A 55,651-nucleotide genomic window follows, 5' to 3' on the forward strand; every position below is an offset into this window, starting at 1 on the left:
ACGGCGCCTGGTCCGTGCGGCTCGCGGCGAAGGCCACCCGCTGTATGCCGAGCTGCCCCAGGGCGTCCAGGGCCGTCATCACCGCCTGGTGCGGGGTCTCGGCGTCGGCCCGAATGAGTACGGGCCGATCGGCCGCATCGGGACCCGCGGTCGCCTCTTCCAGCGCCCGGCGCAGCGTACCGACATCGGTGCCCAGCACCTCGCGGCCGTCCACGTAGAAGCGCCCGGAGACATCCACCACCAGCTCCAGCAGGTCCAGCTCGCCGGCGGCAGCCGGCTCGCCGTCGGCCTGCGGCAGCGTCAGGCGCAGCCGCGCGTCGTCGTTGAAGGTGGTGGAGACCATGAAAAAGATGAGCAGCAGGAAGACGACATCGATGAGCGGCGTCAGGTTGATGTCCGGGGGCTCCCGGCGCCTGGGCCGCAGGTTCATGCCTGGCCCCCGTAATCGCCGGCCTCGCGCGCGCCCTGCATCACCTCGATGAGCCTGAGCGCCTGCTCTTCCATGGCGACGATGAGCTTGTCGACGCGATTGTCGAAATAGCGATAGAACATCAGCGCGGGGATGGCCACGGACAGCCCCGAGGCCGTGGTGATGAGTGCCTGGGAAATACCGCCGGCGAGCACGCCGGGGTTGCCGACGCCGGCCTCCATGATCACGCCGAAGACCTCGATCATGCCGAGCACGGTGCCGAGCAGACCGAGCAGCGGCGTCACCGCCGCGATGGTGCCCAGGGTGTTGAGATAACGCTCCAGGTCCGCCACCACCTGGCGGCCCGTGTCCTGGATGGCCTCCTTCATGACCTCGCGGGAATGGAAGCGGTTCACCAGGCCGGCCGCGAGCATGCGCCCCAGGGCCGAGCCCTCGCGGATCTCGGCGATGCGGTCGTCGTTCAGGAGCTGCCGGCGGTGCAGCTGCCAGATGCGGCTCACCAGGTCCTCCGGCATGATCGCCCACCGGCGCAGGGCCCAGAAACGCTCGATGACGATGGCCATCGCAACGATGGAGCAGAGCAGAATCGGCCACATCAGCCAACCGCCCGCCCGCAACAGCTCGAACACCTGATCAATCACTCCCGAATTGCCCCTCCGGTATCGCGCCGGGTCCAAAACCTCGGAATCATAACAGCTCCGGGCCATGCCGCCGACGGGGCACCACGACCCGGCTGTACACGCATAGGGTTGCCGTACCGGCGGCGGCAGGGCGGCGTTGTTGCAGGCCGCCGGTGAGCGGGACTCCTCGGTGCAAGCGCGGCCAAGACCTCGCCATGCTCAGGGTGGTGCCCGGCTCGTGGCGTCCGCGGGCCTCGGGCGGTGGCGCCAGAGTCGCTGGCGGACTTCACGAGCGCCTGTCGGTACCAGCGGCCCCGGCTGCGCCGGCAGCCGCAAGGTGACGCCGCCGTCCGTGGCCGTGCTTGCGGCGGCGGCACCGAGGGCCCGCACCCTGGCCACCACGTCCGCGCTCGGGAAGCCGAAGCGGTTCGCGTAGCCGGCGGAGAACCAGACCCAGTCCGGGTCCACCGCACGCAGGAAGGCCGCGGTGCTGGAGCTGTCGCTGCCGTGGTGCGACGCCAGCAGGACATCCGCCGCCAGTGCCCCCGGCACGGCAGCCACCAGTGCGGCCTCGACACCGGCCTCGATGTCGCCGGTCAACAGCACGCTCGCGCCGCCGGCCGCCACGTGCAGCACACAGGAGGCATCATTGCCTTCCTGAGCCGGGCCCGACGGATGCAGGACGCGGAATTCGACGCCGTCCCAGCGCCAATGGTCGCCCGCGCGGCAAGCCTCGGCGGCCACGCCCGCCGGCGCGTCCAGTGCTTGGGGCTCACCGCTCAGCACCCGGCGGACGGGCAGATCAGCGGCGAGGCCCTCGAGCCCGCCGGCGTGATCCTGGTCCGCATGGCTCACCATGGCGATGTCGACGCCGCCGACGCCGCGGTGGCGCAGATACGGCGCCACCACCACAGTGCCCGTATTGAAGCCGCTGGGCCAGCCGACCCCCATGTCGTAGACCAGCGTATGGCCGGCCGTGCGCACCACCACCGCAAGCCCCTGCCCCACATCCAGCATGGTGAGCTGCGCCGCGCCCGGCGGCGGCGCCGGCGGCCGCGCCGCCGCCAGCGGCAGCAACAGCACCAGGCCGAGCCAACGCGCCGGCACACCCCGGGGCGCAAGCAGCAGCAGCGCCCCGCCCCCTGCCGCGAGCCACACCCAGAGCGCACGCCCGCCAAGGGTGACACCGGCCAGCTCCCAGCCGGCGATGGCGGCCAGCAGGGCATAGCCGGCATCCAGCACCACAGCCACCGGCCAGAGGGCCCAGGGCCAATCGCCGGCGAGGGCCAAGCCCGCGAACAGCAGCACCACCGGCAGCAACAGCCCGAACAGCGGCACCAGCACCAGGTTCACGGCCGGCGCCACCAGCGACGCCCGGGCGAAGAAGAACAGCAGCAGCGGCAGCAGCCCCACGGCCACGGCCCATTGCGCCCGCCCCCAGCGCACCAGGGCAAAGGGCGGCGCCAGCCGCTGGCTTAGAGCGTAGAGCAGCATCGCCACGGCAGCGAAGGACAGCCAAAAGCCATAGGAGAGCACGCTCGCCGGGTCCAGCAGCAGCACCGCCAGCAGCGCCAACGCGAGACCGGACCAGGGCCGCAGGGTGCGGCCCAGCATGGCAGCCACCAGTACCACCGCCAGCATGGCCAGCGCCCGCTGCGTGGAGATGGAGAAGCCGGCGAGGGCCGCATAGCCCGCGGCGGCCAGCAGCGCCACACCTGCGGCGGCTCGCGGCGCGGCGAGCCGGCGCGTCAGCCGCGGGAAGCGCGACCAGCTCCAGCGCACTGCCAGCAACACCGCGCCCGCCACCAGCCCCACATGCAGACCCGAGATGGCGATGAGATGGCTGGTGCCGGTGCGCGAGAAGACCTCCCATTGCGCCGGCGTCAGGCCGCCGCGGTCGCCGAGCACCAGCGCCGGTACCAGCGCCGCGGCAGGGCCCTCCGGCAGCAGAGCCGCCAAGCGGTCGCGCAAAGCCTGGCGCCAGTGATCCAGCCGATAGGGCCCGGGCCCGGCCGTGAGGCGCACCGCCGCCTCCGGGTCCCGCACATGTCCGGTGGCGGCGATACCGCGCTGAAAGAGCCAGCCTTCGTAGTCGAAGCCGCCGGGATTGACGAAGCCGTGCGGGGGCTTCAGGCGCAGCGACAGCCGCCAGCGCTGGCCCACTCGCAGCGCCGGGCGCTCCCGGTACCAGGACAGGCGCACTAGGCCGCGGAAGCCGAGCGGCTCGCCGTCTGCCCGCAGCCGCTCGATGCGGAACAAGAAGCGCTCGGCGTAGCCCTTGTCCTGCGGCAGCGAGGCGACCCGCCCCACGGCGACCAGTGTCTGATTCACGCGCTGCTCCGGAAACGGGCTGCAGAGGACGCGGCAGGCATCCAGGTACGCCCAGAGCGCGCCGGCCGCCACCAGCGACACCAGCAGTGCCGGCGCCAGTGCCACCGGCAGCCGCCGGCGCCAGCCGGCCGCCGCCAGCAGCAAGACGCTCGCAACGCCCGCCAGGAGCCAGGGCAGCCAAGGCCCAGGCAGGCGCGGCAGTGCCGCGAAGCCCCCGCATCCGGTCGCGAAGGCCAGGGCCACGGGTGTGGGTGACAGCCTTCGGGGGGTGGCGACGGGCCCGGCTTCAACGCGCTGTGCTGGAGCGCCATCCATGGCCAAAGCCGGGTCTCAGCCCTTGCGGACCCGGTCCTTCAGGTCCAGCTCACCCACGAGGGGGGCGCGCCAGAGACAGCGTCGGCAGGCGCGCCGAAGGCAGCGGACCGGCCCGTTTCGACGCCTTGGTGCTGGCGTATACTCGCTGCGGCGCCGCCCATTCAGAGGCCCCAGACCCGACACCGTGAGACGCTGGCTCAAGGGCATCCTGCCCAACCCGCGCGTGATCCTGGAAAGCCGCTGGATCCGCGTATTCGGCACCCTGTTGCAGGACCCCAATCTTTGGCACCTGAACCGACGCTCGGCATCGGGCGCCGTCGCCGTCGGACTGTTCATGATGTACATGCCGCCGTTCGGGCAGGTATTCATGGCTTCGGCAGCGGCTATCAAGCTGCGGGTCAACCTGCCCATCGCCGCCTCCATTATCTGGCTCAGCAACCCGCTGACCATACCCCCGATGTTCTACCTGGCCTATGTCATCGGCGCCTTTCTGACCGGCCAGCCCATCCGCACCTTCGAGCCGGACTTCTGGCTCGACTGGCACAACTGGCTCGGCGTGCTCGGCCCCCTGGCGCTCGGCTGCCTCATTTGTGCCTGCACCTTCGCCGCCGCCGGTTATTTCACGGTGCAGTGGCTCTGGCGGCGGAGCCTGCGCCAAGAGATCCGCCGCCGGCGCCGGCGTTATGCCGCAGCTCGCGACAGCACGCCATAGTCCAGGCGCCAGATCTGATCCGCTCGGGCCGCGAGGTCCGTGTCATGGGTGACGATCACCAAGCTGGTGCCCTGCTCGGCGTTCAGCTCCAACATCATCTCGTAGACATCCGTCGCCGTGTGTCGATCCAGGTTGCCGGTGGGCTCGTCCGCCAGCACACAATCCGGGCGGGTCACCAGGGCTCGGGCGACCGCCGCGCGCTGGCGCTCGCCGCCGGAGAGCTCGGAGGGCTTGTGCGTGAGCCGATGGTCGAGCCCGACGCGCGCCAGCACCGCCGCCGCGCGCTCGCGCGCCTCTGCCGGGCGCAGCTTGCCGATCAACAGCGGCATGGCAACGTTCTCCAGCGCCGTGAACTCCGCCAACAGATGATGGAACTGGTAGACGAAGCCGAGCTTGCGGTTGCGCAGCAGTCCACGCTCGCGCTCGGACAGGCGCATCGGGTCCTGGCCCGCCCAGAGCACCTGCCCGGACGAGGGCCGCTCCAAGCCGCCCAGGCAGTGCAACAGCGTGCTCTTACCGGAGCCGGATGCACCGACGATGGCGACGCGCTCGCCCTGCCCGATGGTGAGATCCACGGCGCGCAGCACGACCACCTCCTGGGGTCCTTGGCGAAAGGTCTTGCCGACACCGCGGGACTCCAGCACCGGCAAGGCCGTATCCGTCGCAGCGCCCGGCGTCGGCGTCGCGCTCTGGGCCAGATCATTCATAGGGGTCGTTCACGGTCTTCACTCAGGCCGATCATTCAGGGCGATCATTCATAGCGAAGGGCCTCCGCCGGGTCGGTGCGTGCCGCACGCCAGGCCGGATACAGGGTGGCGAGCACCGACATCAGAAAGGCGCCCCCGCCCACCCGCAGCACGTCGCCGGCGCGCACGTCCGAGGGCAGCGCACTGATGTAGTAGATGCTCGGGTCCAGGAAGTGCACGCCGAAGGCGCGCTCGATGCCGGCGACAATGGGCTCGACGTTCCAGCCGAGCAGCACACCGCCGACGACCCCGAGCAAGGTCCCGGCGACACCAATGGTTGTGCCCTGCACCATGAAAATGCCCATGACCCGCCCCGGCGAGGCGCCGAGGGTGCGCAGCACGGCGATGTCGGCGCGCTTGTCGGTCACCACCATCACCAGCGTCGAGACGATATTGAAGGCCGCGACGGCGACGATCAGGAATAGGATGATGGTCATCATCCGCTTCTCGGTGCGCAGCGCCGCGAAGAAGTTGCGGTGCACCTGGGTCCAGTCCGTGACGCGATAGGCCACGGCCGACTCGGCACCTTCGCGCTCAGCTTCCGCATTCAGCGCATAGGCGACCTCGCGGGACACCAAGGGCGCGTCGAACATGTCCGTGAGCTTGAGACGAATGCCCTCGGCGGCCTCACCCAGGCGCATGAGCAGCGCTGCGTCCGCCATGTGCATGAAGCCGGCGCCGCGGTCATAGTCGGACATGCCAACCTCGAACAGCCCGACGACCTCGAACGCCTTGAGCCGCGGCATGACGCCCACCGGCGTCGCGTTCAGCTGCGGCGTCACCACCGTGACCTTGTCGCCGACGCCGACGCCGAGCACGGCCGCGAGCTCCGCGCCCAGCACGATGTTGAAGCTCTCCGCTGTCAGGTCGTCGACACTGCCGACGACCATGTCCCGGCGCAGATCGGATACGGCGTCCTCACGTGCGGGCACGATGCCGCGCAGCAGCGCCGCATGGGTGCGCCCGGCGTTCATCAGCATGGACTCCAGCTCCACGTAGGGGGCGGCCCCCACCACGTCCGGGTATTGCTGCACACGTTCCACCACGGATTGCCAGTCGGCGATGCCTGCGTCCGGCGCGCTCAGGGTGGCATGGGAGGCCATGCCGAGGATGCGCTCCTGGATCTCCTTGTGGAAGCCGTTCATAACCGACAGCACCACGATGAGGGCGACGATGCCGAGCATGATGCCCAGCATGGAGATCAGCGAGATGAAGGAAATGAAGTGATTGCGCCGCCGCGCCCGGGTGTAGCGGAGACCGACGAACAAGGGCAGGGGCTGGAACATGGGTGGGGCTTAGAGCGTGCTCCGCACGCACAGAGCGCGCACGGACATGAGTTGTGCCACAGGGGCGGCCGGCAGCTGACGGCCGTGGTTTGCACGGAATGCCCCGGCACGGGGCGTCGAGGACGCTACGCTCTTGTGAGCCGCCGCCGAGTAGCGCCGCTATCGCACGCCGCCGCCCAGGCGGCTGGACCCTGCTGAGAGCAGCCACCCAGCGGCGGCATGACGGCTACTCGCTGCCAGCCGGCGCGGCTGGTGCACGGCCGGGTGCATACCCCGGATACATGGGCACCGGCGGCCTGGCCATGGGCATCGGTGGGCGGTTGCTGTAATACTGCTGCCAGCGCTTGCGGGCCTCTTCCATGGCTTGCTGGCGCATGGCCTCGTACTGCCGCATCAGCTCGGCGCGGCGCTCCTGGGCGGCCTGCGCCGCGGCTGCCGGCGACCGAGGCGCCGCCGCACGCGGCGGTGCCATGCGGTAACCGGCCGTGGACTCGGGCCTGGTCGCCGGCGTCGGCCCGGGTGCCGCAGCCGCTTGCTGCGCAGGCTGCGAGGCGGGTGCGCTCGGCTGCTGTGCGGGCGCCTCTGCCGGGGTCTTCTCGGCGGTCTCGGCCTGCTCGCCAGCGCCCCCGGCATCGGCCGATTCTTCATTCATGACGGCTTGGGCGAAGGCCTCGGCTTCGGCCTTGCTGACCTTCTCGGCCTCGGCCTCGGCATCGCCGCTGGCCGCGGTGTCGACCGGCGCGGGCGCTGGCTTGGGCTCGGGCTTTGCGGGGGCTTCGGGGGCGGCCTTGGCAGGCTCAGGAACGGTCGCGACCTGGGCGGCGGCGGGCTCGGCCTGGTCTGACGCTGGCTCTGAAACTGGCTCTGGCACCGGCTCCGACACCGGCGGAGCGGCGGCGGTGCTGGCATCGATGCTGGCGGCGGACGCCGGCTTGGGCGCGGACGGCTCCGGGGTGGCCGCCGCCTGCTGGCGCTGAGGCTGGGGCTCAGTCTGGGGCTGAGGCTGGGGCGGCTGAGTCTGCGGTTGTGCAGTCGCGGGCTGGGCGGCGGCTTGCGCGGGCGCCTCGTCCGGTGCCGCGGCACTCGCGGACGCCGTGGTGTCCCCAGCGGCGGTGCCGGCGGCTGGCGTGTCGGTGTCACTCGGCTCGGCGCTCGCCATGGGCGCCTGGGTCGTCTGCTCGCTGCGCTCGACGGCGCCGAGGTAGAGGTAGCCGAACAACAGCACCAAGCCCCAGAGCAGGAGCTTGGGCAGGAAAGTGAGCCGGCTGTTGGAAGCTTGTTCGCCTGATTCGGCCATGTTGTTTACCTCGTGCTTCGAAATTCAGACGCCCATAATAACCCTTGCGGGGCCAAGGTGCCCGACTGGGGTGCCCGACTGGGGTGCCCGACCGGGCCGCGCGGCTGGCCGTCCAGGCCCTGCGCGCAAGCGCCCCGCGAGACCGGGATGTCCGACCCGCTGGCAGGCCGCCGGCGCCCCGCAGTCAGTGTGCGGCCACCAGTGCCAGCAGCAGCCGGCGTACGGCATCCGCGCAGCGCGCCAGATTGGCCTCGATGTCGGCCATGGTCACCTCGCCGTCGGCCTTACCGGCGGCCCAGTTGACCACGAATGCCAGTAGTGCGTAGTTGAGGCCGCGCTCGCGTGCGAGCACCGCTTCGGGCATCGCGGTCATCCCCACCAGATCGCAGCCGTCGCGCTCCAGGCGCCGGATCTCGGCCGCTGTCTCTAGCCGCGGCCCTTGGGTGACACCGTAGGTACCGCCGGCGTGCACATCCATACCGGCACCCGCCGCGGCCGCGAGCAAGCGCTCGCGCAGCCCCGGCGTCAGGGGGGCGGTGAAATCGACGTGCATGACGTCGCCGTCGGCGCCGTCGTAGAAGGTGCTCAGGCGTCCCCAGGTGTAGTCGATGAGCTGGTCGGGCACGCAGAGGCGCAGCGGGCCGCAATCGGCGGCGATGCCGCCGACGGCGCCGAGTGCCACCACGTCCGTGACGCCGCGATCCGCCAAGGCCTGCACATTGGCGCGATAGTTGATGGCATGCGGCGGAATACTGTGGCCGGCGCCGTGGCGCGGCAGAAAGTAGAATGCCTGCCCGGCGTGGCGCAGCGTCAACAGCTCCGCCGAGGGCGCACCATAGGGGGTGTCCACCCACTCGCGGTGAGCCACTTCCACGTCCGGCAGCGCTGCAAAACCGGACCCGCCGATGATGCCAAGATGGCCCATGTACATGCTCCGTGGCCGACCCGCGGCTGCGCGCGGCACACCACAGCGGCGGCCCCGGGGCGTAGGCGACAAAACGCGCGCAGTCTACGCCGCGGCGGCCGCGGCGGCAAACCGACGCAGCTGCGGAAGCCGTCCGGGGGTCGTTGAAAGGCTGAGCTAGCAGCAAGGCGCAAAAAAAATCGGGCCGGTCCCAGCCAGGGGACCGACCCGATGCAGCTGGCGCGTTAGCGCCAGCGCAATGCTATGTCAGGGGCGAGCGACTCAGCGGTGGGCGAAGCTCCATGCCCGCCGCATGCCCGCCCCGCCCTCGCCCGTTAGGCGCGCTGCTCGGCGTAAGAGGTGAACATGCCGATCTCCACCAGCTTGGGGAAGAGCACCTGCTCCTCGCGGTCGATCCGGTAGGTCAGCATATCGAAGATCTCCCGGGACTCCTCCAGAAATTCTTCCGTGAAATTGAAATCGCAATCCTTCAGCCACTTCCTGTAGTACTCGTCGAAGGTGCGGCGCAGGGGCTTCTCGCCGCTGATGAAGCCCCAAGCGATAGACTTCACCTTGGGGTCCTCATGGATCAAAAGGTTCGGATACAGTTGCCGGTCTTCTTCGGCCAGGTGCGCCTTGACCTTCTTGGCCAGATCACACATGAGCTCGTACGCGGTCTTGGCATTGGGCCGGATCTTGAGCTGCTCGACGGTCATGATAGAGCGCAGATCGTCGATCATCTGGCGCAGCTCGGCGTGGCTATTGCGGTAGCCATCGAGTGATTGCATTACCCATCCTCCTCGTTCACTGCGGTGAGCCGTCGGGGTGGTCACCGCCCGGGGCGCCGGGGCTTGCGGCACCCGCCGGGCCGGTGTTGCGGTGGAGGCACCGGCAAGACGGCTGCATCGGCCCTGGCGGTTGCGCCAGCGACGGCGAGCTCATCGGGCCTTGCAAAACCTGCAAGTGAGGCACGCCGCCACGCACACGCTTACGGGCCGTATGTGAGTGATGGTTTAACGCATGCACCCTCTAATGTCAAAAAGCCCTTCATTATATTAGCGTTTTATCTGGCAGCCCCATGCCCTGGGCCGCATCAGACATCGTCGTCGGCGGCGGCATAGATGCCCGGCAGATTGCGAAAATAGCGCTTGTAGTCCAGCCCGTAGCCCATGACGTAGCGGTTGGGCAGGCGCAGACCGATAACATCGGGCCGATAGTCGGTCTCGGCTGCACCCTCCTTCATGGTCAGCACCGCAGCGGTGACGCTCGCCGCACCGTCCTCGCCACAGGCGTGGGCGATCGCCTCCATGGTGTGGCCTTGGTCGAAGATGTCGTCGACGATGAGCACATGCTCACCGCGCACGGCCTCCGCCGGGCGATGCTGCCAATGCAGCTCGGCGCCGCTCAGTGCACCGCGATAGCGCGTGGCATGCGCATAGTCGAGGCGCAGCGGAAACTGGAGGCGCGGCAGCAACAGCCCGGCCACGACGATGCCGCCGGTGACCACCGACAGCACCAGCGGGTCCTTGTCGCCTAGGCGCGCGGCGATGTCGGCGGCCATGGCATCCAGGGCCGCCTCCACCGTCGCCTGGTCGGCCAGGCACTCGGCACGGGCGAGCACACCGGCGTAATGATCCGCGGGCATCTTGTGCATCAAACGGCTCCTTTGGCGTTGCGGGTCGCAGGGGAGGGATTGGCGCCGGCCGGGACCGGCCGGCGACGACAGCGTGCTTCAGCGCCGGGCAGTGCGTACGTCCAGGTGGTCGCGCAGGCGGTCGCCGAGGAGGTTCACCGCCAGCACCACCAGCATCAGCGCGGCGCCGGGGGCCGCCACCAAGTGCGGCGCGGTGAGCATGTGCGCGACGCCGTCGCGGATCATGCTGCCCCAGGACGCCGCCGGTGGCTGCACGCCGAGCCCGAGGAAGGATAACCCAGCCTCGGCGACCACCGCACCGGCGATGCCGAAGGTGGCCTCGACGATCAGGGGCGCGGCGGCCAGGGGCAGCAGGTGTCTGCGCAGGATGCGGACCGGGCCGGCGCCGAGCGCCCGGGCGGCCAGCACATGGTCGCGGCGGCGCAGCGAGAGCACCTGGGCCCGCGCCAGCCGGGCATAGCCCACCCAGCTCACCGCGGCCAGGGCGATGACGACATTGCCGAGCCCGGGCCCGAGAATGCCCGCCAGCGCGATGGCGAGCAGGATGCCGGGGAAGGCCAGGAAGACGTCGATGATGCGCACCATCAACAGATCCACCCAGCCGCCGGCGAAGCCGGCGACCCCGCCCAGGAGCGCACCGACGGCGACGGACAGCAGCACGACGCCGAAGCCGACGGCCAGGGAGGTGCCGGCACCGGCCGCCAGCCGCGCCAGCACCGGCCGCCCGAGGTCATCGGCGCCCAGGGGCAGCCCCGGGGCCGGCGGCGCCAAGATGCGCGGCAGGTCCACTCGGTTGGCCGCATCGGTCACGAAGGGGCCCGCCAGCGCCGCCGCCAGCCAAGCCAGCAGCACCAGCCACGGCAAGACCGCCAGCGGCCGCCCCCGCCGGGCGCTTTGACGGCGGGCGCCCCGGCCTTGCGGGGACGGCCGCTGGCGCTCAGTCGGCGCTGATGCGCGGGTCGATCCAGGCATAGGCGAGATCCGTCAGCGTGTTGACGGCGACGTAGGACAGGCTGATCAGGAGCACGCAGCCCTGGACCACCGGGAAGTCCCGCGCCTTGATGGACTCCACCAACAGGCTGCCGATGCCGGGCCAGGCGAACACCGTCTCCGTAATCACGGCGCCCGCCAGCAGGCCGCCGAGCTGGAGACCGATGACGGTGAGCACCGGCAGCCAGGCATTGCGCAGCGCATGGCGCCAGAGCACCGCCGCTTCCCCCAGGCCCTTGGCACGGGCGGTGCGCACATAATCCTCCCCGAGCACCTCCAGCATGCTCGCGCGCACCATCCGCGCGAGGATAGCGGCGAGCGCAGTGCCCAGCGTGAGCGCCGGCAGCACGATGCCGAGCGGCGCCTGATCACCGCTCACCGGCGTCCAGCCGAGCCAGAGCGAGAAGACGAGAATCAACAGCGGCCCGAGCCAGAAGTTCGGGATGGAGATGCCCAGCAGCGACAGCGTCATGGCCGCCGAATCCACCGCGCTGCCCCGAAACCGTGCCGCCAGCACGCCCAGTGGCAGTGCGACCACCAGGGCGATACCGAGCGCCGCCGCGGCGAGCCGCAATGTCGCCGGCAGGCGCTCGGCGAGGATCGCCGTCACCGGGCGCTGGTCCAGAAACGAGGCCCCGAGGTCCAGCCGCAGCAAGTCGCCGAGATAACTCCAGTACTGCTCCCAGAGGGGCCGATCCAGGCCAAGCGCCGCGCGCAGCGCCGCGCGGTCCCCGGCCTGGGCGCGCTCACCGAGCATGGCCTCCACGGGGTCGCCAGGCACCAGGTGGATCAGCGCGAACACCAGGGTGCAGACGCCGAGCACCACCACCAGGGCGCTCGCCAGACGGGTCAGGACGGGCGCGGGCACGCTGCGCAGCGCCGGCGCGGGGACACCGGCGTCAGTGGATGTCCACGACGCTGCCCAGGGGCACGGCGTCAAAGAGCGCGATGAGGTCCGCATCGCGCATGCGGATACAGCCGTGAGAGCGCGGCACGCCCATGGGCTCAGTGGGCGGACAGCCGTGGATGTAGATGAACCGTCGCAGGCTGTCCACATCGCCGCCGCGGTTGCGCCCGGGCTCGGTGCCCGTGAGCCAGAGGATGCGGGTCAGGATCCAATCCCGCTGCGGCTGACACGCGCGGAGCTCGTGGCTGTAGACCTCGCCGGTCCAGCGCCGGCCGCGGAACACGGCGCCCGCCGGACAGCCGGCGCCGATCTTGAGCCGCACCCGATGCCGCCCGCGCGGCGTACAGCCGCTGCCGTGGCGCTCGCCCGGGCCATTGGCCCCGGTGGAGACCGGATAGACGCGGGGCGCGCCGGCAGCGCGCAGTGTCAGCGTCTGCTGCGACAGATCGATGCGGATTACCGCCATCTGCGTCCCGAGCTCCAGAGCGCCCTGGCCAAGTCGCGCAGACGTTTTGTCGGCGCTGTCGCTGTCGTCATGCCAGTCGCGGGGCCGAAGCCGGCTCGCGCGCGAGCCCCAAGGGTCAGGCCGACTCCCGACACTGCTTGCAGACGCCGTAGATGATGAGGGAGTGATCCTCGATCTGGAAATCGTGCTCGGCGGCGATGGCGCGCTGGCGCTCCTCGATGATCTCCGAGACGAACTCCACCACCTTGCCGCACTTGACGCAGACGAGGTGGTCGTGGTGCCCGCCGCGGTTGAGCTCGAACACCGATTGCCCGCCCTCGAAGTGGTGACGACAGACGAGCCCGGCCCCCTCGAACTGGGTCAGCACCCGGTAGATGGTGGCCAGGCCGATCTCTTCGCCGGCGGCGAGCAGCTCTTTGTAGACGTCCTCGGCGCTCAGATGCCGAAGCTCGCTCGTCTCCAGCACATTGAGAATCTTGACGCGGGGCAGCGTGACCTTGAGCCCCGCCTGCTTGATCTGCTGGTTCTCCATCATTGCCTCATGCTCCCCAACGCCTGCCGCGGGAAGCTCACTGAACCGCCGCGTGCTGCATGTGCGTCGGCTGCGTTAGACTTGGCCGATCGATCCGCTGCTGCCGACGCCGCCTCGCAGCGGCCTTTCGCGGCCGCACCAGCGCCCTATGCGGCACCACTGCGAGGCAGCACTCAGGATGCTTCAACGGAGTCACCCGACCCGATGCGAAAGATTGTCATTCTCCTCATAATACTGACTATTGCCGCACAATTCGGATGTGCACGCAACAAGAAGCCCGATCCGTACAAGGAAGCGTCTGCGCTATCGAGCCTGCCCTTCGTGTACAAAATGCCGGTCCAGCAGGGCAACATCGTCACCAAGGACATGCTGGACGAGCTGGAAATCGGTATGACCAAGGCGCAGGTGCGCTTTCTGCTCGGCACGCCGCTGCTGACCGACATGTTCCACAGCGACCGCTGGGACTACACCTACACCATGAAGCGCGGCCACAAGCCCATGGAGAAAAAGCCGTTAACGCTCTTTTTCCAGGACGACGCGCTGGTGCGCGTTCAGGGCTTCGTACCGCCGGACCCGGATCAAGGCATTCCCGGAGAAGACCAGCCGCAGGTGGTGGTGAAGGTGCCGGACTACGAGGAGCGCCGCGGCATTATCGAGCGCACCCTGGGCGTCGTCGGACTGGAGCCCGAGGACTGAGCGCCGGCGGGCAGTACCCGCCGCGGGTATGCCCGGGCAGCTTCCCAGCGGCTGCGGCTCGGATCCGGCTGCAGCCGCGCCAAAGCCGCCAGGTGCGTGCTCCTGCACTGCACCCGCTCGCGTCAGGCCCCGGCCTTATCGCCCTTGGCGTCGGCCGCCTTGGGATCGGATTTCTTCGCATCCGCGTCAGCGGCGCGCGACTTGCGCGCCTGCTTCGGGTCCGCGATCAGCGGTGGATAGATCTCCACGCGGTCGCCGTCCGCCAGGGCGATGTCGAGCTTCGCCACCTTGCCGAAGACCCCGACCTTATTGGCGGTCAAGTCGATCTCCGGAAAGCGCTGGGTGATGCCGGAGCGCTCGATGGCGTCGCCGATGGTCAGCCCCTCGGGCCCCTGCACCGGCAGCAGCGCCTGGGCCCCCTCACGGGCGTAGGCCACCTCCACGCGAATGGTCTCGTCAGTCACCGTATACCTCGTCGGCTCGTTTGCAGAAGGCGTCCACCAGGGAGTTGGCAATGGTCCCGAACACGCCGCCGAAGGCCTTGTCGATCAGCCGGCCGGAGAACTCGAAGTCCAGCTCCAGCTCCACTTTGCAGGCGTCGTCACGCAGCGGCCTGAAGGTCCAGAGTCCAGTGAGCTTGCGGAAAGGGCCGTCCATCAGATCGATGTACATCCGCTCCGGCGGCTCGATGCGGTTGCAGGTCGCGAAGGTCTGGCGCACGCCCATGCGGGCGACCTCGATGCGCCCGCAAATCTCGTCCTCGGTGGCAGACAGCAGCTGTGCGGAATTGCACCAGGGCAGGAAATTCGGATAGCCCTCCACGTCGGCGACGAGCTTGAACATCTGCTCCGCCGAGTGGCGCACCAGTGCGCTTTTCTTGATAACCGGCACGTCAGAACAACCCGATGGCGTGCAAGAAGACAACCACCACGCCGACCGGCGCGACGAAGCGCACCAGCACCCGCCAGACCCGATACGCGAAGCCATCGCTACGCAGGCCCAGCTCATCCTCGGTGGACGCCCGGCGCATAACCCAGCCGGCGAAGATGGCGATGAAGACACCGCCCAGCGGCAGCAGCACGTTGGCGGTGACATAGTCGAAGAGGTCCAAGAAGCCCTTGCCGAAGACCGTGATCTCGGACCAGACGTTCAGCGACAGCAGGCAGGCGATCCCCAGCAGCCAGACCACCATGCCCCCCAGGGCCGCCGCGCGCGGGCGGCTGAAGCCGCGGTTTTCCACCAGCCAGGCGACCATGGGCTCCAGCAGCGAGATGGCGGAGGTCCAGGCCGCGAACACCAGCAGCACGAAGAACACGGTGCCGAAGAGCAGACCGCCCGGCATCTGGCCGAAGGCGATGGGCAGGGTCTGGAAGATGAGTCCCGGTCCGCTGCCGGGCTCGAGCCCGTTGGCCAGCACGATGGGGAAGATCGCCATCCCCGCCAGCAGCGCCACCAGCGTATCCATGGCAGCGATGATGACGGCGTTCTGACCGATGGACGCCCGACTGTTGAGATACGAGCCGTAGATCATGATCGCCCCCATACCCAGGCTCAAGGAAAAGAATGCCTGGCCCATGGCACTCAGCACCGCCTCGCCCGGATGCGCACCGAGCTCGGCGAAGTCCGGATAGAACAAGTACTCCAGCCCGCCGGCGAAGTCGCCCGCCTGAGCGGCATAGAGCACCATCACCACCAGCAGCACGAAGAGCGCGGGCATCAGCCAGCGCACGGCCCGCTCCAGGCCGCTGGCCACGCCGCGCGCCACCACCAGGGTGGTCATGGTCATGAAGATGGTGTGCCAGGCGAGGAGCCGCTCAGGGTCCGCCACCAGCGCGTTGAACATGGCCTCGGCCGCGCCTGCGTCGGCACCCGCGAACTGGCCGCTCCCGGCTCGGAACACATAGCCCAGCGTCCAGCCGGCGATGACGCTGTAGAACGACAGGATCAGGAAGCCCGCGAGGATGCCCATCCAGCCCAGGAGCTGCCACAGCGGGCTGACCCCCTCGTCCCGGGCCAGGGCCCGCATGGTGTTGATCGGGCTCTGGCGGCCGCGGCGTCCGATCATGATCTCGGCCATCATGATGGGCAGGCCGATGGCCGCGACGCACAGCAGATACACCAGCACGAAGGCGCCACCGCCATACTCGCCGGCGGTGTAAGGAAACCGCCAGATGTTCCCGAGCCCCACGGCCGAGCCCGTCGCGGCCAGGATGAACGCCAGCCGCGAGGACCACATGCCATGGATGGAGGTCGTCGATGACATGGAATGCTCCTGTTGGGAAGTAACCTGGCCGCTGCCGTCCGGCTTTCCGCACGGCTGGCGCTAAGGGGCGCTGCTCTTTGCGCCAGCTGCCCGGCGGCGCTCGGGCCCCGATTGCAGCGGCGCCGCAGCAGGTCCGCGTCAGGCGCCGACTTCGGCACGCACCGCCTCGGCGAGCCGCTCGGCGAGCCGCTGGACCTGATCCGGGTCCATCCCCTCCACCATGACGCGCACGACGGGCTCGGTGCCGGAGGGCCGCAGCAGTACCCGGCCCTGGCCGGCGAGCTCCGCCTCGGCGCCCTCGATGGCCGCCTGGACCGCCGGTAGGGTCGTCGGGTCCATGCGCCGCTCCAAGCGCACATTCACCAGCACCTGCGGGTACTGCTCCACTTCGGCCGCTGCGTCTGCCAGCGCGCAGCCCTGCTCGGCCAGCGCTGCAAGCACTTGCAGCGCCGCGATGATGCCGTCGCCGGTGGTGGTGCGGTCGCGGCAGATGATGTGCCCCGAGGGCTCACCCCCGAGTACGCCGCCAGTGCGTTTCAGGTGCTCCATGATGTAGCGATCGCCCACCTTGGTCCGCTCGAAGGCGACCTCAAGGCGGTGCAGCGCTCGCTCCAGGCCGAGGTTGCTCATCAGGGTGCCGACCACGGGACCCGTCAGGGCGTCGGCGGCCCGACGGGATTTGGCGATCACGTAGATGAGCGCGTCGCCATCCACGACCGTGCCGGCGGCATCCACCATCATCAGCCGGTCGCCGTCGCCGTCGAAGGCGATGCCGAGATCCGCCTGCTCCGCCAGCACCCGGCGGGCCAGGGCCTCCGGCTTGGTGGAGCCCACATCCCGGTTGATGTTGAGGCCATCCGGGGCGGCGCCGATGGTGACCACCTGCGCGCCGAGCTCTTCGAACACGAAGGGCGCAATGTTGTAGGTCGCCCCATGGGCGCAGTCGATGACGATCTTCAAGCCCTTCAGCGACAGCGACTGTGGAAAGCTGCCCTTGCAGAACTCGATGTAGCGCCCGGCGGCATCGTCCACGCGCTTGACCTTGCCGAGCTCGGCCGTCGGCACCGTCACCAGCGGCCGATCGATTTCGGACTCGATGGCGAGCTCGATCTCGTCCGCCAGCTTGTCCCCAGCACCTGAGAAGAACTTGATGCCGTTGTCGTCGGAGGGATTGTGGGAAGCGGTGATGACGATGCCGGCGACGCCGCGGAAGGTGCGGGTCAGATAGGCGACGCCGGGGGTCGGCATGGGGCCTAGCAAGCGGATGTCCACACCGGCTGCCACGAGACCCGCCTCCAGCGCGGACTCGAACATGTAGCCGGAGATGCGCGTGTCCTTGCCGATGAGCACGGTGCCGGCGCCGGTACCGCCGAGCACCCTGCCGGCGGCCCAGCCGAGCTTGACCACGAAGTCCGGGCTGATGGTGGGCTCACCGACGCGCCCCCGAATACCGTCGGTGCCGAAGTATTTGCGCTTCAAGCGGACTCCTCTCGCGCGGCGGGATCTTGTTCTGCTGCGGCCACCGCCGCGACCACTTTGAGTGCGTCCACGGTGGCGGCCACGTCATGCACGCGCAGGATGCGCGCACCACTGCGGGCTGCGATCACGGCAGCGGCGAGACCGGCCGGGAGCCGATCCGCCACCGCCCGGCCGGTGAGCGCCCCGAGCATGGATTTGCGCGAGATGCCCACCAACAGCGGCGGCCCAAGCCGAGTCAGCTCCGCCAGCCGCGCCAAAAGTGCGAGATTATGCGCCAAGCGCTTGCCGAAGCCAAAACCCGGATCGATGAGCAGACGCTCCCGGGACAGCCCGGCACCGAGGCAGGCGGCGATGCGCTCATTGAGAAAACCCCGGACCTCGGCGACGACGTCGTCGTAGCTGGGGTCCGCCTGCATGGTCCGCGGCTCCCCCTGCATGTGCATCAGGCAAACCGGCAGCTCCAGCGCGGCAGCCGCCGCCAGCGCCCCCGGCGCGCGCAGGGCGCGCACATCGTTGATGAGCGCCGCACCAGCTGCCGCCGCCGCCTGCATGACATCCGGCTTGGAGGTATCCACGGAGATCGGCACCGGCAGACGCTTCGCCAGCGCCTCGATCACCGGCACCACCCGGCGGCGCTCGTCATCGGCGCCAACCGCCCTCGCCCCGGGACGCGTGGATTCACCGCCGACGTCAATCAGATCGGCGCCCTCGGCGACCATCTGGTCGGCCCGGCGCAGCGCGGCCTCGGGCACAAAAAAATCACCCCCGTCCGAGAAGGAATCGGGGGTGATGTTGAGCACACCCATGACTTTGGGTGTGCTCAGGTCGAGGCGATAGTCGCCGCAGGCGAGAACAGGTTCTTTGCTGCGATGGGCCGGCGCCGCAGCGCCGGCCGCTTCCCGGTCGCTCAATGCTCGCCGGCAGGGCCGCCGATGGGTCCTGAAGGCCGTGGCCCCTTCTCCGGCTCGGCCGGCGCCGGCGCATCCGCGCTGCCGCTCGGGGGCTCGGCGTCGTCGGTCCATTGCTTCGGCGGCCGCGGCTCACGCCCTTCCATGATGTCCTTGATCTGAGCAGCGTCGATGGTCTCGTACTTGATCAGCGCCTGGGCCATGGTGTGGAGCTTGTCCATGTTCTCCTCGAGCAGGGTCTTGGCGCGGTCGTAGTTGCGGTCGATGAAGTTGCGGATCTCCTTGTCGATCAAGTGCGAGGTCTCATCCGAGATGTTCTTGTGCTGGGTCACCGAGTGACCGAGAAACACCTCCTGCTCGTCCTCGCCGTAGGTCAGCGGCCCGAGCTTGTTCGACAGACCCCACTTGGTGACCATATTCCGGGCGAGCTCCGTGGCCCGCTGGATGTCGTTGGAGGCACCCGTGGTGACCATCTCTGGCCCAAAGATCAGTTCCTCGGCGAGGCGGCCGCCGAACAGCGAGGAGATTTGGCTCTCCAGGCGCTGCTTGCTGTAGCTGAAGCGGTCGTCCTCCGGCAGGAACAGGGTCACGCCGAGCGCCCGGCCGCGCGGGATGATGCTCACCTTGTGCACCGGGTCGTGATCGGGCACCAGCCGGCCGACGATGGCGTGGCCGGACTCGTGGTAGGCGGTGAGCTTCTTCTCGTCGTCGGACATGACCATGGAGCGCCGCTCGGTGCCCATCATGATCTTGTCCTTGGCCTTTTCCATGTCCTCCATGTCCACGAGGCGCTTGTTGGCGCGGGCCGCGAACAGCGCCGCCTCGTTAACGAGGTTGGCCAGATCGGCGCCGGAGAAGCCGGGCGTACCGCGGGCGATGACCGAGGCCACCACGTCGTCGGCGCTCGGCACCTTGCGCATGTGCACCTTCAGGATCTGCTCGCGGCCGCGCACATCGGGCAGCGGCACCACCACCTGGCGGTCGAAGCGGCCCGGGCGCAGCAGCGCCGGATCGAGCACGTCTGGGCGGTTGGTGGCGGCGATGACGATGACGCCCTCGTTGCCCTCGAAGCCGTCCATCTCCACCAGCAGCTGGTTCAGGGTCTGCTCGCGCTCGTCGTGGCCGCCGCCGAGGCCGGCACCGCGGTGGCGACCGACGGCGTCGATCTCGTCGATGAAGATGATGCAGGGCGCGTGCTTCTTCGCCTGCTCGAACATGTCCCGCACGCGGGAGGCGCCGACGCCGACGAACATCTCGACGAAGTCCGAGCCGGAGATGGTGAAGAAGGGCACCTTGGCCTCGCCAGCGATGGCGCGGGCGAGCAGGGTCTTACCCGTCCCCGGAGGACCCACCATCAGCACACCCTTCGGGATCTTGCCCCCGAGCTTCTGGAACTTGGACGGGTCCTTCAGGAAGTCGACCACCTCGACGACCTCCTCTTTGGCCTCTTCGGCGCCGGCCATGTCGGCGAAGGTGACCTTCACCTGGTCCTCGCTCAGCATACGTGCCTTGCTCTTGGCGAAGGACATGGCACCGCGGCCGCCGGCCCCGCCCTGCATCTGGCGCATGAAGAAGATCCACAGGCCGATCAGGATGAACAGCGGGAACCAGTTGATCAGGATCTGCATCAGCACGGAGGGCTTCTCCGGCGGTGCCGCCTTGATCTCGACGTCGTTGTTGAGTAGATCACCCACCAGGCCGTCGTCACCGGGGCTGTAGGTGGTGAAGCGCTGACCGCCTTCGGTCACGCCTTCGATGGTCTTACCCTTGATGGTGACCTCTTGCACCTGGCCCTGGCGCACCGACTCGATGAAGTCGGAGTAGGCCTCGGTCCGCGGCGAGGATTGCGTCGCGGTGAAGTTGTTGAACACGGACATCAGCACAATGGCGATGACCACCCAGAGAATGAGATTCTTTGCCATGTCACTCACGGCGCGTGCCTCTTCGGTTGCCGGCGCGCGGGACCTGGACGCAAGGCCTAAGCACCGCCGACGGCATGGTTGCTGGGGGCTGTAGTGGTTTGGTGGTGAACCCTAACCGACCCGAAACCCTTTTGCCACAAAATAGGTCTCGCGGCTCTGGCTGCGGGACGCCTCGGGCTTGCGGCAGACGACCTTGTCGAAATGCCCGCGGAGATCCCGCAGGGCCTCGTCGAAGCCGGCACCCTGGAAAGCTTTGACGACAAGGTTGCCGCCGGGTTTCAGTACCCGCTCGGCAAAATCCATCGCCAGCTCCACCAGAAGCATGGATTTGGGCTGATCCACCACCTTCATGCCGGACACGTTTGGGGCCATGTCGGAAAGCACAAGGTCCGCCCCGCGCGCCGACTCACCGGCGTCGAGCCACGCCAGCGCCTGCGCCAGGACGGCTTCGTCGTGGAAGTCGCCGATGATGTTGTCGACACCCTCGATGGGCGGCATCTCCAACAGGTCAAGCGCCAGCACCCGACCGCGGCGGCCCACCGCCTGCGCCGCCACCTGCGCCCAGCCGCCGGGGGCGGCGCCCAGATCCACGACACACAGCCCAGGGCGCAGCAGCCGGTCCTTGCGGTCGATCTCCAATAGCTTATAAGCCGCGCGGGAGCGGTAGCCCTCGGCCTTGGAGCGGCGCACATAGGGGTCGCTGGCCTGGCGCTGGAGCCAGCGTTGACTGCTCTTGGAGCGTTTCATGCGTTGAGGGCTGCTGCGGACGCGACGCGCTCGTTCGCGCAGTGGGCGGTGCCCCGCTAGGGTGCGCGTCCGCCGCAGCCGACGCAAGCGCTTGGCGGGATCAGACGCGGTCCACCCAATCAAACTCGAATACCTCCAACAACCCTCCGGCGACGGCCCCGGCGAACATAGCGGCGAGCAGGGCCGCCGGCAGCGACTCGGTGACCCGCAGCAGCACCTCGGTCAGCGCACCCGGGTCGCCCACCGCGAAGATACCCGCGAAGGCGGCAAGGCCGTTGGCGGCAACCACCGCGATCACGCCGATCACCAAGCCTTCGCTGACGTCGCAGAAGCGCCCGCGGCCACCGACCCGCACCGGCCTTGCTACCAGTACGCTCACATAAAGCACGCCGGTGACCGAGACCAGGAAGGCCAGAACCGCGGGCGGCGGGAGCCGTATCCCGAGAAAGTGCTCCGCTGCCAGCAGCAGCCCCGCCGAGAAGGCGCCGGTGACGAGCCCGGCCAGGACCTTGACACCCACATCCGCGGTGCAGCGGTGGGGAAACCGCACCAGGAAGCCCACGGCGATGCTGAGCAGGACCGCGGCGAGACTCAGGATCCACGGGGCGACATCCGGGCCGGTGATGGCCATGGCCACCACCGCGCAGCCGGTGCCGATGAGACTGGCCATGAGCGCGAGCTGACGCGCGCCATAGAAGGCGGCGCCGATGGCGCCGGCGGCCGCCGCCGCGGCCATGCCGGCGAAGGCGCCGAGCGTGGGCGCAAGCAGCTCGCTCAACACCAGATACAACGGCGTGTAGATCATGCCGATGAGGCTCCAGACCGCAGCGCGGATCAGCACGGGAGACCAATGAAGCGGAATGGCTTGGCCCATAAAATTCGAAGCTCCGGAATGGGACCCGGCATCGGCGGGCCGGCTGGCGCCGGACCGACGGTCACTGAGAGAGTCCCGCCTGCACTGCCGGCGGGCCGATTAGCATTTGATAATAAGGCCACACTGGCCCGAGCTAAAGCGCATGTCACGAAAATGCTGCGCCGCATCAAGCGCAGCTGCAAGCGCAGCATGCCGGCAGCGTGACCTGCGTCTCGCGGTGGGCGCAGAGGGCGTTGGCGCGGACAGTCCTGACCGGGGACAGCGGCTGCGAGGGTCAGTGCAAGGGTGCGCCAGGCGGGCGGCAGCCCACGGCGGAGGGTGGCCCCGAGAGGATCGGGAAGGGGTCGGTGGAGGCAGCAACGACGACGGGCGGGAGGCCTTCGTTGCGGGCGGCGTGTCAATCAGGGAGCGATGGAGCGCTTCTTTTTGTCTCGGCATCTTGGCGCCAGGGTGCGCCGGCCGCCAGCAGGCCGGCACCGGCGCACCGCGCAGGCCGCATCAGTACGACACGGCCCAACCGGCGCGGATCAGCCCTGCTTCAGGGTCCAGGACGTGCACCAGCCTTCGGACTTCACCTTCTTGCCCGGGAACAGCGTGCAGGCCAGCCAGCCTTCCTCGGCATAATCCTGGGCGAAGTTGCAGTTGCTGCAGAACTGCTCCTCAGGCGGCAGACCCGGGCGGGCGGCCGCGGCGCGGTCGGCGGCGGTAGCATCGGGGTTGTACTTCAGCGCCTGGGCCGTCGGGTCGTCCATGGTCACGGCAGGTAGATCCTGCGCATAGGCGGCGGCGGTAGCAACCAGATTCATGACCGGAACGGCAGCCAAGCCGCCGAGCATGGTCTTCACAGCGTCACGACGGCTCTTGTTCATTGGCTTATCGGACATTCTGACGTCTCCTTCTGACGTGGATGGAAACAGCGGTCGACCGGTGGTGGCCAAAAACCGGGCTTTGGCCAGCGCGTGGTGACCCGTGGGGCGCTCCCCCAAACCGCCGCGCATTGTGCAACAACTGTCGGAAAAAGGCGAATCCATGCACGCATGCCGACGACGGTCCCCCCGTACGACAGCAGGAAGACGCGCGGGTTGCAGCCTGCGAGGGCCGGCACCTGCGGCGGCTCGTGCCGGCGGCGAGGGCGAGCGCACAGGCTGTTTGCCGAGCTCAGAGGTAGGTGCCCGCGCCGAGGTAGCGTTTGCGCCAGTAGTCCTTCGACAGGCTCGCCAGCCGCACCCGCCGCTTGGACGTGGACGCATGCACGAAGCGCTCGCCATCGACCATCACACCGACGTGATACTGCGACGGTCCGGTCTTGAAGAACACGAGATCACCCGGGGCCGGGCTGCGGCGAACAGGCCGTGCCCCGGCGCGCTGGGCCGTCGACACCCGCGGGATGCGCACGCCGGCGGCGGCATGGGCGAACTGGGTCAGACCGCTGCAATCCAGGCCTTCGCTCGGGTCCGAGCCGCCGTAGACATAGGGCGTTCCGACTTGTGATAGCGCCGCCATCACGACGCTGGCGCGCTGCTCGTCCAGGCCGGCGAGATCGAACAATTCACCGTCGGCGCTTGCTGTCCGCGACGGCGTGCCGCCGCAGGCGGTCAGTAGGGTCAGAATCGCCAGGACGAGCGCGCCCCGCGCGGCAGGTGCCGAGCAGTTGGACCACAACATTGAAGTGACTTCCCCACAATATCTTATAAGCTTCTGTAGCCAAAACTATTAGTCCTAAAGGCCGCTGATGTCAAGCTCGATGCGTGGGGAATTCGGGCGGGCCTGAACGCGCCGGCGCTCACGCCTTGGGCGGGCAGGAGTCGGAGCCGTCGGTGACGGCCCCTCGGGAAGGCAATAGGCGCGGCACCGGGCGGTGCCACGGGAATCAGTCCTCGGTCCAGCTGAAGCGCAGGATGAGGTCGTCCCAGCTGCCCGGGAAATCACCGCCGTCCTCACAGTTGATGACGACGCGGCGCTCGCCCTCTTCGCTCTCGGCGCAGACGTTGAGGTCGCTCACCACCCAGTGGTCGGTCTGCAGCGCCATGCAGGCGACGTTGAGCGGCGTGTGCTCGAACGTACGCGAGCCCGCACCGATGGTGCGGTGCTCGCCGCGGCCTTCCCACTCGAAGTGCATGTGGCCGGCGGCGTCCCAGATCCGGCATTGCTGGAGCTTCTTCGCATTCACCGCCGCGTGCACGGTGACCGGCCGGTCGACGGGCACCGCCACCTGCACCATGCGCGTGCCTGGGCGCATGTCCGTTTGTGCGTGAAGGGCTTCGTCCACTTCGATGATGCGTACGTCGTTCATGCTGTTGTCCTCGGGATGGGTTACAACGATGGCTTGGTGGCGCGCTGGATGGCGGCGCACGGCGCCCATCCCAAGCGTTGCAGCGGTTGCGCCCGGCCCGGACCTCGCCTAAGTTCTGCACGATTGCTCAACGGAGTCGCCCCATGCCCGTGCCGTTGAAGCCCCGCCGCCTGGATCTCGGCGGATCGAGCTTCCTGGAGCTCACCCAGGACCCGGACCGCCCGCGCCGCTATCTGGTGCGCTACTGCGGCTTCGATCGCGACCGCCGCGCCCTCGCTGCCACCGAGCGCGTGCGCGTGCGACTGCTGCTGGCGAGCCAGCGCGGCCAGGGCGCACATCCTTACCCGCTGCCCGCCCGCGTCATCATCGGCAGCATCGACAGCCGCGGCTGGCACTGCGGGCGCTCGCCCTACGCCGAGCCCTTGGCGGCACTGCCGGCGGTGCGCGAGCACATCGACCAACTACTCGGCGATCTGGCCCTGCGGGTGGCGCTGGCCGCCGCCAACGCGCGCGATCCGCTGGCACACGACTGAGACGCCCCTGAGACGCCCCTCCCGCTGGAGGGCTTCTGCCTTAGGGATCGCCATCGCCGGCGCCAGCCACCGCGTATCCGAGCAGCGCAGACCGGTGCCGACGCAACCGCGCCTGCCTATGCCGGCTAACCCCGCGACCAGGCGGGCCATGCGATCCGCTTTCCGGCGCATCACAGCCATGGGCCACCCCATCGACTGCACCCAGGCGCCACCGGAGTCGGCATAATAGCGGGCGGCCGTCGGCGACCAACCGGCCCGGGCGAGCGGACCGCGCCGCGGCTGTGTCGACGCCGAGCCGGAGCCGCTCACCGCCACAGCGTGCCTGTGGGCGCTGCCTACATCCCCAGAGAACATCCCCAACAAGGGCATCCCCAAAGCGCGTCCCAACAAGGGCCGCCTCCAAGTGCGCCCCCTGAGCCGAAGCAGAGACCGCCATGGGCCTTTTCGACATCATCGCCATCCTGATCACGCTGTCGGCGGTATTCAGCTGGATCAACCACCGGTTCTTGAAAATGCCGACGGCCATCGGGCTGATGCTCATTGCGCTGCTGGTCTCGCTGGCGCTGCTGCTGCCCATTCCCGGCAGCGACGGGCTGGAGGCGGACGCACAGGCTATGCTGAACAGCATCGACTTCGACGCCGCAGTGCTGCACGGCATGCTGAGCTTCCTGCTCTTCGCCGGCGCCCTGCACGTGAACCTCTTCGACCTCGCCAAGCAGAAATGGGTCATCGCCACGCTGGCCAGCGTGGGCGTGATCGGTGCGACCTTTCTGGTGGGCACGGCCGCGTTCGTGCTGTTCTGGCTGCTGGGGCTGGACGTCCCCTACATCTATTGCCTGCTGTTCGGGGCGCTCATCGCGCCCACCGATCCCATTGCCGTGCTCGGTATCCTCAAGAGCGCGGGCGCGCCGAAGAGTCTGGAGGTCAAGATCACCGGCGAGTCGCTGTTCAACGACGGCGTCGCCGTGGTGACCTTCCTGGTGCTCGCGGAGATCGCCTTCAGCGGCGAGCACGTCACGGTGCCGGGCGTGCTGGCGCTCTTCGGCAAAGAGGCCATCGGCGGGCTGTTGTTCGGCCTCGCCGCCGGCGGCCTCGCCTACCTGATGCTGCGGCGCATCGACAACTACCAAGTGGAAGTGCTGGTGACCCTGGCGCTGGCCGCCGGCAGCTATGCGGCGGCGGAGCACCTGGAAATCTCCGCGCCCATCACCGTGGTGGTCGCCGGGCTGCTCATCGGCAATCACGGCCGCAATGGCGCCATGTCGCAGCTAACCCAGGAGCACCTGGACAACTTCTGGGAGCTGGTGGACGAGGTGCTGAACGCCGTGCTCTTCGTGCTCATCGGCCTGGAGATCCTGGTGCTGACCCTGAGCGCCCAGTACGTGCTGGCCGGCTTGCTGGCCATCCCGCTGGTGCTCCTGGCTCGGGCTATCAGTGCCGGCCTGCCCATCGCCGTGATGCGCCGCTTTCGCAGCTTCTCTCCCGGCGTGGTGACCATCCTCACCTGGGGCGGGCTGCGCGGCGGCATCTCGGTGGCCCTGGCGCTGTCGCTGCCCGAGGGCGCGACGCGCGACCTGCTGGTGACCGTGACCTACTGCGTCGTGGTCTTCTCCATCCTGGTGCAGGGGCTGACGCTGGGTCCGGTGGTGCGTGCCATGGCCGGACGTGCCGACGTTGAGATGGAGCGCACCGAGCTCCCCGATCTGGTCGCCGACGAATCCGTCGGCACCGAGGCACCGCCGCCCAGGGGCAGCGCACCATGAGGGCCATCATCGACACCTGGTACGACGTCTACGCCCACGGCCTCTTCGGCACCGCCGTTCGCTCCGGGCTGGTCTACGACCTGATCTTCAAGGCCGCCAGCGCGGTCGTGCTGGCACCGCTCGGCGCCTGGGTGCTCGGGCGCCTCATCGCCACCAGCGGTGCCGTCAGCATCACCAACGAGGCGATCCTGGACTTCCTGTTGTCGCCGCCCGGTGTCGCCTTCGTGCTGCTCGCCGCGGCCCTGACCCTCACCGCCTTCTACGCCGGGCAGGCGGGGCTGATGCACATCGCGGCCGGCGCCAGCCGCGGACAGCCGCCCGGCTGGCCGGATGCGCTGGCCACCGCCCTCGGCGCCCTGCCCCGGCTACTGCACCTGGCGCTGTGGCAGGCGGGTATCCTGCTGGCATGGCTGCTGCCGCTGGCGGCCGCCGCCGCCGTCACCTATCAGGCGCTGCTCGGCGCCCACGACATCAACTGGTATCTGGCCGAGCGCCCGCCGGCGCTCATGGCGGCACTGGCCATCGGCGGCGTCCTGGCGATCACCGGCGCCGTTGTCGTCGTCCGGCTCATGGTCGCCTGGGGCGTCGCGATCCCCCTGTGTCTCTACGAGCGCATTTGCGCTCGCGCAGCGCTGGCGCGCAGCGCCGAGCTGCTGCGCGGACAACGCTGGCGCGCCTTTCGGCTGGTGGTGCTGAATCTGCTGGTCGCGGTGGCAGCGTCGGCGCTGACACTCTGGGCCGCGGATGCAGTGCTGGGCACGCTGCTGCGGCTCATCGACGGCGTGCAAGCCCTGGTCGTCGCCACGGCCCTGGCCCTGGTGGTGCTGACCGCACTGGCGACGGTGCTGTCCTTCGCCGTGCTCGCGGTGCTGGCGGCATCCGTCATGCACCTCTACCTCACGGTCATGCAGGTCGACGGCTTGCCGAGACAGCGTTGGAACAACGCCGCGCGCACCACCAGGACCCCGCGCTGGGCCATCGCCGCGGTCCTGGTGGCGCTGGTTCTCGCCGCCGGCGGGCTCACGGCCTACACCCTGTCGGACTTGCGGCTGGGGCGGGAGACGCTCGTGACGGCCCACCGCGGCAGCTCGGCAACGGCGCCGGAGAACACGCTGGCGGCACTGTATCAGGCGATCTCCGACGGCGCCGACTTCGCCGAGGTCGATGTGCAGCAAACCGCCGACGGGGGCCTGGTGCTGCTGCACGACCAAGACCTGATGCGCGTTGCCGGCTCGCCGCTGAAGGTGTGGCAGGCGAATCTCGCGGACCTGCGCCGGGTGGACGTCGGCCGCCATGCCGGGTCCGATTATGCCGGTGAGCGCATCACCACGCTGTCGGAAGCGCTGAAAGCCGCGGGCCGGCGCCTGGCGCTGAACATCGAGCTCAAGTACCACGGCCACGAGCAGGACCTCGCCGCGAGCGTGGTCGCGGAAGTCCGTGCCGCCGGCTGCGAGGGCCGCTGCATCATCACCTCCCTCAAGCAGGACGGCCTGGCAAAGGTGCGCGAGCTGGCGCCGGACATCCGCGTCGGCCTGATCGTCGCCGCCGCCCTCGGCGATGCCCGCCGCCTGGACGTGGACTTGCTCAGCATGAGCCAGGCGCACGTGACCCCGCGGGTGGTGCGCGCCAACCGACGTGCCGGGCTGGGGACCCATGTCTGGACCGTCAATCGTGAGGCGGATATGGCGCGGATGCTGGATTATGGCGTCGACAACATCATCACGGACCGGCCCAAGGTCCTGCGCGAGCTCGTCGATGCACGTACCGAGCTGAGCGATCCGCAATTGCTGCTGCTGGCCCTGGGCCGCAAGCTGCGCGAATGACACTGCGCCCACAAGCATTCTCGCCATGACCAGCATCGATACCGCGCCCCGCCCCAGGCCCTACGCCGAGCTCACGCCGGACCGCGTGCTGGACGCCGTGGAGTCCGTCGGCTTGCGCGTCGACGGCCGTCTGCTGGCGCTGAACAGCTACGAGAACCGCGTCTACCAAGTCGGCCTGGACGCTGGGGCGCCCGTCATCGCCAAGTTCTACCGCGCCGGGCGCTGGACGGATGAGCAGATCCTGGAGGAGCACGCCTTCGCCCAGGCGCTGGCGGACGCCGAGATCCCGGTGGTGGCGCCCATCGTCCACCAAGGGCGCACGCTCTTGCGCCACCAGGACCTGCGCTTCTCGCTGTCGCCGCGCCGCGGCGGCCGCGACCCGGAGCTGGACGACCCGGCGGTGCTGCGCCGCCTCGGGCGCTTACTGGCGCGGCTGCACAACGTCGGCGCCGCCGCCGCCTTCGAGCACCGCCCGGCCCTGACCATTCGCAGCTTCGGCGAGGAGCCCGGCGCCTATCTGCTGGACGCCGGCTGGGTCCCGCCGGAGCTGGAGCCCGCCTACCGCTCGGTGCTGCACCAGGCCCTGGGCGAGGTGCGCGCCTGCTTCGAGCGCGCCGGGGCAGTCGCGCAGCTGCGCCTGCACGGCGACTGTCATCGCGGCAACATTCTGTGGACCGACGCCGGCGCCCACTTCGTCGACCTCGACGACGCCCGCAGCGGCCCGGCCATGCAGGATCTGTGGATGCTGCTGGCCGGCGAGCGCGAGGAGATGACCGCCCAGCTCGGCGCCGTGCTGGCCGGCTACCGGGAGTTTCGTGACTTCGACCCGCGCGAGCTGCATTTGCTGGAGGCCCTGCGCACCCTACGCCAGATCCACTTCGCCGCCTGGCTCGCCCGCCGCTGGCAGGACCCGGCTTTCCCCGATGCCTTCCCCTGGTTCGACGAGCCGCGCTTCTGGCAGGATCAAGTGCTGGCGCTGCGCGAGCAGATCGCCGCGATGCAAGAGGGGCCGCTGGCGCTGTTCGATTGACCGCGCCAGCGCTGCATGACGCAGTTTGCATAAGGCACCGAGCAAGACCAAGACAATCACATTGCATGCCTGTCAACGCCCACGAGCCCTGCCCCTGCGGCAGCGAGCGCTGCTACGCCGACTGCTGCGGCCCCATACTCGCCGGCGGCCCGGCACCGACGGCCGAAGCCCTGATGCGCTCGCGCTACACGGCTCATGTGCTGGGCGACGCCGGCCACCTCGCACGCAGCTGCTGTCCGGGCAGCATGGCTTCTATCCAAGAGCCCGCCACCTTGGACCCCGACATCCGCTGGATGGACCTGCGCATCCTGCGCACCGAAGGCGGCGGCGCCGACGACCGCGAAGGCGTGGTGGAATTCATCGCCCGCTTCAAACGCCACGGGCGCGCCGGCCGGCTGCACGAGGTGAGCCGCTTTCGCCGCATCGATACCGGCTGGTGCTATCTCGACGGCGAGCCGGGTCAACCGCAGCAGAGGCCACAGCCGGCCCGCCGGCAACGGTGCCCCTAGCTCCCAGCGCCTAGCCCCCTAACCCACTCCGACCAGGGCCGGCCGCGGTGCCGCCTCACCCATGCGCATGCTCGCGAGCCTCCTCACCATCGCCGCCCAGCTCGCCGCCGGGCTCCTGGTGCTGGCATTGCTGGTCTGGCTGCTACAGCCGAAGCTCCTGTTCCGCCCCTTCCCGGAAATGATCGGCGACCCGTCGCATTGGGGCATGGACTACGAGAACGTCTGGCTCACCACCGCCGACGGTGTGCGCCTGCACGGGTGGCTGCTGCGCGCCCAGCCGCCGTTCGCGCAGCAGCGGCGGGCGAGCCCGCATACGCTGCTTTTTCTGCACGGCAATGCCGGCAATATCTCGCACCGGGGTGCGTCTCTGGCGATCTTCGCCGAGCTCGGGCTCGACGTGCTCATCATCGACTATCGCGGCTACGGCCAAAGCGAGGGACGGCCCAGCGAGATCGGCCTCTATCAGGACGCACGCGCGGCCTGGGACTGGCTCACGCAAGCCCGCGGCGTGGCCCCCGCGGACATCGTCGTCTTCGGCCGCTCCCTGGGCGGCGCCGTGGCCGCGGAGCTGGCGGCGCAGGTGCAGCCCGGGGCGCTCATTGTCGAGTGCAGCTTCGCGAACCTCGACGCCATGGCGAAGCTGCACTACCCGCTGCTGACCCGCCTGGTGCCGCTGCGCTACCACTTTCCGGCGGCGGACCACCTGCGCCAAGTGCAGGCCCCGGTGCTGGTGCTGCACAGTCCGGACGACCAGGTGGTGCCCTACGACCAGGGCCGGGGGCTCTTCGCTGCCGCCAATGAGCCGAAGCGCTTCGTGGACCTGACCGGCGGCCACAACGAGGGCTTCCTGGACAGCCAGCCCCACTACCAGCGGGCGCTGGGGGACTTCCTCGACTGGCGACCGACGCCATGAGCCAAGCCATCGCCTGCCGGTCGACACGGCTCGCGCGCCTCGCCGCCCGCCGCCGCAGTGCCCGGCGCCCGAGCCTCCGCCGCCGTGTCTACGCCCCCACCGGTCTGGGTCTGGGTCTGGGTCTGGGTCTGGGTCTGGCCGTCGGCTTGGGCCTGGGCGGCTGTGCCGGCCCACGGCCGGTGACCTGGCCGCAGGCGGTGCTGACACCGGAGCTCGCCGCGGAATCCGTGCGTATGCCCGACGGCTTCCGCCTGCCGCTGCGCCGCTGGGGGCCGCCGGCGGACGCGCCGGCGGACACGGTCGCGCTTGCGCTACACGGATTCAACGACTATGCCAACGCCTTCGAGCCGCTGGCACGGCGCCTGGCAGCCGACGGCATACGCGTCTACGCGGTGGACCAGCGCGGCTTCGGCGCCGGCCGGCTCGCCGGGCGCTGGCACGGCAGCACACGGCTGAGCGCGGACCTGCGTGCACTCGTCGCCGCGCTGCGCCAGCGCCACCCGAACGCCAGGCTGGTGGTCATCGGCGAGAGCATGGGCGGGGCGGTGGTGCTCGCGGCGCTGGCGGACGGGCCCCTGGACGCCGACGCTCTGGTGCTCATCGCGCCGGCGGTCTGGAGCCGCGGCAGCATGCCTTGGTATCAGAGGCTGGCGCTGGACACGGCCGTGCGCCTCGCCCCGGACAAGGTGCTCACCGGCGACGGCGTGCCGATATACCCTTCGGACAACATCGATATGCTGCGGGACATGGGCGCGGACCCGCTGGTGCTGAAGGGCGCACGCGTCGAGGCGCTCTGGGGAGTGACCAATCTCATGGACCGAGCACTCGCCGGCGTCGGTCGGCTGCAAGGCGAGGTCCTGCTGCTCTACGGCGAGCGGGACCGCATCATCCCGCCGGCTGCCTATTGCCGCATGCTCGAGCGGCTGCCGATGGATGCCGAAGGCCTGCATCTGGTGCTCTACCGCCAAGGCTGGCACATGCTCGCGCGCGACCTGCAAGGCGCGATGGTCCGCCACGACATCGCGCGGTGGCTGCACGACCCGGCGGCGCCGCTGCCCTCCGGCGAGACCGTGGCACCGGATGATCCTCGGCTGCTGGACTTCTGCCGCAGGCAGGAGAACTGACCGACTGCTGTCGCTCGGGCCGGCGGATGTCGGTTATAGTGGCGTGCTTTGCATGCGTACCTGGGCAACGGCCCGAGGGGTCGAGAGCATGAGCAAGCACAAACGCACCATCACCGAGCGCTTCACGGTTGCCGGCAACGAGCTCGTGGACTTCGTCAAGAAGCTCGTTGCCGACGGCAATGTGCGTAGACTCATTATCCGGCGCCCGAGCGGCGAAGCGCTCATCGAGGTGCCGCTGACGGCCGGCGTCGCTGTCGGCGGCGCGCTGACCTTGCTGGCACCGGTCATCGCGGCGGTCGGTGCCATAGCGGCGCTGCTGGCCAAGTTCGAGGTGGACGTGGAGCGCGTCGACGAGCCGCCCCACTACCTGGAAGAGGGCGAGGACCGTCACTGGAACCGCCTCGACGACGACGAGCAGCGCTGAGCCGGGACCGCGGTGCCGACGCTGTTCTCGATCATCGAGGCGCCGAGCCACCCCCGCTTGTCGGACCTCTACCGGCGCCTGGGCCTAGCGGAGCTGCGTCTTCCCTCGCAGCGCAAGGCCATCCAGGCGCTCAAGCGCGAGGCACCCGACTGGGTGGTCGCCGAATTTTTTTACGGCTTTGGCAACAACTACGCCGGCGCCAACGTCAGCAACCTCGATGTCTTTCTCGCCAGCCTGCAAAAGCACGCGCCGGCCGCGCGTGTCATCGTGCTGGTGGGCAAAGACCAAGCCGGCTATGTGCCGCTGCTGGCGGAGCGCTTTTCGCTACACGCCGTGCTGACGCAACCCGTCAGCGCCTGGGACATGGAGCCAATCCTGCGCGGGGCGGCCTCCGCCGCCTGATCGGCCGCCCGGTCGGCAGACTGACAGACCCGACCCATCCACTCACTCAGCAAGCCACACGAGACCGACGAACGATGGAAGAAGTCAAGAAGACCGACACCCACCGCATCTACAAAAAGCGCTCCGGGCGCCACGCGGTGCAGGACATGAAGACCAAGCAGTGGGTAAACGGCGACGACAAGGCCGCCATCCTGCGCGCCGAAGGCCTGATCGAGCCGCCGAAGCAGAAAGCGCCGGCCCCCGAGGGCGCCGAAGGCAGTGACGAAGCGGCGGGGGACGGAGCGCAGTAGCCCGTCGCACCGGTCGGCGCGCGCCGGGCCGGCTCGCACCAGGGCTGACGCCGGCTTCAGCCGCAGCCGCCGGCTATCCCTGGCAGCACGAGCCCGCGCCCGAGTCCGTGCCCACGGACGATAGACGGGGCCCACAAAGACCGCTTCCCTGCGGCCGGGGTCAAAACACGGCGTGGGTGCGGTACACGTACTTGGTGAGCTCCACGTACTGGGCATTCATGCGGCGCAGAATGTCCTGACTCACCTGCACGATGTTCTGCATTACCCGGTAAACCAGCCAGGGGTCCCGCTCCACCAGCCCTTCGAAGGCCTCGCGCTCCACGCTGCACACCTGGGTGCACCCGAGCGAGCGCAGCGTTGCGGTGTGCGGACGGCCGCTGATGAAGCCCATCTCGCCGGCCAGGTCGCCGGTGCGCAGCACATGGATGGTGGTGTAATCGCCCTTGCCCATCTCGCGAGTCACGGCGATGCCGCCCTCGGCGAGGATGTGCAGGCTGTTGTCCACCTCCCCCTCGTCGATCAACACGTCACCATCGTTGAGGCGGCGGCAGAAGGCGATGCCGGCGAGGGCGCGCACCTGATCATCGGTGAGCCCGGCGGTCAAAGGAGAACTGCGCAGATACGGAAAATCGGTCTCGACATTCATGGACACTGAACTCCCATTGGCTCCCATTGGCTGACCCGGGCAGGACACTACAACCATGACCTTGTCCAATGCAATGGATTAGTCCGGCCGAAACACCCTGACGGCATTCTCCAGCAGCACCTTGCGCCGCACGTCCTCCGGGAGGAAAGACGCCCATCGGCGATGAAACGCCAGAAAGTCGCCGATATGCTCCCAGCCGGTATCGGCCCGGTCCCAGGCATCCAGGCGGTCCACGGGCCAGACGGCGTCGGAGCCGATGATGAAGCGCTCCGGCCAGCGCAGCACCAGCGCCTCCCACGCCGGCAGCAGGCGTCCGTCGTCGCCGCTGATGGGAAAGCTGATAAAGCGCCAAGGATCACGGGCGGAAAGGTCCATCCAAACATTGGGGCAGGCCTCCAGCACCCGCTCCACCTCCTGCGGTGAGAGCGCCGCGCCGGCATGGGCGAGCACCAGGCGGTTCTGGGGCCTGGCCTTGCAGATGGAGAGCGTCGGCTCGGCGCGGGAGAACTCGGTGTGCACCAGCACGGGTACGTCGCGCTCCGCGGCCACCTCCAGCAGCCCCTTGAGTACATCGCTGCGGTTCCAGCGGGCCGCGAAGCCGCCGATTAAGTGCAGCTCGCCGATGCCGTGGTAGCGCCCGGTGGCCAAGGCCTCGCGTACTTCATCCACCAGTCCCTCCCGGCCCTGCCAGCCATACCAATCGCCGCCGCGACGGTAGACGCCGTAGATGGGCACGACGATGTCCGGGGCCAGTGCTTGAAGCTCCAGCGCCCGCTCTGCCGGCGTGCCGGTGACCACGGCAAGCCGAACATGGTTATCCCGCAGCGCCTGCACGGCCTCTGCGGGCGAGGTGACCTCGCCCTGGTTCCATTTGTAGTGGAGGTGGGCGTCGGCCACCGGGAGCTGATCGACAGCCTGCACTGCGGCAGCCCTGGGTGAGTCGGACGTTCCCGCCCCCGGCGCGGGCGGCTCGCTGAGAGCAAGACCCGGGAGGAGACCTGCCGCGAGCAGGAGCGCGCACAGCGCCCCGGCGCCGTGCCACCGCTGTCCTCGGGCGGCACCCGCCCCTGTACCCAAGGACTTGCTTCCCGACCGAGCAGCCTCGCTCCCTACCGGCTGTCCAGCAAGGGGGACGGGTCCAGATTCTCGGGGCAACAGGGACGGGGTAAACAGCGGGGTCAACACGGACGGGCTCGAGTGATTCGGGTTCTTGCACATCGGCTCTGCTCTAATTGCAGCGGGAACACTAGCACGGCGGCGCGCCGCACCGCGCTTGCGCTCAACGCACTCAGAGCAGTCGGCGCCGCGCCTAAGGTGTGATGGCGTTGCGGCGGTTCGCGACGTCGGTTTCCGTTGCTGCCGACGCCCTGCGTGCACACCAGAGCGGTCAGGGCAGGTCGAAGAACAGCACCTCGCCGGCGTCGACGCCTTCGATGACCACATGCTCGCCGGCGGCGATACGGGCACCGTCGCCGGCGACGAGCTCGACGTCATTGAGCCACACCCTGCCGCGGGCGACATGCACATAGCCCTGTCGATCATCGGCGAGCTGGTGGCTCACCGTAACGCCATCATCCGGCAAGGTGCCGTAGAGCAGCGCATCCTGGTGCGTCGCGATGGAGCCGTCGCGGCCGTCCGGCGACACCAGCAGCGCCAGGCGGTTGCGCCTTGCCGCCGCCGGGAAGGCCACCTGCGCATAGCGCGGCTCGACACCCGTCTGATTCGGCAGCAGCCAGATCTGCAGCAGGTGCACGGGCTCCCGCTCGGAGGCGTTGTACTCGCTGTGGCGCACGCCGGTGCCGGCGGCCATGTACTGCACCTCGCCGGGACGGATCACCGAGCCGTTGCCCATGCTGTCCTTGTGCTCCAGGGCGCCGTCGAGCACATAGGTAACGATCTCCATGTCCCGATGGCCGTGGGTCGGGAAGCCGTCACCCGGGGCGATACGGTCATCGTTGATGACCCGCAGGTTTGAAATCCCCATGTGCGCCGGGTCGTAATAGCTGGAGAAGGAGAAGGTATGCCAGGTGTCGAGCCAGCCGTGGTTAGCGTGGCCGCGATCTTCGGCACGGCGGAGGTCGAGCATGGTGGGCTCCGGTGGTCTTGCGTTGATTGGCCGTAACCTAGTGCCGAGGGGCGGTTCGCACCATCACCGGGACCGCAGAAGACTGTTGCCGTGCAGGCAACGGCAGCCGGTCGCGCCAAGTATTGCGCAGTCCGCGCGGCGCCCGTACCTTGTTGCCAATTACCTAGTTATTTGCTCGGGAATCGCCCCCCGCCCAGACACAGGACACACCATGACTGCCACGAGCACCGCCACTGCCCCAGCCGCCGCGCCCCTGCCCCCGTTCGAGCATAGCTACGCCGGGCTGCCCGGGCATTTCTATGCCGAGATCCCGCCGACGCCGGTGCCGGAGCCCTACCTGCTGCGCCTGAACCGCGAGCTGGCGGACGAGCTGGACCTGGACGCGGACTGGCTTGCGAGCCCGGACGGCGTGGCCATGCTCGCCGGCAACCGCCTGCCGGAGACCGCCCGGCCCATCGCCATGGCCTATGCCGGGCATCAGTTCGGCAATTTCGTGCCGAGCCTCGGTGACGGCCGCGCGATCCTGCTCGGCGAGGTCATCGATCGCCACGGCCGGCGGCGGGACCTGCAGCTCAAGGGGTCCGGGCGCACGCCCTTCTCGCGCTCGGGCGACGGTCGCGCCGTGCTCGGGCCGGTGCTGCGGGAGTACATCCTCGGCGAGGCCATGCACGGCCTCGGCATCCCGACGACCCGTGCGCTGGGTATGGTGGCCACCGGTGAGCCGGTATTCCGCGAGCGCCCGGAGCCGGGCGCCATTCTCACCCGCGTCGCCGCGAGCCACATCCGCGTCGGCACCTTCGAGTACTTCGCCCGCCGCGGCGACACCGACTCCGTGCGCACCCTGGCGGACTACCTGATCCAGCGCCATTACCCGGAGCTGGCCGACGGCGATGATGCCTACACCGAGCTCCTCGCCGCCGTCGCCGCGCAGCAGGGGGCGCTCATCGCCCGTTGGCTGCTGGTGGGCTTCATCCACGGCGTCATGAACACCGACAACATGGCGCTGTCCGGGGAGACCATCGACTACGGCCCCTGCGCCTTCATGGACGCCTACGACCCGAATCAGGTCTACAGCTCCATCGACCGCTTCGGGCGCTATGCCTATGGGCAGCAGCCCAGCATCGGCCTGTGGAATCTCACCCAGCTCGCCAACTGCCTGCTGCCGCTGCTGGACGCGGATATGGACACCGCCAAGACCAAAGCACGCTCGGCGCTGGATGCCTACGGCAAGGCCTTCGAGCCCGCCTACTACGGCGGCCTGCGCGCCAAGATCGGCCTCATGGACGGCACCGGCACGGACACCGGCGCCGACGACGAGCTGGTGACCGACCTGCTCGGGCGCATGGCCCAGCACCGGGCGGACTTCACCAACACCTTCCGCCTGCTGAGCGACGCGAGCCCCGAGGACCCGAGCACGCTCGAGCCCATCCGCAGCCAGTTCGCGGAGCCATCCGCCTTCGACGACTGGGCGGCCCAATGGCGCGCCCGGCTGGCCAAGCAGGATGAGACCGACGCGGAGCGCCGAGCCCGCATGCGTGGCCTGAACCCCGCCTATATCCCCCGCAACCATCGTGTGCAAGAGGTCATCGAGTCCGCCACCGACCGCGGCAACTTGGAGCCGCTGGAGCGGTTGCTGGCGGTGGTGTCGCGACCCTTCGAGGACCACCTCGAGCTCGCCGAGTACCGCAAGCCGCCCGCGGCGCACGAGGTGGTGCACCAGACCTTCTGCGGCACCTGAGAGAAACGCCGATGAAGGGGCAGATGCCCCCGGGCGATGCGCGCTGGACCGCGCCAGGCGAGCCCGTCCGGCCGGATCAACGTCGAAAAATCCGCCCACCAGCAGAGTAGCGGCCAGGGTCACCCCCGGCCTCTAGGCTACTGGCTCGAATACCGGGTCTAGGATCAACGCTTTTGCAATCGGGTATGTCGGCTGCCGCGTTGCCGACCCAGGAGCTGAGGAATTGGCTGAAACCGGGTAACTAATGTCCCGCAACCGGCAGCACGACTCGCTCGCGCTCGATGACGCGGCGAAAGCCTTCGGCGGTGCTCGCCCAGTCCACCACGTCCACGGTCCAGGGCAGATCGGATTCGCCGAACGCCTCTTTCAGAGCTGCGAGCCGATGCAGCGACAGGGGCGCATCCGTGATGACGGCGAGATCGAGGTCCGAGTAGCGCCGCGCAGTACCCCGGACGCGGGAGCCGAAGGCCCAAACCGGATAGGCCGGCACGTGCTGCCGCAGGATGTCGCGCACGATGGCCCAGTGCTCCGGCGTGATATCGATGGCCGGCGTGTCGTCGACGGCGTCGCTCACGGTAGACGGCGACTGAGCTCGTCGCGGAGGTGCTCGGCCTCGGCCAGGAAATCGGGGATACCGGCGACCACCTGCAGCGCCGTGTCTTCGGCGTACGTGTGGCTGGTCTTGGCGCGCATCTCCCGGTAGCCGCGCCACATAGGCCAATCGCCGAGCAGCAGGCCTTGATCGCTGCCGGCGCGGATCAAGTCCTGGAAGGTCAGCGCCTGAACCCTATCCGGCGACGCCGCGGTGGCGCTCAGATAGCGCCGCAGCATCTTGTGGCTCAGCTCGTAGGTGAATTCGAAGCGCTGAATGAGTCCGTCACGGATTTGCGTGTCGCTCGTATCCTGACGGTAACGCACGAGACCTTCGCGCAAGCGCGCGACGGCTTGTTCCAGCGGTGTGATATCGAGCATGTGACTCGGCCCTCGACGCCTTCGGCTCGAGAGGAAGGCTAGCACGCGGGCGCGAGGGGGCTAGACGCCCGCGTCCATCACCCGCTCCCCCCAGTCCGCAAGCTCCGCCAGGAGCTGTTGCTTGGCCGGGTCCTCGGCATGCGCGTCGCCGAGCTCGACCAGGCGCGCCTCGAAGGCGTCGATGGTCACCGAGGCGCCTTGCTCCGGGTCGGTGAGGCGCTCGAAGCGCCAGGCGTCCCAGTCCTCGCACTCATTCTCGGTGAGGGTCTCGGGCCAGCTGCGCGCCCGCATGCGAAACAGCAGCGTCGGCAGCCGCGCGTCTTGGAAGCGCGGGTGCTCACCGGCCAGGGCCTGCGGGGTCAGGCCATGCAGCCGGGCCATCTCGCGGACGTCGGCGTCGGAGAAGAAGCCGCCGCCGTAGAGCATCCGCTCGGGATCCCGCGGGCCCGCGTCGGGCTCGCGCCGATGGACCTCGCGGACCTTGGCGGCGATGGCATCCGCGTGCCGGCGGATGATCGCGGCATGGGCGCTGACCTTGGCCGGGTCGATGTCCCAGCGCTCGGCGGCCTCGGCGCCCAAGGTCTTGATGGGCGCGAGCATGGGCACGGCGTTGGTCTTGAGCCCCTTGAGCGGGATGCGCTCCACGCCCTCCGGCAGGTCGTCGCCGGCGGTGAAGACACGGGTGCGGATTTCCTCGACGGAGAGATCCAGCAGCACCGAGGGATCGGCGCGCAGATCGAAGCACCAACGCTGCTTGGGGTTGTCCTCGGCGCCGGCGACCATGAGCACGGGCGCGATGCAGCCCTGCGCCGCCGGGATGCGCTGGGAGACGTGCAGCAGCGGCTCGCCGCGGGCGATGAGGTCGTCGACCACCTGGCGCGAGCGCAGTGTGAGCGCATAGTCGAAGAGCCGCGGCTGGGCGGCCTTGAGCAGGCGGGCCATGGCGATGGTGGCGCGCACGTCGGCCAGCGCATCGTGGGCGCCGGCGTGCGCAACCTCGTTGGCCGCCGTCAGGTCCTCAAGCTTGAAGGAGGTGATGCTGGGCTCGCGCTCCGGCCACTGGATACCGCCCGGGCGCAGGGCATGGGCGAGGCGGAGGGCATCGATCAGGTCCCAGCGCGAGTTGCCGTTTTGGTGGGCGTGGGCGTAGGGCGGCAGCAGGTTGCGGTAGAACAGGTAGCGGGTGACTTCGTCGTCGAAGCGCAGGCTGTTGTAGCCAACGCCACAGGTGCCAGGCGCGGCGAGCTCGCGCTGGATGGCGCGGGCAAATTCGGCCTCCGGCAGGCCGTCGGCTGCCGCGCGCTGGGGCGTGATGCCCGTGACCAGGCAGGCGTCCGGCTGCGGCAGCAGATCCTCCGCGGGCCGTGCGAAGAGCACCAGGGGCTCGCCGACCTCGTTGAGCTCGGTATCCGTGCGCAGCCCGGCGAACTGGCAGGGGCGATCGACGGCCGGGGTGCTGCCCCAGGTCTCGTAGTCGTGCCAGTAGAAGGTGTCTGGCAAGCCTGCGTCCGCTCGGTGGGTGCCTGGTGGCGCCGCGTCTGCCGGGCGCTGCGGCCGGTGCGCGCCGCAGCGCCGAGACGCCGTCAGCTGCCGGCGCGGGGACCGACCTTCTCTTTGATGCGCGCGGCCTTGCCGGTGCGCCCGCGCAGGTAGTAGAGCTTGGCGCGGCGCACGTCACCGCGGCGCTTGACCCGGATCTCCGCCACCGCCGGGCTGTAGGTCTGGAAGACGCGCTCCACCCCCTCGCCGTGGGAGATCTTGCGCACCGTAAAGGCGGAGTTCAGCCCGCGGTTGCGCTTGGCGATGCACACGCCCTCGAACGCCTGCAGGCGCTCGCGGTTGCCCTCCGTCACCCGCACCTGCACCACGACGGTGTCGCCGGGGGCGAAGTCCGGGACGGACTTGCCCATTTGCTCCTTCTCGAGCTCTTCGATGATGTTGCTCATGTTCGCTATGGCTCCTGTTCCGCAGCCTGTGCCGCAGGCTAGTCAGCATCGGGGCCGCCGCGGCCCCGCATGTATTCGTCCAGCAATGCCCGGTCTTCGGCGTCCAGCCCGCGTGCCCGCAGCAGGTCCGGGCGCCGTGCCCAGGTGCGCCCGAGGGCCTGCTGACGGCGCCAGCGCGCGATGGCGGCATGATCGCCGCTCAGCAGCACCCCCGGCACGCGGCGCCCGTCCACCACCTCCGGGCGCGTGTAGTGCGGGCAGTCCAGCAGGCCGTCGCCGTAGGAGTCCTGCGCCGCCGAGTCCGCATGCCCGAGCGCCCCGGGCAGCAGCCGGATCACCGCGTCCATGACCACCATCGCCGCCAGCTCCCCGCCGCTTAGCACATAGTCGCCGATGGACCATTCCTCGTCGACACGGGTCTCGATGAGGCGCTCGTCCACGCCTTCATAACGGCCCGCCAGCAGGATCCATCCCGGTGCGGCAGCGATGCGCCGCATGTCCGCCTGCCTCAGCCGCCGGCCCTGAGGGCTCAGATAGGCCACCCGGCTGTCACGGCCGGCCGCCGCAGCGGCGACCTTGGCGGCGTCGATGGTCGAGCGCAGCGGCTCCACCTTCATCACCATGCCGGGCCCGCCGCCGTAGGGCCGGTCATCGACGGTGCGCTGCGCGTCGGCGGTGAAGTCCCGGGGATTCCAGGTCGCCAGCTCCGCGACGCCCCGCGCCAGCGCGCGGGCGACGACCCCCTCCGCGCTGAGAATCCGAAACTGCTCCGGGAACAGAGTGACGACGTCGAAACGCATCTGTGCTCCCGATGCCGGCCGGCGCGGCCGTGGGCGGCGCCGGCCGCAATTGATCGGATCAGAAGTCTGGATCCCAGTCCACCAGGATCAGGCCCTGCCCGAAATCCACGTCGCGGACGACTTGGTCCCAGACAAAGGGCAAGAGCCGCTCGCGCTCACCCTGCACCACCAGTACGTCGTTGGCGCCGGTGGGGAGCAGATGGCTCACCCGGCCGAGCTCGACGCCGTCCAGGGTCCGTACCGCGAGCCCTTCCAGATCGACCCAGTAGAGCTCGTCCGCACGCGGCGGCGGCAATTGGCCTCGTTGCACGGCGATGGGCTTGCCGACCAGGTCCGCTGCCGCGTCCCGGTCGTCGCAGCCGCCGAGCCGCGCGATCAGCGCCTTGCCGCTTCGCTGCCCTTCGACGGGGTCCATCTCGATGTCGCCCACCAGCCAGGGCCGGTAGGCGAGAATATTCTCCGGCGGGTCGGTGTCCGAGACCACCCGCACCCAGCCGCGTACACCGTGCGGGGCGCCGATGCGGCCCAGCTCAACCCGTCCGCCCGCTTGGCTCTGGGGCTCAGTGGGGGGCTCGGCTGGACGCTCAGCTGGCGGCTCGGCTGGAGAATCGGTGCCGTGCTGCACGTTGCGCTCCGGCCGCGCCGCTGTGCCCGAGTGTCGACCCAAAGGCGCCCGCGGGAGCCCGGTCTCAGGCCTCCAGCGGCGACGCCTCCGCCTGCTTGGCCGCCTCTTTGATCAGGTGCGCCACGCGCTCGGTGGGCTGGGCGCCCTGGCTGATCCAGTGCTCGGCGCGGGCGCGGTCCAAGCGCAGGCGCTCGGCGCCGCCCTTGGCGCAGGGGTCGAAGAACCCGATGCGCTCAATGCTCCGACCGTCGCGGCCACGGCGAATGTCCGCAACGACGATCTGGTAGAACGGCTTTTTCTTGGCGCCGCCGCGGGAGAGACGAATCTTGACCATCTGTGGCTTCCGGTTGATCTGCTTGTTCGACTGCTGATGACCTTGAGGTCCCAGCGTGCTCGGCCCGTCGCCGGTAGGGCGGGCAGGCTAAGGGGCTGCGCGGGGGCGCAGGGAAACCCACTATGATACACGAACGACAGAAAACGGAAAGGGAAATCGCGATCCGTCGGCACAGATCCTGGCGCTCCTGCGGCGCGGCAGCTACCGCCAGAGCGGTGCCAGTCGCCCGCGTTGTCGTTGTCGACGGCGAGACGCCGCTCCCACAGAACACCGCCTCGTGGGAGCGGCATCCCTGCCGCGACGACTTCCAGAGCCGCAGCCAGCATCCGTCGCGGCGAGACGCCGCTCCCACGGCGCGCAGCTCCTGGCGGAAGTGATGATCGAGGCCCGCGGCGCAATCAAGGGTTCAATGACCGCTCCAGCAAGACACGGGCGAGGACTCAGCGCCGCCGCGCCCCTCAGGCCGCCTCCACCGCCAGCGGCGGCGGGAACCAAGTCGCGGCGATCTCGCCGTGCAGCGCTGCGATGCCGAGCTGTACGTCGTCGACGAACCGATGCAGCTCCGACTGGCTCAGCGCCGGCAGATCGGCGCCGTCCAGCAGCCGGGCAGTCCGGCCCACCTCGCGCAGCGAGGCCTCGTTGCGCGGCAGCCGCTCGAGGCCGATGCGTGCGTGCTCGATGCACCAGCGTACCGAGCGCGGGAAGTGTGGATTCTTGAAAATGAACCGCAGCACCGGCCCGCGTTGCACCCGGATCTGCTCGCTGCGGCGGTACATCTGGTAGGCGGTCATGGACTTGAGCACGCTCACCCATTGGATGTTGTCGTAGGGGCGGCCCCCGTCCGTCTGCGGCAACAGGTTGGCGGAGTGCACGTCGGCAATGCGGGTGGTCATGTCGGCGCGCTCCAAATACCGCCCGAGCCGCAGGAACTCGAAGCCCTGGTCATGCAGCATGGTGCCGTCCAACAGACCCGCCAGGGTCTGGCAGCGCAGCACCAGCTCGCGCAGATAGGCGTGGCGGCCGGTCTTCGCCAGGCCCTTTTGCAGCTCGCCGCTCGCGAACAGATGCAGCCCGTTGATCTGCTCCCAGAACTCCCGCGGCACGATGTCGCGGATGGTGCGGCAATTCTCGCGCGCCGCGGCAAGCGCGGTGACGATGGAGCCGGCGTGGCGCTCGTCGCCGAGCAGAAAGCGCACCACCTGGCGCTCGCCATAGTCCTTGTAGTGCTCCTCGAACAGCGCATTGGCGCCGGTGATCTCCACCAGGGGGCGCCAGCCCGGGGCCACCCCCTTGGGCAGATCCAGCAGTAGATTGGCGTTGACGGTGACGATGCGGGCGGTGTCCTCGGCGCGCTCGACATAGCGGGCGAGCCAATAGAGATTCTCGGCGACACGGGAGAGCATGGTCGGGTGTCCTGCGGATACTGGCGCGCGAGGGAGCAGCGAGGTCGGGCCCTTGGTCCACTCGGCCTGCGCCGTGGTCTAGGCTTGGGGTCGTCTAGGCTTGGGATTGAGACTGCGTCTGCGTCTGCGCTTGCGCCTCGGCCTGGGACTGCTCGCCGGCGCCCTCGGGGATGATCCAGGTGTCTTTGCTGCCGCCGCCCTGGGAGGAGTTCACCACCAATGACCCTTTGCGCAGCGCCACCCGCGTCAGCCCGCCCATGGTAACGCTCTGGCGGTCGGCGGAGAGGATGAAGGGCCGCAGATCCACGTGGCGCGGCTCCAGCGCATGCTTGATGACGGTGGGCACCGTGGAGATGCCAAGCGTCGGCTGCGCGATATAGTTGCGCGGGTCCTTCTGCACCAGCTGCACGAACTTGTTGCGCTCCGCCTGGGTCGCCGCCGGCCCGACGATCATGCCGTAGCCGCCAGATTCGTTGGCGGGCTTCACCACCAGCTCCGCGATGTGCTCCACGACATAGTCCAGCGCCTGCGGCTCCATGCAGCGGTAGGTGGGCACGTTCGGAATGATCGGGTCCTGGTCCAGGTAGTACTTGATGATCTCGGGCACGAAGGCGTAGACCACCTTGTCGTCGGCCACCCCGGCCCCGGGGGCGTTGGCGAGCGCCACATTGCCCGCCTTCCAGGCCCGGAGCAGGCCCGGCACACCCAGGATGGAGTCCGCATTGAAGGCCTCCGGGTCCAGGAAGACATCGTCGATACGCCGATAGATGACGTCCACCCGCGCCGGGCCGTCGACGGTGCGCATGTAGCAGCAGTCGTCATCGCCGACGAACAGATCCCGCCCCTCTACCAGCTCCGCGCCCATCTGCTGGGCCAGGTACGAATGCTCGAAGTAGGCGGAGTTGTAGATGCCGGGGGTGAGCACGACCACCTCCGGATACTCCGCCGGCCGCGGCGACAGCGCCGCCAGGGTATCGAAGAGCTGGCTCGGGTAGTCGTCCACCGGCAGCGGGGCATAGTGCTCGAAGAGCTCCGGCAGCACCCGCTTGGTCACCAGCCGGTTCTCCAGCATGTAGGAGACGCCGGAGGGCACGCGCAGGTTGTCTTCGAGCACATAGAGGGTGCCGTCCCGGTCGCGCACCAAGTCCGAGCCGCAGATGTGGGCCCAGATACCAAGCGGCGGATCCACACCGACGCACTGGGGGCGGAAGTTGACCGACTTCTCCAGAACAGATGCCGGGAAGACCTTGTCCTTGACGATGCGCTGGTCGTGGTAGAGGTCGTCGATGAACAGGTTCAGCGCCTGCACCCGCTGCTTGAGACCCGCCTCGACGCGGCGCCACTGCGGCTCCGGGATCACCCGCGGAATGACATCGAAGGGCCAGGCTCGGTCGATCATGCCGCCTTCCTCGGAGTACACCGTGAAGGTGATGCCCATCTCCTTGATGGAGGTGTCCGCGGCCTGCTGCCGAGCGGCGAGCTCTTCGGCGCCGAGCGCATCCAGATCCGCCGCCAGGCCCTCACAGCCGATGCGGGGCCTGCCCGCCCCCTGCATCAGCTCATCGTAGAAGCCCTCGCAGGCATAGTCGTCCCAAGTCCCCTGCGTGGTCACACCTGTTGTCACACCGCCCCCCCGATTCGTCGTCAACCGCTACCGCGCCCGCCGCCTGCAAGCGCCGCGGCAACCGGCCCGGACCCCAGACAGCACGCATTGTGCGCCCTGCCACCGTCCGGCTCAAACACCAGCGGGCGCACACCGCCTCGCAGCCGACACCGCTTTTGCGCTGACCAGCACCGGATTGCGGATTATCAAGTACCCATGCCAACTGTAGTGATATTGTCGTCCCTGGAACCATCCACTCCTCCTTTGGGCCGCTGCACCGCAGCGGCCATCTTTTCTTGGGACTCCCCTAGCCTAAGATCTGAACGGCACCGTGAGGCCCCTCGCTGCTGCGCCCAGCGTCCGCAGGGTCCGCCCATTGCGCACACGCGCCAGTCCAAGCGTTTTTCGGCAATACATTTGTCCTAATCTTTGCGTATATTTACGCAACCGTGTCCAGGGGCTTCCCTGAGGACGCCCTAGCTGCTTGGGCCTTGAAGCCCGGAGGCCGCTGCGCCCTGACACGGTCGTCGAGCAATCAAGCCGGGTGGCCGTGCAGCTCGCAACACTGTTATTGCCAGGGTCATTGCTGGACGGTCAGTCGGCTAACGTAGGCCCGTCTCGCGCCGGCCCGGACTGCCCGTAGGTCACCGATTCCCCCGTAGGTCACCGATTCTAGGAGCTTCCCCCATGCTACAGAACCGCATCCCGAGACGAGCAGTGGCGGCCGCCGGCCTCACGCTGCTCGGCTGTACGAGCGCCAACGCCGCACTCATGTCCTACACGGACTTCCAAACATTCGAGACCGCCCTGTCCAACGCGGGTCTCACATCGGAACGACAGGGCTTCGACAGTACAGCGGCCGGGACGTCACTGAACGGAGCCACCGTAGGCGGCTTTAGCTTCTCCAATTTCAACATCACCCAGGGCGGCGTGACGGCACAGATCGCCAATATCGGCAACAACGCCCGGAGCCCGTCCAACGTCATCGGAACAACCGCGACCACTCCGGGCCTGGCATTCCAAGACAACGACAGCTACGACATCAGCTTCGCGCCCACACAGGCGCTAGGGCTGTTCTTCCTAACCCTCAACACACCTCCCACTATTGCGGCTGACGTGTTCTCGTTGACCGTTGGCAGCGAATCCGTGGGGAACAGCGCCACACCCGATCCTGGTGAGGATAACAACGCCGGAGTACCGCTCTTCGGCACCGATAAGTACTTCCTGGGCTTTATCGATACCGCCAGTACCTTTGGCTCGGCCACGATTACGTCCACGAACCTCGGTGACCAATTCGACTGGTACAACGACGATTTCTACACCGCTGCCGCTGTCCCAGTACCCGCCACGCTGGCGCTGCTCGGGGTCGGCATGGGTATCCTCGGCGCAGCGCGGTTGCGGCGCCGGCGCTGCACAGACTGAGCAGGCGGCGCGGGGCCGGCGCCGTCCAAGTGTCCGGCGCACCCTGGGCTCCTCGCGCGCTAAGATCATCAGCTCAGCCCACGCACACTCCTGCGTGGGCTTTTTTTGCTGTGCCCACGGCGGGCGTTTACGACTTCGACGCTAGGGTGCCCCCAAGTCACTGAGCTGCAGCGAAAAGCCAGAAGCCGAGCGCTCTCACGCACACCGCTAGGATATCTATGGATGGCAAGTGCTTAGGCGGTTTTTACAAACCCCTTCTCAGGCCGGTAAACAGATACAGGCCGGCGATTGTAAAGCCGGCGGATGGGCGTGTGCACCCCATCACAGCGCTCATAAGCAGTTGTTTTGCCTAAGATACGGCACTTGCGGCACGCCAGCGACGCCCCCAGGCGAGCGAACCACGACACGGCGGCGCCGACCTATGTGTAAAAGTGCCTTTACACACTTAGCGAAACCCTATGACACGAAGCGCGCGACACACCGGGCGTGGGCACTTTTTTCTCACCGCTCCAGTAGGTTAGGCGGGCACCCTAGACTCTTGCACAAAGATTGCATGTAGGCGTTACCGGTGATTTTCTGCGGCCGGCTGCGCCTTGAAGGGCGGCGGCCGACAGCCTTCCCTCGACGAACGGAGCCCCTACCGATGCAGCATTCAATTTCGCGCAAGGCGCTGACCAAGGTCTGCGCTGTACTCTCGACACTCGGGACACTCTCGCTGCTTTCCGGGCCCACGGCAGCGGCGCTGTTATCCATTGATTTTTCGGACGGCACCGGCAACAACCTGACTAGCTTCCAGAAGAGCGCGGGAGGCATTCAGGCGACCTTCTCGAACCCGATCGACAGTGGCACTAACGTCTTCGACGTGAATATCCAGGGGCTGGGTATTGGGAGCAATCAGTTCGCGCGCTCCTTCGATGTAATGTTCGACACCGTGATCGAGCTGGTGTCCTACCAGATCGCAGCCAGCCCTACGGGTACAGATCTCAGTTTCAGCCTCGTCGGCCCGGGTGTTTCTTCAGCCAACAACGACGCCACCACCGCAGGGCTGGTGGACTTCTCCGATCAACCCCTGCTCCTGCAAGCCGACCAGGCATACTCAGTGACCGCCAGCTTCACCGGTGCACCCAATACCGCGCGCATCACGACATGGAATTTCAGGGAAGCAGAGGCGCCAGCACCGACCACCTTGGCGCTGCTGCTGGCCGGCCTCGGCACCGCCGCCTTCAGCACCAAAGTCAGGCGACGGCGTCCGACGTGACTTGCGTTGCGCTCTGTCAGGACGACGCCTGAACGCAAAGCGCGCCCCGGACGGGCGCGCTCTTGACTAGCTTGGCGCGTGGGCGGCTGCAGCTTGTTCTAGTGCAACTGCACTTGCAACTGTGTCCGGCGAGCGCTGACCAGCCCGCAGCGGATCTCAGTCGGGTGCGCAGAAGTCCTCTGCATCCTCGCCAACCACCGTCTCCACCGCCAGCCTAGCGTTCTGCCAGATATCGTCGACGATATAGGTGAGAGCATAAATACCCAGGACACCACCCGCGTCGAGGATCTGCTGCGTCGTCCAGGCCGGTGCCAAACCGTCGAAAATCACGGCAGTGTCGGCATTCGCAATGCCAGCCAAGTTCCATGTCAGCGAGCCCCACTCGTCGCCGGGCATGGTGTACGGAGCCGTCTCGCGCAGCGCGTTCTGCATAGCATTGACTCGCGTCGCGAGCGCTGCGAACCCAAGGCTCCCGGTCGGTGCGGCGTCGTTCACAATCGAGCACGCCCGCTTCAGTGCAGTGGCACGAGTCGTCCATGCAATGAGCACCGTGCGCTCCACGCCCCACAAATCGTCAGCTGTCGCCGGATCGGACGCAGGCGGTGTCACGTCGTCCGGCGCGGGGAAACCGACATCGACTTCGAGGAAGGACAGTGCCTGTTCCACGCTGTCCGGATCATCGGAGGCAATCAGCCCGATGTTCGGCAACTGGCTGCGATCCTCCAGAAGCTGAGCCGCCGCGCGGTACTCGTCAGGTGTTTGCGCAGCTTGGGCGGGCATGGTGAGCATGCCAGTCGCGACAATGGCGGCCCATGTGCTCAGAAGCGGCCGCGGGACATTTTGCAGCGTGATCATTTCAACTCTCCAGTGTTGCGGTGTTCGGGTTACTGGCTCTCGTGGCGTAAGCGTCTGCCGAGCAAGCCGCAGCCAGCGGCAGGCCTGCACGACCAATCTCTACGTCACATACTGGACGAGGCCGTGGATTTCACCTACTGGGGAGAGGACTATTCCGCACTAAGGTAGGTGTCGAAACCCTAGGTAAAAACATACCGTGGACAAGACTAAGAAATCCCTCAGCGTGGTTTAGGAGAGTCTCCTACCCCCAAGCAACCCACTGTTCTCTTTGCGGAATCCTGCATCGGGCACGCTCGGAATCCCGCTCCGGGACGCCCCTCAAGCGCTCGCTGCCGGCTTTGACGGGGGTCAATCATCGGACGTCATGCAATGGGCTCGGGCCGCCGCGACACTCTAACGATCGCCGTTGGAGCACGCGGGCGTACCCCTAGCCGGCGGCTGGGGGCTGGGACGAGTCGCGAAGCGGGATGGGGATGCCCGTCAGGTGGAGGGAGGCTCGGCGCCTTCTTTGCCGCTGCTTTCCCGGTCTTCCGAGCGTCGCCCCGGAATGAGCCGATGCTCGAAGGCGTAGGACGTTAGCGCTCGATTGTCCGCAAGACCGGTCTTGCGCAGGATGTTGGAGCGGTGGACATGGACGGTCTTGGGGCTGATCTTCAAGGCTTCGCCGATGTCGGCGATGCTCATGCCGAGCGCAATCAGCCGGAAGATCTCGAACTCGCGATCGGTCAGAAGCTCGTGCGGCACCCGGTCCGAATCGTTGACCATCCGGTCCGCCAGCTGCTCGGCGAGCACGGGGCTGACATAGCGCCGCCCCGACAGCACCCGACCCAGCGCATCCGCCAGCACCTCAGAGGACGCGCTCTTGTGCAGAAAGCCGGCGGCGCCGGTGCGCAGCGCCCTCAGCCCATAGGGCGATTCGGGCATTGCGGTGAACACCAGCACCGCCAAGTCGGGGTGGGTCTTCACCACCCGGCTCAGGAAGCTCATGCCGCCTGCGTCCGACAGGCCGATGTCGATCATTGCGGCGTCCCAGCCGCCGGCACGCAGCTTGGTGATCGCCTCCGGTGCAGAGCCTACGCCCTCAACCTCGACGGACATCCCCGCCACCTGCAGCGCGTGCGCGATGCCGACACGCATAACCGGCTGTTCGTCGACGACAAGCAGTTTCTGCACGCGACCCTCGCTGGCGTTGTCGCTTCGTTAAGCGCGGTCCTATCGCGTCACGTACACGCGGCGACCGCCGGACATCTTGCCCACACCTCCATGTTACGCCAAGGAGGGGTCCAGCTCATCCATGATCCTGTCGTGCCTTGCACGCGCGTCGGCGTTAGACGGACGACGCCATGGGGAGATGCTCCAAGGTGACGGCCTCGCAGCGCCAGCTCGGCGGCTCAGTGATCCGATTCCGATGCCGCTTCGTCTCGCGCCGGCTCCGCCGACACAACGGCGGCTTGCAGCCGGCCCCGCGCAAGCTGCACGCCGATCCGATCGCCGGCGGACACCGCCGCCGCCGAGCGCAGCACATCAGCATCGGGCAGCCGGGTGACGATGGCATAGCCGCGCTGAAGCACGGCGAGCGGGCTCAAGGCATCCAGGCGCGCCCCCGCCAGGCCGAGGCGCTGCCGACGGCGAGCCATGGCGTCGTCGAGCGCGGCCCGCAATCGTGCTTCGGACGCCGCAAGCCGCAGCCGGCGCTCGCGCAGTCGGCGCTGCAGCGCGGTGGCACGCAGGCCCGCACGCCGGCGCTCCAGCGCGGCAGCGCGGTGCGCCAAGCCCCGGCGCAGGGCGCGATCGAGCCGCTGCTGGAGCCCGTCCAGGGTCTGCGCGAACTGTGTCAGGCGCGCGGCGGGGTCGCGCAGCTGCAAGCGCCGGCGTATGGCCAGCAGGCGCTGGCCAGCGGCATTGCTGCGCCCCCTGAGCGCAGCCGCCAGCCGGCGCTGAAGGGCGGTCAGGCGCTGTTGTAGATCCGCAGCAGCGGGCACCGCCGTTTCCGCCGCCGCCGAGGGTGTCGGGGCGCGTTGGTCCGCCGCCAGGTCCGCGATGCTCAGATCCACCTCGTGGCCGATGCCGGTCAGCACCGGGATGGCCGATGCCCGGATGGCGTGGGCCAGCGCCTCGTCGTTGAAGGCCATCAGGTCTTCCAGCGAGCCGCCGCCGCGGGCCAGGATCAGGAGGTCGCACTCGGCGCGGCGATTCGCCAGCGCCAGGGCCGCGGCGATAGCCGCTGCCGCGCCCTCCCCTTGCACCGGCACCGGATAAATCAGCACCGGCACGAGCGGCAAGCGGCGCGCCAGCACCGTGAGCACGTCATGTACTGCGGCGCCATTGGCCGAGGTAATGAGCCCGATGCGTGCCGGCAGTGTCGGCAGCGTGCGCTTCTTGGCCTCGTCGAACAGGCCCATCGCCGCCAAGCGGCGCTTGCGACGCTCCAGCTCCAGGCGCAGGGCCCCTTCGCCCGCCGGCTCCATGTGCTCCACGCGCAGCTGGAAATCCCCGCGTGCCTCGTAGAGCGTGAGCCGGGCCCGCACCAGGACTTGCTGGCCGTTGGTGGGACGAAAGCCCAGTAGCTGGCGGCGCTGGCGAAACAGCGCGCAGCGCACCTGCGCCCCCGTGTCCTTGAGCGTGAAGTAGCAGTGCCCGGAGGGCGGCTCGGCGAGATTCGAAATCTCCCCCTGCACCCAGAGCAGCGGCAGAGAGCCTTCCAGGATGGCGCGTGCCTCCGCATTGAGTCTGGAGACGGTCCAGATATCACGCTGAAAATCGACGGTCTGCTCGGCGGTGGCGGCGAAGGACATGGCTCGGGGCGGACGCGCTGTGCGGGGTTGCGCGCTCGTGCAGTGGACGGCGCGGTGCTGGAAACAAGGGGTGCGGCAGGGCGTTGGCGTGCAGAGGCCCTGTTTCGGCTCGGGCTCGGGCTCGGACTCGGACTCGGACTCGGGCTTGGGCTTGGGCTTGGGCTTGGGCTTGGGCTTGGGCTTGGGCTCCAGATTGAACGCGGGCTCGCACTGGGGGGTCCGGCCGCGCTTGCAGCCGGCCACCGGTATGGCAGGCTCGAGGCCACACCGCGGGTTCCAGTTTACCGCGCCGCGTTGAATTTCTATGATAAGAGGTTAACTCATCGGCACCCGATTCCCGCCGGAGACTCGCCATGCGCCTGCTCGGTGAAGCACTCACCTTCGATGACGTCCTGCTCGTGCCCGCCCACTCGCAGGTGGTGCCGAGCGAAGTTGACCTGTCCACCCAGCTCACCCGCGGCATCGCGCTCAAGATTCCGCTGCTGTCGGCGGCCATGGACACGGTCACCGAAGGCAGGCTGGCCATCGTCCTGGCGCTGGAAGGCGGCATCGGCATCGTGCACAAGAACATGTCCATCGAGCGCCAGGCCCGCGAGGTGCAGCTAGTCAAGCGCTACGAGAGCGGCATCATCCGCGACCCCATCACCGTGGACTCGCAGATGAGCATCGGCGAGGTGCTGGCCATCACCCGCGCGCACAACATCTCCGGTGTGCCGGTCACCGAGGGCGGGCACCTGGCGGGCATTGTCACCGGCCGCGATCTGCGCTTCGAGACCCGTATGGACGCCCCGGTGTCCGCCATCATGACGCCGCGGGAGCGGTTGGTGACGGTAAAAGAAGACGCGACACGCGAGGAGATCCTGGGCCTGCTCCACAAGCACCGCATCGAGAAGGTGCTGGTCGTCAACGACGCCTTCGAGCTGCGCGGGCTGATCACCGTCAAGGACATCCAGAAGGCCGCCGACTTCCCCAAGGCATCCCGTGACAACCACGAGCGCCTGCGCGTCGGCGCGGCGGTCTCCGTGGGCACCGGCACCGAGGAGCGCGCCACGGCCCTGGTGGAGGCCGGCGTCGACGTGCTGGTGGTGGACACCGCCCACGGTCATTCGCAGGGCGTGCTGGAGCGCATCAGCTGGATCAAGGAGCACTTCCCGGACGTGCAGGTCATCGGCGGCAACATCGCCACCGGCGAGGCGGCCAGGGCGCTGGTGGAGGCCGGCGCCGACGCGGTGAAAGTGGGCATCGGGCCCGGCTCCATCTGCACCACCCGCATCGTCGCCGGCGTCGGCGTGCCGCAGATCACCGCAGTGGCCAATGTGCACGAGGCCCTCGCCGGCACCGATGTGCCGCTCATCGCCGACGGCGGCCTGCGCTACTCCGGCGACGTTGCCAAGGTCATCGCCGCCGGGGCCAACAGCGTCATGATCGGCAGCCTGTTCGCCGGCACCGACGAGGCCCCCGGCGAGGTGGAGATCTACCAGGGCCGCTCCTACAAGTCCTACCGCGGCATGGGCTCGCTGGGCGCCATGGGCGGCAAGGAGGGCTCTAGCGACCGCTACTTCCAGGAGCAGACCGAGCCCGGCAAGCGGGTGCCCGAGGGCATCGAAGGACGCGTCCCCTACAAGGGTAGCGTGCTCAATGTCATCACCCAGCTCATCGGCGGCCTCGCCTCCAGCATGGGCTACACGGGCTGCCACACCATCGAGGAAATGCGCACCAAGCCGCAGTTCGTGCGCGTCAGCGCCGCCGGTATGCGGGAATCTCACGTGCACGACGTGCAGATCACCAAGGAAGCGCCGAATTATCGGATTGATAACTGAATGAAGAAGGGCTGAGGGCGGAGGGCTGAGGTTGATCGCGCCGGCGACATGAGCCAGCCCCCTCAGCCCTCAGCCCTCAGCCCTCAGCCCTCAGCCCTGGAACATGCTCCCCCGACCGAGCGCTGTGGCCGCCTACGCAATAGCCTCCCCCCCATGGCCCCTACCAACATTCACGCCGACCGCATCCTGATCCTGGACTTCGGCTCCCAGTACACCCAGCTCATCGCCCGGCGGGTGCGCGAGGCCGGCGTCTATTGCGAGCTCCATCCCTGGGACATGGCTGCGGCCGCGATCCGGGACTTTGCGCCCAGCGGCATCATCCTCTCCGGCGGTCATCAGTCGGTGCACGTCTCCGAGACCCCGCGCGCTGAGCCCGTGGTCTTCGACCTCGGCGTGCCGGTGCTCGGCATCTGTTATGGCATGCAAACCATGGCGGAGCAGCTCGGCGGCAGCGTCGCCGCGGCACTCGAGCGCGAGTACGGCTACGCCCAGGTCCGTGCCCGGGGCCATTCCCGGCTGCTGCGCGACATCGAGGACCACACCACCCCAGAAGGCTACGGCCTGCTGGATGTCTGGATGAGCCACGGCGACCGGGTGGAGACCCTGCCGCCGGGCTTCAGCGTCATCGCCGAGACCGCCAATGCCCCGCTGGCCGGCATCGCCGACGAGTCCCGCGGCTTCTACGGCGTGCAGTTCCACCCCGAGGTCACGCACACGCCCCAGGGGCGGCGCATCATCGCGCGCTTCTGCCACGAGATCTGCGGCTGCGGCAACCTCTGGACGCCGTCCAACATCATCGACGATGCCGTCACGGCCGTGCGCGAGCAGGTGGGCGGCGATCATGTCCTGCTCGGGCTCTCCGGCGGTGTGGACTCGTCCGTCGTCGGCGCCCTGCTCCACCGCGCCATCGGCGAGCAGCTCACCTGCGTGTTCGTGGACAACGGCCTGCTGCGCCTCGGTGAGAGCGACCAGGTGATGGCCACTTTCGCCCGGCACATGGGCGTGCGGGTGATCCGGGTGGATGCCGAAGCCCGGTTCCTGGAGCGCCTGAAGGGCGTCAAAGACCCGGAAGCGAAGCGCAAGCTCATCGGCAACACCTTCATCGAGGTGTTCGACGCCGAGGCCGGCAAGCTCCAGGGCGTCAAATGGCTGGCCCAGGGCACCATCTACCCGGACGTCATCGAGTCCGCCGGTGCCAAGACCGGCAAGGCCAAGGTCATCAAGTCGCACCACAACGTCGGCGGCCTGCCGGAGCAGATGAATCTCGGGCTGGTCGAGCCGCTGCGGGAGCTCTTCAAAGACGAAGTCCGCAAGCTCGGCCTCGAGCTCGGACTGCCGGCGGAGATGGTGCAGCGCCATCCCTTCCCGGGGCCCGGGCTCGGTGTGCGCATCCTTGGCGAGGTCCAAAAAGACTATGCCGACACCCTGCGCCGTGCCGATCACATCTTCATCGAAGAGCTCCGCGCCGCCGGGCTCTACGACCGCGTCTCTCAAGCCTTCGCGGTGTTCCTGCCGGTGCGCTCCGTCGGCGTCGTCGGCGACAACCGCCAGTACGCGCACGTCATCGCGCTCCGGGCCGTGGAGACCGTTGACTTCATGACCGCCCGCTGGGCGAACCTCTCCTACGACTTCTTGGACCACGTGAGCCGGCGCATCGCCAACGAGGTCGAAGGCGTCTCCCGCGTCGTCTACGACATCACCGGCAAGCCGCCCGGCACCATCGAGTGGGAGTGAGGCGCACGGGCAACGCGGACACCCGGTTTGCTCGCTCGCCGAGAAACCGCGCCGGAGAAGCTCGCGCAACGACGCAACGGCGCCGTCTGCCGCTGCGGCTTCACACGCCAGCCGCAAGCCCGACGCAACCCTGTCCGCGGCTCGGGTGGAGCAATCGCGGCCGATGATGCCGGACCAAGCGGACCCGGGCCTGCACTGGATGCGGCATGCCCTTGGGCTCGCCGCGCGCGCGGCGGATGAGGGCGAGGTTCCCGTCGGTGCCGTCGTGGTCCGCGATGGCGAGGTGCTGGGCGAGGGCTGGAACCGCCCCATCGCCGCCCACGACCCCACGGCCCATGCCGAGATCCAGGCCCTGCGAGCGGCGGCCGCCCATGTCGGCAATTACCGCCTCACCGGCGCCGAGCTCTACGTCACCCTGGAGCCCTGCCCCA

The 55,651-nt window shown here is 68.6% G+C and carries 57 protein-coding genes (1 of these 57 cut by a window edge); 18 read left to right on the plus strand and 39 right to left on the minus strand.

What is annotated here, in order from left to right:
- From CKO31_RS04230 to CKO31_RS04240, 3 genes are all read right to left on the minus strand, one after another.
- Window positions 1-430: ExbD/TolR family protein (locus CKO31_RS04230; RefSeq protein WP_200234331.1), on the minus strand; the 430-nt coding region annotated here is incomplete at its 3' end.
- Window positions 427-1,059 (minus strand): MotA/TolQ/ExbB proton channel family protein, encoded by a 633-nt coding sequence (locus tag CKO31_RS04235; protein ID WP_200234502.1) that lies wholly within the window; start codon window positions 1,057-1,059, stop codon window positions 427-429. The genes CKO31_RS04235 and CKO31_RS04230, both read right to left, overlap by 4 nt.
- A 210-nt stretch (window positions 1,060-1,269) precedes the next feature.
- On the minus strand, window positions 1,270-3,624 hold the full coding sequence (locus CKO31_RS04240) for a DNA internalization-related competence protein ComEC/Rec2 (RefSeq protein WP_200234332.1): 2,355 nt from the start codon (window positions 3,622-3,624) through the stop codon (window positions 1,270-1,272).
- A gap of 256 nt (window positions 3,625-3,880) precedes the next feature.
- Here CKO31_RS04240 and CKO31_RS04245 point away from each other — a divergent pair, with 256 nt between their 5' ends.
- Window positions 3,881-4,408, plus strand: a complete 528-nt coding sequence (locus tag CKO31_RS04245; protein ID WP_200234333.1) for a DUF2062 domain-containing protein — start codon at window positions 3,881-3,883, stop codon at window positions 4,406-4,408.
- On the opposite strand, the gene lolD is transcribed toward CKO31_RS04245, so the two are convergent.
- From lolD to fur, 10 genes are all read right to left on the minus strand, one after another.
- Entirely contained in the window at window positions 4,378-5,115 is a 738-nt protein-coding gene (lolD, locus tag CKO31_RS04250; protein ID WP_200234334.1) for a lipoprotein-releasing ABC transporter ATP-binding protein LolD, read from the minus strand. The genes CKO31_RS04245 and lolD overlap by 31 nt on opposite strands.
- 44 nt (window positions 5,116-5,159) lie before the next feature.
- The gene (locus CKO31_RS04255) at window positions 5,160-6,440 is read right to left on the minus strand and encodes a lipoprotein-releasing ABC transporter permease subunit (RefSeq protein WP_200234335.1); all 1,281 of its coding nucleotides are present in this window, start codon (window positions 6,438-6,440) and stop codon (window positions 5,160-5,162) included.
- A 226-nt stretch (window positions 6,441-6,666) separates the two neighbouring features.
- Window positions 6,667-7,737 carry a hypothetical protein gene (locus tag CKO31_RS04260; protein ID WP_200234336.1) on the minus strand — a complete coding sequence of 357 codons (1,071 nt, stop codon included), beginning with the start codon at window positions 7,735-7,737 and terminating at the stop codon, window positions 6,667-6,669.
- A gap of 184 nt (window positions 7,738-7,921) precedes the next feature.
- Window positions 7,922-8,662 carry an S-methyl-5'-thioinosine phosphorylase gene (locus CKO31_RS04265; protein ID WP_200234337.1) on the minus strand — a complete coding sequence of 247 codons (741 nt, stop codon included), beginning with the start codon at window positions 8,660-8,662 and terminating at the stop codon, window positions 7,922-7,924.
- 314 nt (window positions 8,663-8,976) lie between these two features.
- Complete coding sequence (locus CKO31_RS04270) at window positions 8,977-9,429, minus strand: hemerythrin domain-containing protein (protein WP_200234339.1); 453 nt, start codon at window positions 9,427-9,429, stop codon at window positions 8,977-8,979.
- Window positions 9,430-9,734: 305 nt separating this feature from the next.
- A complete protein-coding gene (locus CKO31_RS04275) occupies window positions 9,735-10,295 on the minus strand; it encodes a hypoxanthine-guanine phosphoribosyltransferase (RefSeq protein WP_200234340.1) in 561 nt (186 codons plus the stop codon).
- A gap of 78 nt (window positions 10,296-10,373) precedes the next feature.
- Window positions 10,374-11,168 (minus strand): ABC transporter permease, encoded by a 795-nt coding sequence (locus tag CKO31_RS04280; RefSeq protein WP_438874000.1) that lies wholly within the window; start codon window positions 11,166-11,168, stop codon window positions 10,374-10,376.
- Between the two features lie 64 nt (window positions 11,169-11,232).
- Window positions 11,233-12,153, minus strand: a complete 921-nt coding sequence (gene nikB, locus CKO31_RS04285) for a nickel ABC transporter permease (RefSeq protein ID WP_322789089.1) — start codon at window positions 12,151-12,153, stop codon at window positions 11,233-11,235.
- Window positions 12,154-12,184: 31 nt separating this feature from the next.
- Window positions 12,185-12,658 (minus strand): L,D-transpeptidase, encoded by a 474-nt coding sequence (locus tag CKO31_RS04290; protein WP_200234343.1) that lies wholly within the window; start codon window positions 12,656-12,658, stop codon window positions 12,185-12,187.
- Between the two features lie 115 nt (window positions 12,659-12,773).
- Complete coding sequence (fur, locus tag CKO31_RS04295) at window positions 12,774-13,190, minus strand: ferric iron uptake transcriptional regulator (protein ID WP_200234504.1); 417 nt, start codon at window positions 13,188-13,190, stop codon at window positions 12,774-12,776.
- 204 nt (window positions 13,191-13,394) lie between these two features.
- Between fur and CKO31_RS04300 the strand changes: the two genes are divergently transcribed.
- Window positions 13,395-13,886, plus strand: a complete 492-nt coding sequence (locus CKO31_RS04300; protein WP_200234344.1) for an outer membrane protein assembly factor BamE — start codon at window positions 13,395-13,397, stop codon at window positions 13,884-13,886.
- Between the two features lie 122 nt (window positions 13,887-14,008).
- Here CKO31_RS04300 and CKO31_RS04305 read toward each other — a convergent pair whose 3' ends face one another.
- From CKO31_RS04305 to CKO31_RS04355, 11 genes are all read right to left on the minus strand, one after another.
- A complete protein-coding gene (locus CKO31_RS04305; RefSeq protein ID WP_200234345.1) occupies window positions 14,009-14,350 on the minus strand; it encodes an RnfH family protein in 342 nt (113 codons plus the stop codon).
- Window positions 14,343-14,777: a type II toxin-antitoxin system RatA family toxin gene (locus CKO31_RS04310; RefSeq protein ID WP_200234346.1), complete on the minus strand. Its 435-nt coding sequence runs from the start codon at window positions 14,775-14,777 to the stop codon at window positions 14,343-14,345. Before CKO31_RS04310 ends, CKO31_RS04305 begins: the two co-directional genes overlap by 8 nt.
- Window position 14,778: 1 nt before the next feature.
- Window positions 14,779-16,149 carry a sodium-dependent transporter gene (locus CKO31_RS04315; RefSeq protein WP_200234348.1) on the minus strand — a complete coding sequence of 457 codons (1,371 nt, stop codon included), beginning with the start codon at window positions 16,147-16,149 and terminating at the stop codon, window positions 14,779-14,781.
- A 138-nt stretch (window positions 16,150-16,287) separates the two neighbouring features.
- Complete coding sequence (glmM, locus tag CKO31_RS04320) at window positions 16,288-17,628, minus strand: phosphoglucosamine mutase (RefSeq protein WP_200234350.1); 1,341 nt, start codon at window positions 17,626-17,628, stop codon at window positions 16,288-16,290.
- Window positions 17,625-18,434: a dihydropteroate synthase gene (gene folP, locus CKO31_RS04325; RefSeq protein WP_200234506.1), complete on the minus strand. Its 810-nt coding sequence runs from the start codon at window positions 18,432-18,434 to the stop codon at window positions 17,625-17,627. Before folP ends, glmM begins: the two co-directional genes overlap by 4 nt.
- A gap of 101 nt (window positions 18,435-18,535) precedes the next feature.
- Window positions 18,536-20,458, minus strand: coding sequence for an ATP-dependent zinc metalloprotease FtsH (ftsH, locus tag CKO31_RS04330; protein WP_200234351.1), 1,923 nt, complete (start codon window positions 20,456-20,458; stop codon window positions 18,536-18,538).
- 111 nt (window positions 20,459-20,569) lie between these two features.
- Window positions 20,570-21,205, minus strand: coding sequence for an RlmE family RNA methyltransferase (locus CKO31_RS04335; RefSeq protein WP_200234352.1), 636 nt, complete (start codon window positions 21,203-21,205; stop codon window positions 20,570-20,572).
- A gap of 100 nt (window positions 21,206-21,305) precedes the next feature.
- Entirely contained in the window at window positions 21,306-22,079 is a 774-nt protein-coding gene (locus tag CKO31_RS04340) for a hypothetical protein (RefSeq protein WP_200234354.1), read from the minus strand.
- Between the two features lie 527 nt (window positions 22,080-22,606).
- Entirely contained in the window at window positions 22,607-22,963 is a 357-nt protein-coding gene (locus tag CKO31_RS04345; RefSeq protein WP_200234356.1) for a high-potential iron-sulfur protein, read from the minus strand.
- 274 nt (window positions 22,964-23,237) lie between these two features.
- Entirely contained in the window at window positions 23,238-23,744 is a 507-nt protein-coding gene (locus tag CKO31_RS04350; RefSeq protein WP_200234358.1) for a C40 family peptidase, read from the minus strand.
- Between the two features lie 205 nt (window positions 23,745-23,949).
- Entirely contained in the window at window positions 23,950-24,372 is a 423-nt protein-coding gene (locus tag CKO31_RS04355; RefSeq protein WP_200234359.1) for a fucose-binding lectin II, read from the minus strand.
- 143 nt (window positions 24,373-24,515) lie between these two features.
- Between CKO31_RS04355 and CKO31_RS04360 the strand changes: the two genes are divergently transcribed.
- The 10 genes from CKO31_RS04360 to CKO31_RS04405 all read left to right on the plus strand — a co-directional run bounded on the left by CKO31_RS04360 (window position 24,516) and on the right by CKO31_RS04405 (window position 33,183).
- A complete protein-coding gene (locus tag CKO31_RS04360) occupies window positions 24,516-24,905 on the plus strand; it encodes a hypothetical protein (protein ID WP_200234360.1) in 390 nt (129 codons plus the stop codon).
- Between the two features lie 434 nt (window positions 24,906-25,339).
- Complete coding sequence (locus CKO31_RS04365) at window positions 25,340-26,668, plus strand: cation:proton antiporter (RefSeq protein WP_200234361.1); 1,329 nt, start codon at window positions 25,340-25,342, stop codon at window positions 26,666-26,668.
- Complete coding sequence (locus tag CKO31_RS04370) at window positions 26,665-28,491, plus strand: glycerophosphodiester phosphodiesterase family protein (RefSeq protein WP_200234362.1); 1,827 nt, start codon at window positions 26,665-26,667, stop codon at window positions 28,489-28,491. Before CKO31_RS04365 ends, CKO31_RS04370 begins: the two co-directional genes overlap by 4 nt.
- A 25-nt stretch (window positions 28,492-28,516) precedes the next feature.
- Window positions 28,517-29,521: a serine/threonine protein kinase gene (locus CKO31_RS04375; protein ID WP_200234369.1), complete on the plus strand. Its 1,005-nt coding sequence runs from the start codon at window positions 28,517-28,519 to the stop codon at window positions 29,519-29,521.
- Window positions 29,522-29,586: 65 nt separating this feature from the next.
- Complete coding sequence (locus CKO31_RS04380) at window positions 29,587-30,030, plus strand: YchJ family protein (protein ID WP_200234371.1); 444 nt, start codon at window positions 29,587-29,589, stop codon at window positions 30,028-30,030.
- Window positions 30,031-30,091: 61 nt separating this feature from the next.
- Entirely contained in the window at window positions 30,092-30,943 is an 852-nt protein-coding gene (locus CKO31_RS04385) for an alpha/beta hydrolase (protein WP_200234373.1), read from the plus strand.
- The gene (locus CKO31_RS04390; RefSeq protein WP_242475139.1) at window positions 30,940-32,067 is read left to right on the plus strand and encodes an alpha/beta hydrolase; all 1,128 of its coding nucleotides are present in this window, start codon (window positions 30,940-30,942) and stop codon (window positions 32,065-32,067) included. Before CKO31_RS04385 ends, CKO31_RS04390 begins: the two co-directional genes overlap by 4 nt.
- 88 nt (window positions 32,068-32,155) lie before the next feature.
- A complete protein-coding gene (locus tag CKO31_RS04395; protein WP_200234375.1) occupies window positions 32,156-32,491 on the plus strand; it encodes a DUF4342 domain-containing protein in 336 nt (111 codons plus the stop codon).
- Window positions 32,492-32,503: 12 nt separating this feature from the next.
- A complete protein-coding gene (locus tag CKO31_RS04400) occupies window positions 32,504-32,893 on the plus strand; it encodes a hypothetical protein (protein WP_200234377.1) in 390 nt (129 codons plus the stop codon).
- Window positions 32,894-32,967: 74 nt separating this feature from the next.
- Window positions 32,968-33,183, plus strand: a complete 216-nt coding sequence (locus tag CKO31_RS04405; RefSeq protein WP_200234379.1) for a hypothetical protein — start codon at window positions 32,968-32,970, stop codon at window positions 33,181-33,183.
- A 160-nt stretch (window positions 33,184-33,343) separates the two neighbouring features.
- Here the strand turns inward: CKO31_RS04405 and CKO31_RS04410 are convergent, their stop codons facing one another.
- The 3 genes from CKO31_RS04410 to CKO31_RS04420 all read right to left on the minus strand — a co-directional run bounded on the left by CKO31_RS04410 (window position 33,344) and on the right by CKO31_RS04420 (window position 35,915).
- On the minus strand, window positions 33,344-33,829 hold the full coding sequence (locus tag CKO31_RS04410; RefSeq protein WP_200234380.1) for a cyclic nucleotide-binding domain-containing protein: 486 nt from the start codon (window positions 33,827-33,829) through the stop codon (window positions 33,344-33,346).
- A 78-nt stretch (window positions 33,830-33,907) separates the two neighbouring features.
- Complete coding sequence (locus tag CKO31_RS27485) at window positions 33,908-34,726, minus strand: amidohydrolase family protein (RefSeq protein WP_200234381.1); 819 nt, start codon at window positions 34,724-34,726, stop codon at window positions 33,908-33,910.
- A 490-nt stretch (window positions 34,727-35,216) separates the two neighbouring features.
- Window positions 35,217-35,915 carry a pirin family protein gene (locus CKO31_RS04420; protein WP_200234382.1) on the minus strand — a complete coding sequence of 233 codons (699 nt, stop codon included), beginning with the start codon at window positions 35,913-35,915 and terminating at the stop codon, window positions 35,217-35,219.
- Window positions 35,916-36,126: 211 nt separating this feature from the next.
- Between CKO31_RS04420 and CKO31_RS04425 the strand changes: the two genes are divergently transcribed.
- A complete protein-coding gene (locus CKO31_RS04425; RefSeq protein ID WP_200234383.1) occupies window positions 36,127-37,653 on the plus strand; it encodes a protein adenylyltransferase SelO in 1,527 nt (508 codons plus the stop codon).
- Between the two features lie 241 nt (window positions 37,654-37,894).
- Here the strand turns inward: CKO31_RS04425 and CKO31_RS04430 are convergent, their stop codons facing one another.
- The 9 genes from CKO31_RS04430 to CKO31_RS04470 form a co-directional block, all read right to left on the minus strand.
- Window positions 37,895-38,227: a nucleotidyltransferase family protein gene (locus CKO31_RS04430; protein ID WP_200234384.1), complete on the minus strand. Its 333-nt coding sequence runs from the start codon at window positions 38,225-38,227 to the stop codon at window positions 37,895-37,897.
- The gene (locus CKO31_RS04435) at window positions 38,224-38,625 is read right to left on the minus strand and encodes an HI0074 family nucleotidyltransferase substrate-binding subunit (protein WP_200234385.1); all 402 of its coding nucleotides are present in this window, start codon (window positions 38,623-38,625) and stop codon (window positions 38,224-38,226) included. Before CKO31_RS04435 ends, CKO31_RS04430 begins: the two co-directional genes overlap by 4 nt.
- Window positions 38,626-38,685: 60 nt before the next feature.
- Entirely contained in the window at window positions 38,686-40,125 is a 1,440-nt protein-coding gene (gene sbcB / locus CKO31_RS04440) for an exodeoxyribonuclease I (RefSeq protein ID WP_200234387.1), read from the minus strand.
- Between the two features lie 83 nt (window positions 40,126-40,208).
- Entirely contained in the window at window positions 40,209-40,571 is a 363-nt protein-coding gene (rplS, locus tag CKO31_RS04445) for a 50S ribosomal protein L19 (protein WP_200234388.1), read from the minus strand.
- Window positions 40,572-40,609: 38 nt separating this feature from the next.
- Window positions 40,610-41,371 carry a tRNA (guanosine(37)-N1)-methyltransferase TrmD gene (gene trmD, locus CKO31_RS04450; RefSeq protein WP_200234390.1) on the minus strand — a complete coding sequence of 254 codons (762 nt, stop codon included), beginning with the start codon at window positions 41,369-41,371 and terminating at the stop codon, window positions 40,610-40,612.
- Window positions 41,372-41,429: 58 nt separating this feature from the next.
- On the minus strand, window positions 41,430-41,900 hold the full coding sequence (rimM, locus tag CKO31_RS04455; protein ID WP_242475152.1) for a ribosome maturation factor RimM: 471 nt from the start codon (window positions 41,898-41,900) through the stop codon (window positions 41,430-41,432).
- Window positions 41,901-42,060: 160 nt separating this feature from the next.
- Window positions 42,061-42,330: a 30S ribosomal protein S16 gene (gene rpsP / locus CKO31_RS04460; RefSeq protein WP_200234394.1), complete on the minus strand. Its 270-nt coding sequence runs from the start codon at window positions 42,328-42,330 to the stop codon at window positions 42,061-42,063.
- A gap of 458 nt (window positions 42,331-42,788) precedes the next feature.
- Complete coding sequence (locus tag CKO31_RS04465; RefSeq protein ID WP_200234396.1) at window positions 42,789-43,733, minus strand: alpha-E domain-containing protein; 945 nt, start codon at window positions 43,731-43,733, stop codon at window positions 42,789-42,791.
- Between the two features lie 94 nt (window positions 43,734-43,827).
- Window positions 43,828-45,288: a circularly permuted type 2 ATP-grasp protein gene (locus CKO31_RS04470; protein ID WP_200234510.1), complete on the minus strand. Its 1,461-nt coding sequence runs from the start codon at window positions 45,286-45,288 to the stop codon at window positions 43,828-43,830.
- Window positions 45,289-46,023: 735 nt separating this feature from the next.
- Between CKO31_RS04470 and CKO31_RS04475 the strand changes: the two genes are divergently transcribed.
- Complete coding sequence (locus tag CKO31_RS04475) at window positions 46,024-46,758, plus strand: PEP-CTERM sorting domain-containing protein (RefSeq protein WP_200234398.1); 735 nt, start codon at window positions 46,024-46,026, stop codon at window positions 46,756-46,758.
- Window positions 46,759-47,401: 643 nt separating this feature from the next.
- The gene (locus CKO31_RS04480; RefSeq protein WP_200234400.1) at window positions 47,402-48,016 is read left to right on the plus strand and encodes a PEP-CTERM sorting domain-containing protein; all 615 of its coding nucleotides are present in this window, start codon (window positions 47,402-47,404) and stop codon (window positions 48,014-48,016) included.
- A gap of 156 nt (window positions 48,017-48,172) precedes the next feature.
- Here the strand turns inward: CKO31_RS04480 and CKO31_RS04485 are convergent, their stop codons facing one another.
- From CKO31_RS04485 to xseA, 3 genes are all read right to left on the minus strand, one after another.
- Window positions 48,173-48,871, minus strand: a complete 699-nt coding sequence (locus CKO31_RS04485; RefSeq protein ID WP_200234402.1) for a hypothetical protein — start codon at window positions 48,869-48,871, stop codon at window positions 48,173-48,175.
- A 480-nt stretch (window positions 48,872-49,351) separates the two neighbouring features.
- Window positions 49,352-50,044, minus strand: coding sequence for a response regulator (locus CKO31_RS04490; RefSeq protein WP_200234404.1), 693 nt, complete (start codon window positions 50,042-50,044; stop codon window positions 49,352-49,354).
- 218 nt (window positions 50,045-50,262) lie between these two features.
- On the minus strand, window positions 50,263-51,666 hold the full coding sequence (gene xseA, locus CKO31_RS04495) for an exodeoxyribonuclease VII large subunit (protein ID WP_200234512.1): 1,404 nt from the start codon (window positions 51,664-51,666) through the stop codon (window positions 50,263-50,265).
- Between the two features lie 353 nt (window positions 51,667-52,019).
- Between xseA and guaB the strand changes: the two genes are divergently transcribed.
- From guaB to tadA, 3 genes are all read left to right on the plus strand, one after another.
- The gene (gene guaB / locus CKO31_RS04500) at window positions 52,020-53,486 is read left to right on the plus strand and encodes an IMP dehydrogenase (RefSeq protein ID WP_200234406.1); all 1,467 of its coding nucleotides are present in this window, start codon (window positions 52,020-52,022) and stop codon (window positions 53,484-53,486) included.
- Window positions 53,487-53,639: 153 nt separating this feature from the next.
- A complete protein-coding gene (guaA, locus tag CKO31_RS04505; RefSeq protein ID WP_200234408.1) occupies window positions 53,640-55,220 on the plus strand; it encodes a glutamine-hydrolyzing GMP synthase in 1,581 nt (526 codons plus the stop codon).
- 163 nt (window positions 55,221-55,383) lie between these two features.
- On the plus strand, window positions 55,384-55,651 hold the 5' portion of the coding sequence (gene tadA / locus CKO31_RS04510) for a tRNA adenosine(34) deaminase TadA (RefSeq protein WP_242475141.1). It continues 215 nt past the right edge of the window; only the first 268 of its 483 coding nucleotides appear in the window; it begins with the start codon at window positions 55,384-55,386; the stop codon falls past the right edge of the window.

The sequence above is a fragment of the Thiohalocapsa halophila genome (assembly GCF_016583825.1).
GTDB lineage: Bacteria > Pseudomonadota > Gammaproteobacteria > Chromatiales > Chromatiaceae > Thiohalocapsa > Thiohalocapsa halophila.

What these genes read in the sequence shown, in the direction of transcription:
- CKO31_RS04315 (WP_200234348.1), bottom strand. Translation starts at nt 16,149, where the DNA reads ATGTCATCGACGACCTCCATCCATGGCATGTGGTCCTCGCGGCTGGCG.
- xseA (WP_200234512.1), bottom strand. Translation starts at nt 51,666, where the DNA reads ATGTCCTTCGCCGCCACCGCCGAGCAGACCGTCGATTTTCAGCGTGAT.
- folP (WP_200234506.1), bottom strand. Translation starts at nt 18,434, where the DNA reads ATGGGTGTGCTCAACATCACCCCCGATTCCTTCTCGGACGGGGGTGAT.
- CKO31_RS04340 (WP_200234354.1), bottom strand. Translation starts at nt 22,079, where the DNA reads ATGGGCCAAGCCATTCCGCTTCATTGGTCTCCCGTGCTGATCCGCGCT.
- CKO31_RS04385 (WP_200234373.1), top strand. Translation starts at nt 30,092, where the DNA reads ATGCGCATGCTCGCGAGCCTCCTCACCATCGCCGCCCAGCTCGCCGCC.
- CKO31_RS04405 (WP_200234379.1), top strand. Translation starts at nt 32,968, where the DNA reads ATGGAAGAAGTCAAGAAGACCGACACCCACCGCATCTACAAAAAGCGC.
- CKO31_RS04375 (WP_200234369.1), top strand. Translation starts at nt 28,517, where the DNA reads ATGACCAGCATCGATACCGCGCCCCGCCCCAGGCCCTACGCCGAGCTC.
- CKO31_RS04380 (WP_200234371.1), top strand. Translation starts at nt 29,587, where the DNA reads ATGCCTGTCAACGCCCACGAGCCCTGCCCCTGCGGCAGCGAGCGCTGC.
- CKO31_RS04480 (WP_200234400.1), top strand. Translation starts at nt 47,402, where the DNA reads ATGCAGCATTCAATTTCGCGCAAGGCGCTGACCAAGGTCTGCGCTGTA.
- CKO31_RS04390 (WP_242475139.1), top strand. Translation starts at nt 30,940, where the DNA reads ATGAGCCAAGCCATCGCCTGCCGGTCGACACGGCTCGCGCGCCTCGCC.
- guaB (WP_200234406.1), top strand. Translation starts at nt 52,020, where the DNA reads ATGCGCCTGCTCGGTGAAGCACTCACCTTCGATGACGTCCTGCTCGTG.
- CKO31_RS04275 (WP_200234340.1), bottom strand. Translation starts at nt 10,295, where the DNA reads ATGCACAAGATGCCCGCGGATCATTACGCCGGTGTGCTCGCCCGTGCC.
- CKO31_RS04475 (WP_200234398.1), top strand. Translation starts at nt 46,024, where the DNA reads ATGCTACAGAACCGCATCCCGAGACGAGCAGTGGCGGCCGCCGGCCTC.
- CKO31_RS04425 (WP_200234383.1), top strand. Translation starts at nt 36,127, where the DNA reads ATGACTGCCACGAGCACCGCCACTGCCCCAGCCGCCGCGCCCCTGCCC.
- CKO31_RS04365 (WP_200234361.1), top strand. Translation starts at nt 25,340, where the DNA reads ATGGGCCTTTTCGACATCATCGCCATCCTGATCACGCTGTCGGCGGTA.
- CKO31_RS04270 (WP_200234339.1), bottom strand. Translation starts at nt 9,429, where the DNA reads ATGCAATCACTCGATGGCTACCGCAATAGCCACGCCGAGCTGCGCCAG.
- guaA (WP_200234408.1), top strand. Translation starts at nt 53,640, where the DNA reads ATGGCCCCTACCAACATTCACGCCGACCGCATCCTGATCCTGGACTTC.
- CKO31_RS04255 (WP_200234335.1), bottom strand. Translation starts at nt 6,440, where the DNA reads ATGTTCCAGCCCCTGCCCTTGTTCGTCGGTCTCCGCTACACCCGGGCG.
- CKO31_RS04345 (WP_200234356.1), bottom strand. Translation starts at nt 22,963, where the DNA reads ATGTCCGATAAGCCAATGAACAAGAGCCGTCGTGACGCTGTGAAGACC.
- trmD (WP_200234390.1), bottom strand. Translation starts at nt 41,371, where the DNA reads ATGCGTTTCGACGTCGTCACTCTGTTCCCGGAGCAGTTTCGGATTCTC.
- CKO31_RS04355 (WP_200234359.1), bottom strand. Translation starts at nt 24,372, where the DNA reads ATGAACGACGTACGCATCATCGAAGTGGACGAAGCCCTTCACGCACAA.
- CKO31_RS04435 (WP_200234385.1), bottom strand. Translation starts at nt 38,625, where the DNA reads ATGCTCGATATCACACCGCTGGAACAAGCCGTCGCGCGCTTGCGCGAA.
- CKO31_RS04410 (WP_200234380.1), bottom strand. Translation starts at nt 33,829, where the DNA reads ATGAATGTCGAGACCGATTTTCCGTATCTGCGCAGTTCTCCTTTGACC.
- CKO31_RS04290 (WP_200234343.1), bottom strand. Translation starts at nt 12,658, where the DNA reads ATGGCGGTAATCCGCATCGATCTGTCGCAGCAGACGCTGACACTGCGC.
- CKO31_RS04395 (WP_200234375.1), top strand. Translation starts at nt 32,156, where the DNA reads ATGAGCAAGCACAAACGCACCATCACCGAGCGCTTCACGGTTGCCGGC.
- CKO31_RS04265 (WP_200234337.1), bottom strand. Translation starts at nt 8,662, where the DNA reads ATGGGCCATCTTGGCATCATCGGCGGGTCCGGTTTTGCAGCGCTGCCG.
- ftsH (WP_200234351.1), bottom strand. Translation starts at nt 20,458, where the DNA reads ATGGCAAAGAATCTCATTCTCTGGGTGGTCATCGCCATTGTGCTGATG.
- CKO31_RS04335 (WP_200234352.1), bottom strand. Translation starts at nt 21,205, where the DNA reads ATGAAACGCTCCAAGAGCAGTCAACGCTGGCTCCAGCGCCAGGCCAGC.
- CKO31_RS04370 (WP_200234362.1), top strand. Translation starts at nt 26,665, where the DNA reads ATGAGGGCCATCATCGACACCTGGTACGACGTCTACGCCCACGGCCTC.
- CKO31_RS04260 (WP_200234336.1), bottom strand. Translation starts at nt 7,737, where the DNA reads ATGGCCGAATCAGGCGAACAAGCTTCCAACAGCCGGCTCACTTTCCTG.
- CKO31_RS04485 (WP_200234402.1), bottom strand. Translation starts at nt 48,871, where the DNA reads ATGATCACGCTGCAAAATGTCCCGCGGCCGCTTCTGAGCACATGGGCC.
- rpsP (WP_200234394.1), bottom strand. Translation starts at nt 42,330, where the DNA reads ATGGTCAAGATTCGTCTCTCCCGCGGCGGCGCCAAGAAAAAGCCGTTC.
- CKO31_RS04465 (WP_200234396.1), bottom strand. Translation starts at nt 43,733, where the DNA reads ATGCTCTCCCGTGTCGCCGAGAATCTCTATTGGCTCGCCCGCTATGTC.
- CKO31_RS04360 (WP_200234360.1), top strand. Translation starts at nt 24,516, where the DNA reads ATGCCCGTGCCGTTGAAGCCCCGCCGCCTGGATCTCGGCGGATCGAGC.
- CKO31_RS04470 (WP_200234510.1), bottom strand. Translation starts at nt 45,288, where the DNA reads ATGCAGGGGGCGGGCAGGCCCCGCATCGGCTGTGAGGGCCTGGCGGCG.
- CKO31_RS04420 (WP_200234382.1), bottom strand. Translation starts at nt 35,915, where the DNA reads ATGCTCGACCTCCGCCGTGCCGAAGATCGCGGCCACGCTAACCACGGC.
- lolD (WP_200234334.1), bottom strand. Translation starts at nt 5,115, where the DNA reads ATGAATGATCTGGCCCAGAGCGCGACGCCGACGCCGGGCGCTGCGACG.
- CKO31_RS04350 (WP_200234358.1), bottom strand. Translation starts at nt 23,744, where the DNA reads ATGTTGTGGTCCAACTGCTCGGCACCTGCCGCGCGGGGCGCGCTCGTC.
- rplS (WP_200234388.1), bottom strand. Translation starts at nt 40,571, where the DNA reads ATGAGCAACATCATCGAAGAGCTCGAGAAGGAGCAAATGGGCAAGTCC.
- CKO31_RS04300 (WP_200234344.1), top strand. Translation starts at nt 13,395, where the DNA reads ATGCGAAAGATTGTCATTCTCCTCATAATACTGACTATTGCCGCACAA.
- fur (WP_200234504.1), bottom strand. Translation starts at nt 13,190, where the DNA reads ATGGAGAACCAGCAGATCAAGCAGGCGGGGCTCAAGGTCACGCTGCCC.